The sequence below is a fragment of the Kocuria dechangensis genome, from assembly GCF_014636775.1.
Lineage (GTDB): Bacteria > Actinomycetota > Actinomycetes > Actinomycetales > Micrococcaceae > Kocuria > Kocuria dechangensis.
The window spans coordinates 1-56,438 of record NZ_BMEQ01000002.1 but is presented as its reverse complement, the minus strand read 5'-3'; the positions used below and the strand labels follow the sequence as shown (position 1 = coordinate 56,438).

The 56,438-nt window shown below is 73.0% G+C and carries 47 protein-coding genes and 1 riboswitch (1 of these 48 running past the window's edge); of the genes, 22 read left to right on the top strand and 25 right to left on the bottom strand.

Annotation, left to right across the window (positions count from 1 at the left end):
- Positions 1–480, top strand: the 3' portion of a protein-coding gene (locus IEW07_RS02415; RefSeq protein WP_188534254.1) for an IclR family transcriptional regulator. It extends 294 nt beyond the left edge of the window; only the last 480 of its 774 coding nucleotides appear in the window; its start codon lies off the left edge, out of view; its stop codon occupies positions 478–480.
- Positions 481–523: 43 nt separating this feature from the next.
- Here IEW07_RS02415 and IEW07_RS02410 read toward each other — a convergent pair whose 3' ends face one another.
- On the bottom strand, positions 524–2,512 hold the full coding sequence (locus IEW07_RS02410) for an acetoacetate--CoA ligase (protein WP_188534253.1): 1,989 nt from the start codon (positions 2,510–2,512) through the stop codon (positions 524–526).
- A 61-nt stretch (positions 2,513–2,573) separates the two neighbouring features.
- Entirely contained in the window at positions 2,574–3,917 is a 1,344-nt protein-coding gene (locus IEW07_RS02405; protein WP_188534252.1) for an MFS transporter, read from the bottom strand.
- A 334-nt stretch (positions 3,918–4,251) separates the two neighbouring features.
- On the opposite strand from IEW07_RS02405, the gene IEW07_RS02400 reads away from it, so the two are divergent.
- Together IEW07_RS02400 and IEW07_RS02395 are read left to right on the top strand one after the other, a co-directional pair.
- Entirely contained in the window at positions 4,252–5,106 is an 855-nt protein-coding gene (locus IEW07_RS02400; protein ID WP_188534251.1) for a hypothetical protein, read from the top strand.
- 61 nt (positions 5,107–5,167) lie between these two features.
- On the top strand, positions 5,168–5,563 hold the full coding sequence (locus IEW07_RS02395; RefSeq protein WP_188534250.1) for a hypothetical protein: 396 nt from the start codon (positions 5,168–5,170) through the stop codon (positions 5,561–5,563).
- On the opposite strand, the gene IEW07_RS02390 is transcribed toward IEW07_RS02395, so the two are convergent.
- Positions 5,547–6,602, bottom strand: coding sequence for an AsnC family transcriptional regulator (locus IEW07_RS02390; RefSeq protein WP_188534249.1), 1,056 nt, complete (start codon positions 6,600–6,602; stop codon positions 5,547–5,549). The two genes, IEW07_RS02395 and IEW07_RS02390, sit on opposite strands and share 17 nt — an antisense overlap.
- Before the next feature lie 231 nt (positions 6,603–6,833).
- Between IEW07_RS02390 and IEW07_RS02385 the strand changes: the two genes are divergently transcribed.
- Genes IEW07_RS02385 through IEW07_RS02375 form a run of 3 tightly spaced genes read left to right on the top strand, consistent with a single transcriptional unit; the run spans position 6,834 to position 9,651 of the window.
- Positions 6,834–7,589, top strand: coding sequence for a DUF5058 family protein (locus IEW07_RS02385; protein ID WP_188534248.1), 756 nt, complete (start codon positions 6,834–6,836; stop codon positions 7,587–7,589).
- Positions 7,590–7,621: 32 nt separating this feature from the next.
- The gene (locus IEW07_RS02380; protein ID WP_188534247.1) at positions 7,622–8,365 is read left to right on the top strand and encodes a hypothetical protein; all 744 of its coding nucleotides are present in this window, start codon (positions 7,622–7,624) and stop codon (positions 8,363–8,365) included.
- Between the two features lie 59 nt (positions 8,366–8,424).
- Complete coding sequence (locus tag IEW07_RS02375) at positions 8,425–9,651, top strand: amidohydrolase (RefSeq protein ID WP_188534246.1); 1,227 nt, start codon at positions 8,425–8,427, stop codon at positions 9,649–9,651.
- Between the two features lie 34 nt (positions 9,652–9,685).
- On the opposite strand, the gene IEW07_RS02370 is transcribed toward IEW07_RS02375, so the two are convergent.
- From IEW07_RS02370 to IEW07_RS02355, 4 genes are all read right to left on the bottom strand, one after another.
- Positions 9,686–10,489, bottom strand: a complete 804-nt coding sequence (locus IEW07_RS02370) for an IclR family transcriptional regulator (protein WP_188534245.1) — start codon at positions 10,487–10,489, stop codon at positions 9,686–9,688.
- A gap of 173 nt (positions 10,490–10,662) precedes the next feature.
- Positions 10,663–12,411: a BCCT family transporter gene (locus IEW07_RS02365; protein WP_188534244.1), complete on the bottom strand. Its 1,749-nt coding sequence runs from the start codon at positions 12,409–12,411 to the stop codon at positions 10,663–10,665.
- A 7-nt stretch (positions 12,412–12,418) separates the two neighbouring features.
- Complete coding sequence (locus IEW07_RS02360; RefSeq protein WP_188534243.1) at positions 12,419–13,168, bottom strand: creatininase; 750 nt, start codon at positions 13,166–13,168, stop codon at positions 12,419–12,421.
- Positions 13,169–13,273: 105 nt separating this feature from the next.
- A complete protein-coding gene (locus IEW07_RS02355; protein WP_188534242.1) occupies positions 13,274–14,539 on the bottom strand; it encodes a M24 family metallopeptidase in 1,266 nt (421 codons plus the stop codon).
- A gap of 1,096 nt (positions 14,540–15,635) precedes the next feature.
- On the opposite strand from IEW07_RS02355, the gene IEW07_RS02350 reads away from it, so the two are divergent.
- Positions 15,636–16,577, top strand: coding sequence for an alpha/beta hydrolase (locus IEW07_RS02350; protein WP_188534241.1), 942 nt, complete (start codon positions 15,636–15,638; stop codon positions 16,575–16,577).
- 86 nt (positions 16,578–16,663) lie between these two features.
- Here the strand turns inward: IEW07_RS02350 and IEW07_RS02345 are convergent, their stop codons facing one another.
- Positions 16,664–18,661, bottom strand: a complete 1,998-nt coding sequence (locus tag IEW07_RS02345) for a vWA domain-containing protein (protein WP_188534240.1) — start codon at positions 18,659–18,661, stop codon at positions 16,664–16,666.
- A gap of 98 nt (positions 18,662–18,759) precedes the next feature.
- Positions 18,760–20,172 carry a sigma 54-interacting transcriptional regulator gene (locus tag IEW07_RS02340; protein WP_188534239.1) on the bottom strand — a complete coding sequence of 471 codons (1,413 nt, stop codon included), beginning with the start codon at positions 20,170–20,172 and terminating at the stop codon, positions 18,760–18,762.
- Positions 20,173–20,279: 107 nt separating this feature from the next.
- Between IEW07_RS02340 and IEW07_RS02335 the strand changes: the two genes are divergently transcribed.
- Both IEW07_RS02335 and IEW07_RS02330 read left to right on the top strand, forming a co-directional pair.
- Positions 20,280–20,930, top strand: coding sequence for an MSMEG_4193 family putative phosphomutase (locus IEW07_RS02335; protein ID WP_188534238.1), 651 nt, complete (start codon positions 20,280–20,282; stop codon positions 20,928–20,930).
- A gap of 10 nt (positions 20,931–20,940) precedes the next feature.
- Positions 20,941–21,636: an SCO1664 family protein gene (locus IEW07_RS02330; protein WP_229741510.1), complete on the top strand. Its 696-nt coding sequence runs from the start codon at positions 20,941–20,943 to the stop codon at positions 21,634–21,636.
- A 25-nt stretch (positions 21,637–21,661) separates the two neighbouring features.
- Here the strand turns inward: IEW07_RS02330 and IEW07_RS02325 are convergent, their stop codons facing one another.
- Both IEW07_RS02325 and IEW07_RS02320 read right to left on the bottom strand, forming a co-directional pair.
- Positions 21,662–22,516 carry a formate/nitrite transporter family protein gene (locus IEW07_RS02325; RefSeq protein ID WP_188534237.1) on the bottom strand — a complete coding sequence of 285 codons (855 nt, stop codon included), beginning with the start codon at positions 22,514–22,516 and terminating at the stop codon, positions 21,662–21,664.
- A gap of 224 nt (positions 22,517–22,740) precedes the next feature.
- The gene (locus tag IEW07_RS02320) at positions 22,741–23,235 is read right to left on the bottom strand and encodes a hypothetical protein (protein WP_188534236.1); all 495 of its coding nucleotides are present in this window, start codon (positions 23,233–23,235) and stop codon (positions 22,741–22,743) included.
- 251 nt (positions 23,236–23,486) lie between these two features.
- Here IEW07_RS02320 and IEW07_RS02315 point away from each other — a divergent pair, with 251 nt between their 5' ends.
- Positions 23,487–24,254, top strand: coding sequence for a Mut7-C RNAse domain-containing protein (locus IEW07_RS02315; protein ID WP_229741509.1), 768 nt, complete (start codon positions 23,487–23,489; stop codon positions 24,252–24,254).
- Here the strand turns inward: IEW07_RS02315 and IEW07_RS02310 are convergent.
- Positions 24,231–25,406 carry a glutamate--cysteine ligase gene (locus IEW07_RS02310; protein WP_188534235.1) on the bottom strand — a complete coding sequence of 392 codons (1,176 nt, stop codon included), beginning with the start codon at positions 25,404–25,406 and terminating at the stop codon, positions 24,231–24,233. The genes IEW07_RS02315 and IEW07_RS02310 overlap by 24 nt on opposite strands.
- 26 nt (positions 25,407–25,432) lie before the next feature.
- The gene (locus IEW07_RS02305; protein ID WP_188534234.1) at positions 25,433–25,936 is read right to left on the bottom strand and encodes an SNARE-associated domain-containing protein; all 504 of its coding nucleotides are present in this window, start codon (positions 25,934–25,936) and stop codon (positions 25,433–25,435) included.
- 154 nt (positions 25,937–26,090) lie between these two features.
- On the opposite strand from IEW07_RS02305, the gene IEW07_RS02300 reads away from it, so the two are divergent.
- On the top strand, positions 26,091–26,510 hold the full coding sequence (locus tag IEW07_RS02300) for a hypothetical protein (protein ID WP_188534233.1): 420 nt from the start codon (positions 26,091–26,093) through the stop codon (positions 26,508–26,510).
- 25 nt (positions 26,511–26,535) lie between these two features.
- On the opposite strand, the gene IEW07_RS02295 is transcribed toward IEW07_RS02300, so the two are convergent.
- Together IEW07_RS02295 and IEW07_RS02290 are read right to left on the bottom strand one after the other, a co-directional pair.
- A complete protein-coding gene (locus IEW07_RS02295) occupies positions 26,536–27,252 on the bottom strand; it encodes a GAF and ANTAR domain-containing protein (protein WP_188534232.1) in 717 nt (238 codons plus the stop codon).
- 171 nt (positions 27,253–27,423) lie between these two features.
- The gene (locus IEW07_RS02290) at positions 27,424–27,744 is read right to left on the bottom strand and encodes a hypothetical protein (RefSeq protein ID WP_188534231.1); all 321 of its coding nucleotides are present in this window, start codon (positions 27,742–27,744) and stop codon (positions 27,424–27,426) included.
- A gap of 283 nt (positions 27,745–28,027) precedes the next feature.
- On the opposite strand from IEW07_RS02290, the gene catA reads away from it, so the two are divergent.
- The 3 genes from catA to IEW07_RS02275 all read left to right on the top strand — a co-directional run bounded on the left by catA (position 28,028) and on the right by IEW07_RS02275 (position 32,012).
- Entirely contained in the window at positions 28,028–28,900 is an 873-nt protein-coding gene (catA, locus tag IEW07_RS02285; RefSeq protein WP_188534230.1) for a catechol 1,2-dioxygenase, read from the top strand.
- Positions 28,901–29,184: 284 nt separating this feature from the next.
- A complete protein-coding gene (locus tag IEW07_RS02280; protein WP_188534229.1) occupies positions 29,185–31,191 on the top strand; it encodes a penicillin-binding transpeptidase domain-containing protein in 2,007 nt (668 codons plus the stop codon).
- A gap of 335 nt (positions 31,192–31,526) precedes the next feature.
- On the top strand, positions 31,527–32,012 hold the full coding sequence (locus IEW07_RS02275) for a hypothetical protein (protein WP_188534228.1): 486 nt from the start codon (positions 31,527–31,529) through the stop codon (positions 32,010–32,012).
- Between the two features lie 127 nt (positions 32,013–32,139).
- Here the strand turns inward: IEW07_RS02275 and IEW07_RS02270 are convergent, their stop codons facing one another.
- Complete coding sequence (locus tag IEW07_RS02270; RefSeq protein WP_229741508.1) at positions 32,140–33,276, bottom strand: macrolide family glycosyltransferase; 1,137 nt, start codon at positions 33,274–33,276, stop codon at positions 32,140–32,142.
- A 162-nt stretch (positions 33,277–33,438) separates the two neighbouring features.
- Here IEW07_RS02270 and uvrA point away from each other — a divergent pair, with 162 nt between their 5' ends.
- On the top strand, positions 33,439–35,919 hold the full coding sequence (gene uvrA, locus IEW07_RS02265) for an excinuclease ABC subunit UvrA (protein ID WP_188534469.1): 2,481 nt from the start codon (positions 33,439–33,441) through the stop codon (positions 35,917–35,919).
- A gap of 19 nt (positions 35,920–35,938) precedes the next feature.
- Here the strand turns inward: uvrA and IEW07_RS02260 are convergent, their stop codons facing one another.
- Complete coding sequence (locus IEW07_RS02260; protein WP_188534227.1) at positions 35,939–36,703, bottom strand: YoaK family protein; 765 nt, start codon at positions 36,701–36,703, stop codon at positions 35,939–35,941.
- A 69-nt stretch (positions 36,704–36,772) separates the two neighbouring features.
- Positions 36,773–37,567 carry a FadR/GntR family transcriptional regulator gene (locus IEW07_RS02255; RefSeq protein WP_188534226.1) on the bottom strand — a complete coding sequence of 265 codons (795 nt, stop codon included), beginning with the start codon at positions 37,565–37,567 and terminating at the stop codon, positions 36,773–36,775.
- A gap of 143 nt (positions 37,568–37,710) precedes the next feature.
- On the opposite strand from IEW07_RS02255, the gene IEW07_RS02250 reads away from it, so the two are divergent.
- Together IEW07_RS02250 and IEW07_RS02245 are read left to right on the top strand one after the other, a co-directional pair.
- Positions 37,711–39,090 (top strand): GntP family permease, encoded by a 1,380-nt coding sequence (locus IEW07_RS02250; RefSeq protein WP_188534225.1) that lies wholly within the window; start codon positions 37,711–37,713, stop codon positions 39,088–39,090.
- A gap of 7 nt (positions 39,091–39,097) precedes the next feature.
- Positions 39,098–40,672: a gluconokinase gene (locus IEW07_RS02245; protein ID WP_188534224.1), complete on the top strand. Its 1,575-nt coding sequence runs from the start codon at positions 39,098–39,100 to the stop codon at positions 40,670–40,672.
- Positions 40,673–40,744: 72 nt separating this feature from the next.
- On the opposite strand, the gene cycA is transcribed toward IEW07_RS02245, so the two are convergent.
- From cycA to IEW07_RS02210, 7 genes are all read right to left on the bottom strand, one after another.
- Positions 40,745–42,202 (bottom strand): D-serine/D-alanine/glycine transporter, encoded by a 1,458-nt coding sequence (gene cycA, locus IEW07_RS02240; RefSeq protein WP_188534223.1) that lies wholly within the window; start codon positions 42,200–42,202, stop codon positions 40,745–40,747.
- A gap of 166 nt (positions 42,203–42,368) precedes the next feature.
- Complete coding sequence (locus IEW07_RS02235) at positions 42,369–43,799, bottom strand: L-serine ammonia-lyase (RefSeq protein WP_188534222.1); 1,431 nt, start codon at positions 43,797–43,799, stop codon at positions 42,369–42,371.
- 137 nt (positions 43,800–43,936) lie between these two features.
- A complete protein-coding gene (gene glyA, locus IEW07_RS02230) occupies positions 43,937–45,271 on the bottom strand; it encodes a serine hydroxymethyltransferase (protein ID WP_188534221.1) in 1,335 nt (444 codons plus the stop codon).
- Entirely contained in the window at positions 45,268–45,648 is a 381-nt protein-coding gene (gene gcvH, locus IEW07_RS02225) for a glycine cleavage system protein GcvH (RefSeq protein WP_188534220.1), read from the bottom strand. The genes glyA and gcvH overlap by 4 nt, the downstream gene beginning before the upstream one ends.
- Positions 45,649–45,724: 76 nt before the next feature.
- Entirely contained in the window at positions 45,725–46,846 is a 1,122-nt protein-coding gene (gcvT, locus tag IEW07_RS02220) for a glycine cleavage system aminomethyltransferase GcvT (protein WP_188534219.1), read from the bottom strand.
- Between the two features lie 27 nt (positions 46,847–46,873).
- The gene (gcvP, locus tag IEW07_RS02215; protein ID WP_188534218.1) at positions 46,874–49,777 is read right to left on the bottom strand and encodes an aminomethyl-transferring glycine dehydrogenase; all 2,904 of its coding nucleotides are present in this window, start codon (positions 49,775–49,777) and stop codon (positions 46,874–46,876) included.
- Positions 49,778–49,931: 154 nt separating this feature from the next.
- Positions 49,932–50,031: riboswitch (glycine riboswitch) on the bottom strand.
- A gap of 179 nt (positions 50,032–50,210) precedes the next feature.
- Entirely contained in the window at positions 50,211–51,452 is a 1,242-nt protein-coding gene (locus tag IEW07_RS02210; protein WP_188534217.1) for a heparan-alpha-glucosaminide N-acetyltransferase domain-containing protein, read from the bottom strand.
- 162 nt (positions 51,453–51,614) lie between these two features.
- Here IEW07_RS02210 and IEW07_RS02205 point away from each other — a divergent pair, with 162 nt between their 5' ends.
- The 5 genes from IEW07_RS02205 to IEW07_RS02185 all read left to right on the top strand — a co-directional run bounded on the left by IEW07_RS02205 (position 51,615) and on the right by IEW07_RS02185 (position 56,277).
- Entirely contained in the window at positions 51,615–52,991 is a 1,377-nt protein-coding gene (locus IEW07_RS02205; RefSeq protein WP_229741507.1) for an FAD-binding oxidoreductase, read from the top strand.
- Positions 52,992–53,093: 102 nt separating this feature from the next.
- A complete protein-coding gene (locus IEW07_RS02200; protein ID WP_188534216.1) occupies positions 53,094–53,423 on the top strand; it encodes an antitoxin in 330 nt (109 codons plus the stop codon).
- A 38-nt stretch (positions 53,424–53,461) separates the two neighbouring features.
- Positions 53,462–54,382, top strand: a complete 921-nt coding sequence (locus IEW07_RS02195) for a hypothetical protein (protein ID WP_188534215.1) — start codon at positions 53,462–53,464, stop codon at positions 54,380–54,382.
- A gap of 236 nt (positions 54,383–54,618) precedes the next feature.
- Entirely contained in the window at positions 54,619–55,524 is a 906-nt protein-coding gene (locus IEW07_RS02190; RefSeq protein WP_188534214.1) for a PI-PLC domain-containing protein, read from the top strand.
- Positions 55,525–55,533: 9 nt separating this feature from the next.
- The gene (locus IEW07_RS02185) at positions 55,534–56,277 is read left to right on the top strand and encodes an ABC transporter permease (RefSeq protein ID WP_188534213.1); all 744 of its coding nucleotides are present in this window, start codon (positions 55,534–55,536) and stop codon (positions 56,275–56,277) included.
- Positions 56,278–56,438 lie beyond the last annotated feature (161 nt).

The following is a 56,438-nucleotide window of genomic DNA, read 5'->3' as shown; positions in this document are numbered from 1 at the left end:
CTGGGGGAGACGGTCCAGCTCATGGTGCTCTCGGGCAACAGCATCCTGTTCATCGACGGGATCGAGGACGTGGAGCGGGGTCTGCGGGTCGGGATGCGCCTCAACGACAAGATGCCGGCCTACTGCTCGGCGGGGGGCAAGGCGATGCTGGCGGAGATGAGCAACCCCGAGCTGGAACGGCTCTACCGCGGGGGCCTGACGCCCTGGCCGACAGCCCGGTTCACCACGCTCAACGCCCTGAAGCGGAATCTGGCCACGGTGCGGCGGGTGGGCTACGGCACCAGCGTCGAGGAGACCGAGCGGGGCGTGCACGGTGTGGGAGTCAGCGTGCACGCCCCGTCGGGCAGCGTGGTGGCCGCGCTGACCACCGCGGTGCCCAGCGTGCGGTTCCGCCGCCAGGACATGCCCGGCTACGCGGAGGGTCTGGTCGCCGCCAGGGCCGCCCTGGAGGAGCTGCTCGCCGCGGAGGCGCCCGCCTGACCCGTGGGGGCACCTCCCACCGGTGACGTCGTCCATGGGTCGCTCAGCCGGGCCGCAGGGCGCGGTTGACGCGCCGGACGGTCTCGTCGATGTCCTCCGCACGGATCACCGCGCCCGGATCGAGGACCTCGCCCAGGACCGCGCCCTGGATGATGCGCTTGAGCGGGATCTCCAGGCGCTTGCCGTTGGGGTTGCGCGGGATGGACTCCACGAACACGATGTGGTCGGGCACGTGCCGGGGCGAGAGCTCGGTGCGCAGGGCGGTCCGGATCGTCTTCTCGAGCTGGGCGGTGTCGGCGCCCTCGTCGGCGTCGACGAGCAGGACCAGCTTGCCCATTCCGCCGCCGTCCTCGAAGTGCAGCACCATGGAGTCGTCGACGTGGGCCACCCCGTCCAGGACGGCGTAGAACTCGGCGGTGCCCAGGCGCACGCCGCCGCGGTTGAGGGTCGCGTCGGAACGGCCGGTGATCACCCAGCTGCCCCGCTCGGTGTGGATCAGCCAGTCCCCGTGGCGCCACACGCCCTCGTAGGCGCCGAAGTAGCTGTTCAGGTAGCGCTCGTTGTTCCCGTCGCCCCAGAAGAACACGGGCATCGAGGGCATCGGCTGGGTGGCCACCAGCTCACCCGGTGCCCCGACGAGCGGGGTGCCCTCGGGGTCCCAGGACTCGACGGCCACCCCGAGGGGGCGGCATGACATCTCCCCGGCCCAGACCGGGGTCAGCGGGGAGGCCCCGACGAAGGCGGCGCAGATGTCCGTGCCTCCCGAGGTCGGGGCCAGGAGCACGTCAGGATTCACCTCGTCGTAGACCCAGGCGGCGACGTCGGCGGCGAGCGGGGAGCCCGAGCACTGGATCTCCCGCACCCGGGACAGGTCCCAGGTCCGGCCCGGACGCAGACCGGCGTGGGCGGAGGCGGCCATGTACGCGGAGCCGGTCGCGAAGTAGGTGGCCTGCGTCTCCTCGAGGACCGCCCACTGGGACCAGGGCCCGTCCAGGGCCGGCCAGTTCGGGTCCCCGTCCTCGAGAACCATGGCCGCGCCCACGAGCAGGCAGGAGATGGACAGGGTCCACACCATCCACCCGGTGGTGGAGAAGAAGAAGGCGGTGTCCTCCGGGCCCATGTCGAAGTGCAGGCCCATGGCCTTGTAGTGCTCCAGCAGCAGTCCGCCGTGGGAGTGGACGATGGCCTTGGGCCTGCCCGTGGTCCCGGAGGAGAACAGCACGGTCAGAGGGTGCTCGAACGGGACCGCCTCGATCGCGATCTCGCCCTGCTCGTGAGTGAACTCGGTCCAGGGGACGGCTCCGTCGGGCACGGGGCAGTTCTCGTCCAGGTAGGGCAGCAGGACCACGGGCACCTCTGGCAGGGACGTCCGGATGCGGGCGAGGTCCTCGGCTCGCGACAGGTCCTTGGCCCCCCAGCGGTAGCCGTCGATGGCGATCAGCAGGGAGGGCTCGAGCTGGGTGATCCGGTCCAGCACGCTCTTGGGGCCCATCTCCGGGGGCACGGAGCACCAGATCGCGCCCATGGCGGTGGCGGCGAGGTAGGCGGCCACGGTCTGGGGGATGTTGGGCAGGTACCCGGCGACCCGGTCCCCGCGCCGGACGCCCGCCCGGCGCAGGCCGGCCTGGATGCGCCCGATCTCCTCCAGCAGCCGCTCCCCGGTCCAGTCGAGACTGCCGTTGGTCTGGCTGCGGGACCTCAGCATGACGTCCGAGGAGCGTTCGCGCAGGGAGCGGAGAATGTGCTCGGTGTAGTTGATCCGGGCCCCGGGGAACCACCGGGCGCCGGGCATGGTCCGTTCGGCCAGCACGGTCTCGTAGGGGGCGTGGGTGATGATCTCGAAGTGCTCCCACACCTCCGCCCAGAACTCCTCGAGGTGCTCGACCGACCAGGCCCAGGCGGCCTCGTAGTCGGGGAAGGTGCGGCCGGTCTTGGCCTCGATGCGCTCGAGGAACCGGCCCATCCGGCAGGCGGACCACTCGGATCGGGGCGGGGCGGGGCGGAGCAGGGTGCCGGGGTCGACGGTGCGCATGAGGTGTCCTTCGGGTGCTGTCAGGGATGTCACGGGAACGGTCGGGAGCCGGCGGGAGGCGTCAGTGCGCGGCTGCCGGGACGGCCTCGGTGGCCAGGGGGGCTCCGGAGCGCTTGAGGGAGTAGCCCAGGGCCACGATGCACAGGGCGGCCGCGGCCAGCGGGACGGCGAAGAGGAAGAAGACGTTCTCCGGCTGCCAGCCTCCGGAGATGAGGTAGCCGACCAGGATGGGGGCGACGATGGAGACCAGTCGTCCCAGCCCGATCATCCAGCCCACCCCGGTGGCCCGGGCCCGGGCGGTGTAGACGCCGGGGGAGGTGGCGTAGAACCCGGCGATGCCGGCGGTGGTCAGGATGCCCAGGAACAGGGCCAGGACCATGGCGACGCCGATCTGGTGGAAGACCAGGCCGAAGACCACGTAGGCCGCCGCGGCGCCGACCAGGGTGGCGACCAGGAGGATCTGGCTGCGGTACTTCACGGCCAGGGCGCTGAAGATGAAGCAGCCGATGATCCCGCCGGCGTTGGCGATGACGCCGGTGGTGACACCGGCCGAGTCGCTGCTGGAGGCGGTGGCCATGATCTTCGGGGTCCAGGTGTTGGCGAAGTAGTAGGCCGCCACCAGGCAGGCGTAGCCGATCCAGAGCATCTGGGTGCGGAAGCGGACCGGGCGGGTGAGAACCTCCTGGATGGCGCTCTGCTCCTTGACCGCGGTGGCCAGGGAGGGAAGCGCCTCCACGGGGGCCTTGCCGATCCTGGTCAGGATGCCGTTGACGCGCTCCAGCGCCCGGGCCGGGCGGCGGGTGATCAGGTAGTCCAGGGACTCGGGGAGGAACTTCCACGACACGGCCAGCATGATCACGGTCAGGGCGGCGCCGATGCCGAAGATGACCTGCCACCCGTACTGCGGGATCAGGGGTGCCGCGACGAGCCCGCCCACGGTGGCGCCGATGGGGTAGCCGGCGGTGTAGATCCCGATGATGGACCCCCGACGCTTGTCCGAGGCGTACTCGGCGACCAGGACGTTGAGGTTGGCCATCATCCCGCCCACCCCCAGACCGGTCAGCACGCGGAAGACCATCAGCTGGGTGGTGCCGGTGGCGAACACCGACAGGACCATGCCGATGCTGATGATCACCAGGGAGATGATCGTCAGCTTCCGCCGCCCGATCCTGTCCGCCAGCGGGGTCAGGAAGATCGACCCGGCGGCCATGCCGAAGAGGCTGGCGCTGAGCAGGAAGCCCAGGGTGACGGGGTCGATGCCCCACTCCCGGGAGAGCACCGGGGCTGCGTAGGCCATCACCGCGACGTCGAAGCCGTCGATCAGGATCAGGGCCAGGGCGATGCTCACCGCGATCACCTGGAACCGGCTCATCCGCGACCGGCGGATCTCCGAGAGAACGTCCATGTCTGTTTCCCCATCACTCGGGGTGAGGCAGATCACCTCACGTCATGTGACGCTAGTCAGCCGAGGGGGATGGAGAAGATTTTCGTTCCTAATTCCATGATGAGGAACAGGGATCTGACCTGTTCTTTGCGCTCACGCGCGCTGGCTCACGCAGTTGTTCAGCGGGTTTCCGCGGGTTTCCGACGAGTGGCAGACCCTGATCCCGCTCTGCGGAATGTGCGACAGCGGAGGCCGAGGTCTTGCCGCGCCGGGTCTCTCGCCAGCCTGTTGCCGCCCCGGCCCCCTCCCTACCCTGGAGCCAGAGGAAGGGCATCCGAGGGGCAGGGGGTGTGCGGTGTCCGCTGCGCGTCCGGCGCCGATCCGGTGGCCGTCACGGCCCGCGGTCCTGGGCTGGTTCGCCGGGGGAACCCTCCTGGCGTTCGTCATTCCCTGGGCCGGCACCGACCTGATGGACCTCAACCGGGACCTGTACTACCTGGTCCACTTCACCCTGGTGCTGTCCTTCCTCGCGGTGTTCCTGGCCCGCACCGGTGTGCCGTGGTCGCGGTTGCTGCGCCGCCGCCTGGGCTGGAGCCTGGGGCTCGGCGCCCTGGTCGCGGTGGTGGCCGTGACGAACGTGCTGCGGGACCCGGCCACACCCCGTCCGGACGGGGCCTACCTCGGGTTCGAGATCCTCTGGCGCGGAGTGGTCTACGGGGCGGTGGACGCGGCCGTCCTCTACGTCTTCCCCGCTCTGGTGGCCCTGGCGCTGATGCGCGGAGACACCGCAGGGCTCGGGCGCCGGCTCGTCTTCGCCGCGCTGACGCTTCTGCTGGCGGTCGTCGTCGTCGGCGCCTACCACCTCGGCTACGAGCAGTTCCGCGGCCCTGCCCTGCTCGCCCCGGAGATCGGGGCCGTCCAGTTCTCCCTCCCGACCGTCCTCACGGCCAACCCCGCGGGGTCGGTCGTCGCCCACGTGGCCGCCCACGTCACCGCCGTGCTGCACCAGTACGAGGGCCCGACCTACCTGCCGCCCGCCGGCGAGGGCCCGCGGCTGCTCGACGGCGCCCCCGGTGCGGTCGTGGCCGGGGTCTGGGTCCTGCTCACCGCGGTGGTGTGGTGGCGGGGGCGGCACTGGCTGCTCACCGGCAGCCGTGGTGCCGCCCCCGACCGCGCCGGAGCCGGCCGTTCCGGAGCCCCCAGGCCGTGAGCCGCTGCCGGCAGTCACCACGACGCAGACCGGCAGTCACCCCGAAGCACGAGGAGGCGCGATGTGGAGTTTCCGGATCGTCCTGGCGGTCGGACTGTTCCTGTTCGGCACCACGTTCCTGTGGATGACCGCCGCCATGGCCGGCAGGGTCCCGCCCCCGACCGGCAGGGCATGGACTCTGGCCAACGTCCTGGCGTACCTCGCCGTCATCGGGTTCTCGATCACCGCCTGGGCGGTGTTCAAGCAGCACCCGTGGTGGGACACGGCCGCTGTGGTCTCCGCCGTCGTCGGGCTGGTCGCGGTCGTGCCGTTCGTCGTGGGGCAGCGCCGGCTCGAGGCCGGGCTCGGGGACCTGGGGGTGCAGATCAACATCTGGCTGCACGTCCTCGGCGGCGCGGCGGTGATCGCGCTCGCGGCCTTGCCGGCGGCGCGCGCCTGGGTCACGGACCGCCTGTGACGGCGGACGGTCCGCCGGCCCCGGCCGCCGTGACCGGACGACCGGGGCCGCCCCTGGTCACCACCTCGCCGGTCGCCGTCGAGTCCTCCCGCAGGATCCAGCCCATGCGCTTGTGGGTGCGGACCCCGACGTCGGATTCGACCACCTGGACCCCCGGCGCGGCCGCCTGGAGCTCGGCCTCGACGTCGAAGATGTCCCCGGGGGTGCGCAGCCAGAGCAGGAAGGTGAGATTGGTGTCGCCCGTGGTGGAGGCGCACAGGCGCAGGGTCCGGTAGGAGCGCAGCTGGCGCACGGCCGCCTCGAGCTGGGCCGGCGGCACCCGGACGTACCACTGGCAGGGGACGGGGTAACCGGAGTGCTCCTGCGCCAGCTCGCAGCGGAGGGCGACGAGGCCCGTCTCGACCGCCTGCCGCAGGTGCCGGGCGGCCGTCGTCGGATGCGTTCCGGTGGCCGCCGCGATCTCCGCCGCCGTGGCCCGTCCGTCCCGCTGGAGCACGGCCGTCAGCTCCTCGAGGTGGGCAGGTGTGGCGCCGTGGGGACGGTGCACCTCCGGCCGCAGGGCGGCGACGCGGCGCTGCTGCTCCGGGCTCAGCACGTCCAGGCGCCAGTTGTTGCCGATCGCGTACAGCCGGGTGGCCACGGTGAGCTGGGCCCGCAGGATCCCCGAATCGGCCCGCACCAGGGGCAGCACCTCCCGGGTCATCTGCTGCCAGGTGCGGGTGAGGATCGTGAGCCGGACGTCCCAGGCGCGCGCGGACTCCTCCACGGTGCCGATCTCCGGGACGGCGCACAGCCGCTCCAGCACCTCGGCCCGGCGGCCCGGCCGGCACTCCAGGCCGACGAAGGTCGCGCAGCCCTGCGTGCCGGAGGCGCCGAGGTGGGCGGTGACCCAGGTGCGGCCGTCGGCGTGGAGCCGCTCCCAGCGGTCGGCGAGGGTGGTGGGGTGGCGGCCCAGGGCGGCGCCCAGCTGCGCCCAGGTGGCGCGCGGGGCGATCTGCAGGGCGTGGATGATCGCGAGGTCTTCGACGGGCAGCTCCATGCAGGATCCTTCGGTTGGGGCACATATTTGTACTGGATTCGAGGATATAGCGGGAGAGTGACTGAGGTCACGTGACTCTGGGATCAGCTACGACCCATCGAAAGAGAACCCGTGGCCTGCCCGCCCTCCCCGTGCTGAACGGGGTCGGCTGCGGGCCCGGCCCGGGACGGACACCACGTCCCGGCCCTGCGAGCCCCTGCTGTGATCGCCCGACCTTCCCTGGGAGTCCCCATGAACCTGCGCACCGTTGTCGACGGCGCCTCCACCGACATCCTGTCCGTGGCCAACCTGCCCGTGCTGTGGATCTGCGCCCTCGGTGTCTTCGCCGTCATCGTCGTCCAGACCGTCATCTACGTCCGCGCCGCCCGCGTGGCGGCCCCGGCCGCCGGGATGAGCCCGGGAGAGCTGAGGACGTCCTTCCGTGCCGGGGCGGTCTCCGCGGTCGGTCCGTCCCTGGCCGTGGCCCTGGTGGCCGTCGCCCTGCTGACCGTCTTCGGCACCCCCGCCGTGCTGGTGCGGATCGGGCTGATCGGATCGGTGTCCTTCGAGACCGGTGCAGCCAGCATCGCCGCCGGCACCATGGGCGCGGACCTGGGCGGGCCGACCTACACCCAGGACGTGTTCGCGGTGGCGTTCATGGCCATGAGCCTCGGCGGGGCCATGTGGATGCTCGCCACGCTGATCTTCACCCCCCTGCTCAAGCGCGGCGACGTCAACCTGCGCAAGGTCAACCCCGCGGTGATGACGATCGTGCCCGGGGCGGCGCTGCTCGGGGCGTTCTTCGCTCTCGGTCTCGGGGAGCTGCCCAAGTCGGGCAACCACGTGGTGGCCTTCCTGGCCTCGGCGGCCGCGATGGCGGTGTGCCTGGGGGTCGCCAAGGTGCTACGGCGCCGGTGGATCCGGGAGTGGGCGCTGGGCTTCGCCATCCTGACCGCCCTGGTCGTCACCTACTTCACCGTCGGCGCCGGCCTGTTCCCCGTCGCCTGATCCGCCGCCCGAGAACAACGAAGGACCTTGCCATGACCTCTGTGAACCCTTCCGCTTCCGCGCTGCGGGACTTCGATGCGACCACGGCCCGATGGGGCCGGCTGACCATGATCGCCGGGCTGCTCTTCGCCCTGGCCGGACCGACCTACCTGGTGTTCTTCAGCGGCCTGGAGGTGGACCAGGCCAAGATCTGGACCGCTCTGCTGGCCATCGCCGGAACCTTCGGCGTGCTGTGGTTCGTGGAGCCGCTGACCTACTACCCGATCCTGGGCCAGGCCTCGATGTACCAGGCGTTCATGATCGGCAACATCTCCAACAAGCTGCTGCCCTCGGCGCTGATCGCCCAGTCCGCCATCGGCGCCAAGCCCGGCACCCGCCGCGGGGAGCTGGCGGCGGTGATGGCGATCGGCGGGGCGGCCATGGTGCACCTGATCTCCCTGCTGGTGTTCGTCGGCTTCCTGGGCTCCTGGCTGGTCAGCGTCGTCCCGGCCGAGATCATCGCCGTGGTGCAGACCTACATCCTGCCCTCGGTGCTGGGCGCGGTGCTCGTGCAGGCCATCGTCTCCACCCGCAACCTGCGGGTGACCGTCATCGCCGGCGTCGTCGCCGCCTCCGTGGTGTTCCTCCTGGTGCCGGCCGTGCCTACGCTGGCCTTCTTCGGCACCGCGATCGCGGTGATCAGCACCGCCGTGCTGGCCTGGTTCCTGCGCGACCGCTCCGCCGCCTCCCCGTCCCAGCCCGTCCCGGAGCGCGAGGAGGAGCCGGCGCGCGACTGAGGCGCCGACGACGACCTGCAGCAGCACGCACGAACCGAATTCCTCCGGAGGAGACCCTCATGACCATCCCGACCGCCCCGCAGCTGACCGACGACCTGTCCGACCAGATGCACCAGCTCTACCGGCACCTGCACGCCCACCCGGAGCTGTCCATGCAGGAGCACGCCACCGCCGAGCTGATCGAGCAGCGGCTCACCGGCCTCGGCGTCGAGCACTTCCGGTGCGGGGGCACCGGGGTGGTGGCGGTGCTGCGCAACGGGGACGGGCCCACGGTGGCCTTCCGCGCCGACACCGACGGACTGCCCCTGGCCGAGGACACCGGGGTGGACTACGCCAGCACCGCCACCGGGCACCTGGAGGACGGCAGCGAGGTCCCGGTGATGCACGGCTGCGGTCACGACACCCACGTGGCGGTGCTGCTGACGACCGCCCAGCTGCTGGTCGAGGCGCGGAACGCCTGGGCCGGGACCGTGGTGCTGATCTTCCAGCCGGGGGAGGAGACGGCCGCCGGCGCGAAGGCCATGCTGGAGGACGGACTGTGGGACCGGGCGCCGCTGCCGGAGGTGGTCTTCGGCCAGCACGTGATGCCCTCCCTGGCCGGCACGATCAGCTACTCGGCCGGCGACGCCATGGCGCTGGCCGACTCGTGGAAGGTCACCATCCACGGCAAGGGCGCCCACGCCTCCCAGCCCCAGGACTCCACCGACCCGATCGTGCTCGGGGCCCACATGATCACCCGGATCCAGACCATCGTCTCCCGCGAGATCGACGCGCGGCGGGCCGCGGTGGTCACCATCGGCACGTTCCACGGCGGGCTGAAGGAGAACATCATCCCGGCCAGCGCCGAGTTCACGCTCAACGTGCGGGCCTTCGACCCGGCGATCCGCGACCACGTGCTGGGGGCGCTGCGGCGGATCATCAGCGCGGAGGCCGCCGCCTCCGGGGCCCCGGAGCCGACCGTCGAGGTGCTCTCGACCTTCCCCCGCAACTACAACGACCCCGCTGCCACCGCCGCTCTCGTCGAGCAGTTCCGGCAGGCGCTGGGGGAGGAGAACGTGGTGGAGATCGAACCGCTGATGGGCTCGGAGGACTTCGGGGCCCTCGGCGCGGCCATCGGCGTGCCCTCGGTGTTCTGGATGTTCGGCGGCCACGACGCGGCCACCCTCCAGGGCGAGGGGCCGTTGCCGGTGAACCACTCGCCGTTCTTCGCCCCGGTCATGGAGCCGACCCTGTCCACCGGGGTGCGGGCGGCCCTCACCGCGATCCTCTCCCGCGTGGGCGCCTGACGGCCGCGCCCCTCGTTCCTGCGCCGCGCGCGGATCAGGGGGTCCGCACAGCGCACCCGAGCCGCTGGGAGACCTCCTCCGAGGCGGCCTTGCAGGCGGCCACGAGGTGGGAGACCTGTTCCTCGGTGACCCGGTAGCGGGGCGCCGCGATCATCACGGCGGCGACCAGCTCGTCACGGTGGTCGAAGACCGGCGTGGCCACGCCCACCTCGTCCACGGAGGTCCTGCCGTAGTTGACGGCCACGCCTTCCGTGCTGACCTCGCGGAGCAGCTGCAGGTAGGCGGTGATGTTCGTGTCCGTCGTCGTGAAGTGGTCGATGGTCCCGGACCGCAGGAGGGCCTGGACGCGCTCGGGGGGCTGGGCCGCGAGGAAGATCTGCACCGAGGAGCTGAGGGCGGTGTTGAACCGGGTGCCCAGCGGGGTGGTGTGCTTGATCTGCTGCGGGCTGGGGATCTGCTCCACACAGACGGTGCCGGTGCCGCTCCAGAGCATGAGGGCGCTGGTCTCGCCGGTGCGCTCGGTCAGCTCCTGGAGCACCGGGTAGGCCACCCGCCGCTCGTCGAGATCCGCCAGCAGGGGGCCGGTCATGGTGATCAGCCCCAGCCCCAGGCGGAAGCGCCGGGTCTGCGGGTCCCGCTCCACCAGGTTCTCCTGCTCGAGGGTGGCGAGGATCCGCGAGACCGTGCTCTTGTGCAGACCGACCCGGCCGGCGATCTCGGTGACCCCCAGCAGGGGTTCACGCACCGAGAAGCACCGCAGCACGGCGATGGCGTTGGAGACGACGGAGGCGGTGCGGGCCTCCGCGGCGGTCGAGGAGCTGTCTGATGATGAGGTCATAGGACTTCGTATTCTTCCTCAGCCGCAGGACCGGCTGGGCTCGTCGGGAAGCTGGGACGACGGTGCCGGGTGCGGTGTCCCTCGGGACGCCGCACCCGGCACCGTTGTCGATGCGGTCGAGGCCGTGCACCACCGGGAACCGGTCCCGGCGGGTCCGTGCCGCTGCGGACGACTCAGTGCTGCGGCGACGGGACCGGCTCGGCGGCCGCCAGGGGCCGGTGCGTCTCCGGGCCGTCGTCCACATCCCCCTCCTCCAGCTCCTCCGCCCGCCGCGCGGCGAGGTGCTCCTCGGCCGTGGGGTGGGGGTCGTTGACCTCCCGCTCCAGACGCAGGGTCTCCGGCGTGCGGGTGAGCAGCCGGCGGACGAGGTTGGCGATCATCAGGAGGATGACGAAGGAGAAGGGGAAGGCGCCGATGATGGTCCCGGTCTGGACCGTGTCGACGACCGCGGTGCCGCCGAGCGTCAGCAGCGTGACCGCCACGGCGGCGATGCTCGCCACGAGGACGACGCGGAAGAACGGCCCGGCCTTGCGGGGTGCGGCGACGAACTCCGCCAGGGCGTGGGCCCCGGAGTCCAGCGAGGTGACGTAGTAGGTGGCCACGAGGATGGTGGCCACCACCAGCAGCAGCGAGCCGACGACGGGGACGGACTCCAGCATGACGAACAGCCCGCTGGAGGTGTCGGCCGCGACGGCGCCGGAGATCCCGCGCTCGCTGCGGTCGTCGTAGTACAGGGCGGCCGAGCCGATGATCCCGATCCACACCATGACGATCAGCGAGGGGACGACGGTGACGCCGAGGACGAACTCGCGGATCGTGCGCCCGCGGGAGATGCGGGCGATGAACCCGGCGACGAACGGGCTGAAGGCGATGACCCAGCACCAGATGAACACGGTCCACCAGCCGTTCCAGCTGTCCTGCCAGGTGGCGATGTCCCCTCCGGCCGTGCCGGCGTCGGTCCAGAAGCTCATCGTCGTGAAGTTGGCGAGGAAGGACCCGAATGTCTGGGTGATGTTCGAGAGCAGGAAGACCGTGGGACCGAAGACGAACACGGCCACGAGCAGCACGATGCTCAGCACCGAGTTGGTCTCACTGATCCGCTTCATCCCCTTGTTGATGCCGAAGAACGCGGAGGCGGCGGTGAGCCCGGCCAGCCCGAGGATGACCAGCAGCCAGATGCCCGGCCCGGAGGACAGGCCGGTGAAGGAGGCGAGCCCGGAGGTGAACTGCAGGGCGGCGAACCCGAAGGACGTGGCGAGCCCCAGGACGGTGGCGATGATCGCGAGCAGCTCCACCACCACGCCGGCGCCGCGCCGGGACCACTTCGGCAGGATGTCAACGGTGGCCTCGCGGAAGGTGAGCGTCTTGCCGAGGTTGTGGTGAGAGTAGGCCAGGCACACAGCCACCACGCAGTACATCGCCCAGGCGGTGAAGCCCCAGTGGAAGTAGGACCACACCATGGCGCCCTCGGCCGCGCCGTCCGGTCCCGCCGGCACGACGGGGTTCTCGTCGCGGAGCAGGATGGGCTCGGCCACCGACCAGAAGATCAGGCCGATGCCCTGACCGCAGGCGAAGAGCATCGAGTACCAGGCGAACTTGCCGTGCTCGGGCCGGGCGGCCGGGCCGCCGAGGCGGATGCTGCCGACCCGGCTGAAGACCAGCCACACGCAGACGGCGACCGCCACGACCGAGTAGAGGATGAACAGCCAGGTGAACTTCCCGGTGACGAAGGTCCGCGCCGTGGAGATGGCCTCGGCCGCTCCCGTGGGGTTGATCGTCACCGTGATCAGCACGGCCAGGATCAGCACGGGCGGCAGGATGGTGATGATTGCGCGGTCCAGCGGCGGGATCTGCAGGCCCCGGAACCGGGGCACCTCGACCGTCCCGGTCGCGCCGTCCGCTGCGGCGTCTGTCTTCTTCATGTCGATCTCACTTCCCGAACTCGCTGGTGACCGCCCGGGTGATCCCGGAACGGACGGCGTGGAGCAGCAGCTCGCCCCGCTGAGCGGTGGCGCCTGCCGGAGAGGAGAGGCAGCCCGAGCTCGGTGTCCGGGCCGGGTCCTCGGGGAAAACGTCGTAGGGGGTCAGCTCAGCGGGGGGATGGGCGGGGGCCCGGGACATGTCGACCTTCTCGGGGTGCAGGTGCAGCATGAGAGAGGTCTCCAGGACTCCGCCGTGCTCGATCTCCCAGCCGGGGAAGCCGTCGGGGTAGACGGCCTCGAGGGTGGTGTCGTCGACGAAGTCCCAGTAGGAGAGCAGCATGGCCCGGCTGTCCTCCAGGCCCATCGCGCGGGCCTCCCGGACGGCGAGGTCCACGCCCTCATAGAGGAACTGGTAGTTCTCGTAGTGGCCGTTGACCACCGCGACCCGGCGGATGCCGTGGCGGAAGAACTCCAGGATCACGTCCCGGGTCTGCAGGATCAGCGCCTGCGCCGAGAGGCTGGTGGTGCCGCTGCGGTGGTTGCCGCCGCCCGACCGGGGCTGGGACTTGTAGCCGTAGCAGAACGCGGGCGCGACCAGCGCGCCGAGGTCCTCGGCCACCGCGGAGCAGACGGCCCGCGAGAGCATCGCGTCCACCCCCATCGGCATGTGCGGACCGTGCTGCTCCGTGGCACCGGTGGGCACCAGCACCAGGCCCTGCCCGGTGGACGCGTAGTCCTGGTAGCTGTGCGCGTCCATGTCTTCGAGATGGTGTGTGGTGACCACCGTGAACCTTCCGTGTGCTGGGAAAACCGGGGAGCACGGGCGGCGCCGCCCGGGGACGGCGCCGCCCGTGCCGTACGACTAGGCCGAGATGATGTTGTGCTCGGGGCCGAAGGGGAACTTGGTGATGTTCTCCGCTCCGTCCTCGCCGACCACGAGGATGTCGTGCTCGCGGTAGCCGCCGGCGCCGGGCAGGCCGTCGGCCACGGTGATCATCGGCTCCATGGACACCACCATGCCCGGCTCCAGCACCGTGTCGATGTCCTCGCGCAGCTCCAGGCCGGCCTCGCGGCCGTAGTAGTGGCTGAGCACGCCGAAGGAGTGGCCGTAGCCGAAGGTGCGGTTGGAGAGCAGGCCGTGGCTGACGTAGATCTCGTTGAGCTCGGCGGCGATGTCCTTGCACACCGCGCCGGGCTTGATCAGCTCCAGGCCCCGCTTGTGGACCTCGACGTTGATGTTCCACAGCTGGAGGGAGCGCTCGTCGGGCTGGCCGAGGAACAGGGTGCGCTCCAGGGCGGTGTAGTAGCCCGAGGTCATGGGGAAGCAGTTCAGGGACAGGATGTCGCCGCGCTGCAGCTTGCGGGTGGTGGCCCAGTTGTGGGCGCCGTCGGTGTTGATCCCGGACTGGAACCACACCCAGGTGTCGCGGATCTCGGAGTCGGGGAAGGTCCGGGCGATCTCGTGGACCATGGCCTCGGTGCCGATCAGGGCGACCTCGTACTCGCTGATGCCCTCGCGGATCGCGCCCCGGATGGCCTCCCCGCCCAGGTCCCCGATGCGGGCGCCGTGCTTGATGACCTCGATCTCCTCGGCGGACTTGATCATGCGCTGGCGCATGGCGTCCTGGGAGACGTCGAGCAGCTCGGCGCCCTCGAAGGCGGCCTGGATGCGCTGGCGGGTCAGCTGCGGCAGGGCGTCGTCCTCCACGCCGAGCCGGCGGGCGGCGACGCCGCGCTGGCGCAGGGCCTCCTGGAGGCCGTAGTAGAAGTTGTCGCGCCGCCAGTCGGTGTAGACGATGTTCTCCCCGTAGGAGCGCCGCCACGGCATGCCGGCGTCGATGTTGGCGGTCACGGTCACGGAGTCGTCGGCGGTGACGACCAGGGCGTAGTTGCGGCCGAACGTCGTGTAGAGGAAGTCGGAGTAGTACTTGATGCCGTGGTAGCTGGTCAGGATGACGGCGTCGAGCTGCTTCTGGGCCATGATCCGGCGCAGCCCGGTCAGCCGGCGCTCGAACTCGGCGTCGGAGAAGGTCAGGGTCACCTTCTCCCCGTTGTGCAGCACCTTGAGGCGCTCGAGCTCGGAGACGCTGGTCGCGGCGGCCTGAGAGGTGGTGGTCGAGACGGTCATGATCGTCCTTTCGTAGGGCTGTTCCCAGGGGTGATGGTGCGGGGTCTGCGCCGGGGGCGCCGACCGGTGAAGGAAGGTCGGAGGGGTCCCGGCGGCTCGCCGTGCGGCCTCGTGTGCCGCAGGACCCCAATGCTCAAGTGTTGCGTGAGTCGCAACGCTGTTGGCTCAAAGTAAGCTGGGTCACATCCCCGTGTCAACGATTGTGACGTTGGCATCTTCCCGCCCTGGTGGGGTCGAATGCCTTGTCGCGGGTCGGCGCAGGCTGGATCGAGGGCGATCGGGCTGATATTTCGGGGCAACAGCGTTGCGATCATCACAACAGGAGGGGACTCTTGAGCTGCTGTCACCAGAGTCTTGTGCCGCCGGGATGCGGCGTAGGCTGAAAGGTCAGGACCAGGGCAAGCACAGGGAACGGGCCCCGCTGGGGCGGGTCGGGCTCCCTGGCCAGGATGTGAACTCCGGTCGCAGCAACGACACGGGGAGTCCTGATGGACCCGGATCCCACCGCACCCGGCTCGTCCGCACCCGATCTCGACGAGCGGCGGCTGAGCCTGCTGGTCGAGATCGCCCGGGCGGTCCTGGCCCGGGCCCACGGCACGAAGCTCTAGCGCTGGTGGATGATGACGCCGTGGCCAGAGAACAGGCCCGCCTGCTGCGCCAGGCCATGCACCGCACGGACATCGACCGCGACCAGCTGTGGCTGCACTGCTTCAGTCTCGGTGGTGAGGCGGGGGAGACCCCTGGATGCGCTCTGTGGTGGCGTCCGGCCCGACCCCCGTCGAATCCGGTTCCATGGCTCTCCTCCGGCGGGGCCGCTCCGGATGCTGAACGGCCCGCCCTTCGGGCAGGTCTGTCGCCTGCCGGCACCACCATTCTCCCCCTCGTCCCTTGCATGCGGAACCACCGGGCCCGCACGTCCCCGGTTGCGGAGCATGCGGCGCCGCGGTCACCGCGGCCACGCGGAGCCTGGTCGGCCGTTGTGCAGTGTGCTTCCGTCAACGGTTCTGTCGGGAACGGGTGACCGGGACTGCCCAGGACGTCCTCCCGGGGCGCATCATGGTGCTGGGCGCGCTCGCGGCGGAAGGGGAAGGGTGCCATGGTCCGGACTCTCACCTTCGACTCCGGGGGGACGTCGTGCGCCGCGACGCTGTACCGGCCCGCCGGCGGAGGAGCCCGCCCGTGCGTGGTGATGGGCCACGGCTTCACGGGCACCCAGGACCAGTTGACCGCCCACGCCCGGGCCTTCGCGGACCAGGGCCTGGCCGTGCTGACCTTCGACTACCGCCACTTCGGCGCCAGCGGGGGAGACCCCCGGCAGGTCGTCGACGTCGACGAGCAGCTGGCGGACTGGCGGGCCGCCGTGGACCTGGCCCGCTCCCTCCCGGAGGTCGACCCGCAGGCCCTCGCCCTGTGGGGCGCCTCGTTCTCCGGCGGGCACGTGCTGCGCCTGGCGGCCGAGGACCCCCGGATCCGCGCGGTGGTGGTGCAGGCGCCGGAGTTCGGCATGGGCTCGAGCAGCGTGCTCGAGGAGATCCGCGCCAAGCGGCAGGACCAGGGCGTTCCCCTGACCACGATCCTGCGGGTGGGCGCGCGCCTGATGGGCGCGGCCGTGCGGGACGAGCTGCGCGCCCGCCGGGGACGCCCGCCGTGCCTCCTGCCGGTCTTCGCGCCCCCGGGCGGCGTGGGAGCGGTGATCGACCCGGACCACCGGCGGTTCCTCGCCCGGGCCGTGGAGACCGGGCCGACGTGGCGCAACGAGTTCGCCGCCCGGCTCTTCCTGCACCCGCCCAGGTACCCCCGGGGCACCGCGGAGCGGGTCACCGCACCCCTGCTGGTCTGCGTGGCCGAGCACGACACCGAGACGAACCCCCGGGCCGCCGCCGACATCGCCCGGGCCGCACCGCGGGGTCAGGTGCTGAGCTACCCCGTGGGGCACTTCGACCTCTACGAGGACCCGTGGCAGCAGAAGGTGGTGGAGGACCAGGCCCGGTTCCTGCGGCAGCACCTGATCACCGGCGGCGGAGCGGCCGCTGCGTGAGCGCACGGCTCCCGGCCCGGCCCGGGGTGTGCGGTCAGGGCCTGGATGCCCCGGGGTGCGCGGTCAGGACCCGGAGGCCCCGGGGGCTACGCCCACGGCTCGTCGTCGGAGTCCCCGGAGCGGGCGTTGAGGTACTCGTTCAGGACGGCGGAGCCCAGGTCGTCGAGGTCCGGGGACACGACGCGTCCGTCGATCCGCTGGGCCATCCGCCGCAGGAACCGCTCGAGCCCGGGGTCGTCGCCGAGCCGGAAGAAGGTCGTCTGGGCGCCCATGCGCCCGAGGCGGTCGAGCTCCTCGACCGTGGCGCGCAGGGTCTCCGGCTCCGGGGGCCAGGAGAACCAGCTCTCGCCGTCGGGCATCAGGTGGGCCGTGGGCTCCCCGTCGGTGACGACCAGGAGGACCGGCTGCATCGACGGGTGCTTGCGGAAGAACCGCGTGGCGAGCAGCAGCGCGTGGTGCAGGTTGGTGCCCTGCTCCCGCACCGGCGGCAGGGCCGTGAGCTCGTCGACCGGCAGCGCACGGGCATACCGGCCGAACTCGATGAGCTGGAGCTCGTCGCCCCGGAACCGCGTCGAGACGAGGTGGTGGAGCGCGAGGGCCGTCCGCTTCATCGGCACCCAGCGTCCCTCGGCCGCCATGGAGAACGAGGTGTCCACGAGCAGGGCGACGGCGGCCTGCGTCCGCGCCTCGGTCTCGGCCACCTCGATGTCCCGGACGTCGAGGCGCAGCCCCCGGCGGGCGTCACCGCCCTCGGCGGCCGTGCGCCGGATCGCGTTGGTGATGGTGCGGGTGGTGTCCCAGGACTCGACGTCCCCGAACTGCCACTCCCGCGTGGCCCCGGACGGCTCACCGGCCGCGCCCGCCAGGCGGGTGTCGCGGTGGCCGGACCGCGCGGCCAGCTGCTGGGCGGTGTCCCGCAGCAGCGACTTCCCGAGCCGCCGCATCGCCCGGGGCGAGAGCCGGAGCTCGCCGTCGGTTCCGCGCTGCAGGTAGCCGCTGTCCTGCATCGCCCGCTCGAGCTCCGCGAGGGTGCGCGCGGAGACGGCCGCGTCGTCCCCCAGCTGGCGCGCGAGCGCGTCGAGGTCCAGGTCGTCCAGGCCGGCGCCGCCGTAGTGCTGCGAGAGCTGGTCGGCGAGCCCGTCGAGCTCGGCGATGTCCTGGAGCACGCCCGTGCCGTCGCCGAGCCCCAGGCCGTCCTGGCCCTGGAAGCGCTCCGATCCGCTCCAGTCCTCGCCCGGACGCAGCGCCTGGAGGTTCGCGTCGAGCTGGCCGAGCTGCGCCATGAGCTCCGGCGAGCCGAACGCCTGCGCGGAGAGCTGCATCAGCTCCTGGCGCTGCTCGGCCGTCATCGAGTTCATCAGCCGCTGGGCCGCCGCGGCGCGCTGGGCCATCGCGTCGACCAGCTCCTCGACCGACTGCGGGTTCTCCGGGAAGAAGTCCCCGTGCTTCGCCATGAAGTCCTGGAAGTCCTCGTCGGTGTCCTCGCCCCGCCCGTGCTTCGCGAGCAGGTCGTTGAGATCCCGGAGCATCTCGGCCACGGCCTCCCGGTCGGCGTCCGTGGCGTTCTCGAGGGCCTGCTTCATGCCGGCGAAGCGCTGGTCCAGCATCTCGCGGCCGAGGAGGTCCTTGATCTGCTCATACGCCTCCCGCGCGGACGGGGACTGCCAGTCGTAGGACGCGAGCTCGCTGACGGCGGCGGCCGTGGAGCTCGGCAGGCCCTCGAGCTGCATCTCCCGGAAGGAGCGGTCCATCGGGTCCATCCGGGCGTCGCGCAGGAACTGCTCGCGCTCCAGGCGCAGCGCCTTGTCCAGGAGCTTCTTCGCCTCGTCGAGCGTCCCGCCCAGGCTGTGGCGCTTCAGGAGGTCGCGCCGCCGCTGCTGCACGCGCCGGGACAGGTCGTCGAGACCGTCCCGGCCGCGACCGCCCCGGCGGAGGAACTCGCGCAGCGCCTGCTCCGGCGAGTACCCGGTCATGACGTCCTCGGAGACGGCCGCGAGCGCCTCGGACAGGTCCACCGGCGGGGCCAGCGGATCGGGCCCCCCGGTGTACCGGCCGTACCTCGAGGACCGGTGGTGTGCAGGCATGACGCCCCCTCTGTGTCGTCGCGTCCCTGTGCCGTTGCGGCTCTGCGTCGTGGTGGCTCGGTGTCGTTGCGTCGCCGTGCGGTTCCGCGGGCTGAGGGTCAGCCGTAGACCGTGCCGCCCTCGTCGGAGTCCTTGGAGATGCGCTGGGCCAGGTAGAGCCCCTCCAGGGCCAGCTCGATCGCGCTGGCGCGCTGCCCCGGCGTCGTCGAGCCGAGCCGCTCGGCGATCTCGTCGTAGACGGTGCCGGCCCCGTCGTCGTGGTCCGGCAGCTCGGGGAGGCCCGCGAGGAAGTCCTGGGCGGAGACGTCGTCGCCGGTGGACACGGTCGTGCGGCCGTCGAACGCCTCCACGACCGGTCCGAGGTCGAGGCCGCGGAAGCGGCCCCGGACGGTCTCGGCGGTCGCCCGACGGAGCAGGTGGTCGAGGATCGCGCGCTCGCGGCCCTCCTCCCCCGACTCGAACTCGATCTTGCCCGCGAGGACGTCGGTCGCCGTCTCCATGTCGACCATCCGCGCGACGGCCTCCGCCTCGCCGAGGATCGTGGCGCGCCGGAGGGCCGCCGCCGCGACCGTCTCCGCGCCCGCGATGGCGAACCGCGCCGAGACCCCGGAGCGCTGGTCGACCGCGGAGGAGTCCCGCAGCAGGCGGGTGAACCGGGCCAGCGTCTCGAGGATCGCGTCCGGGACCTCCGCGACCAGCTCGGCCTCCTGGCGGATCACGGCGATCTCGTCCTCCAGCTCGAGCGGGTAGTGGGTGCGGATCTCCGCACCGAACCGGTCCTTGAGCGGGGTGATGATCCGGCCCCGGTTCGTGTAGTCCTCGGGATTGGCCGTGGCCACCACGAGCACGTCCAGCGGCAGCCGCAGGACGTACCCGCGGATCTGGATGTCGCGCTCCTCCATGACGTTGAGCATGGCCACCTGGATGCGCTCGGCGAGGTCGGGCAGCTCGTTGATCGCGACGATGCCGCGGTTGGAGCGCGGCACGAGCCCGTAGTGGATGGTCTCCGGGTCGCCGAGCCGCCGGCCCTCGGCGACGCGCATCGGGTCCACGTCCCCGATGAGGTCCGCCACGGACGTGTCCGGGGTGGCGAGCTTCTCGACGTAGCGCTCCGACCGGTGCCGCCACACGACGGGCAGCTCGTCGCCCTCGAGCAGGATGCGGCGCCTGGACTCCTCGGTCAGGGGCTCCTCGGGGTGCTCGTTGAGCTCGGACCCCTCGATGGCGGGGGACCACTCGTCGAGCAGGCCGGAGAGGGTGCGCAGCAGGCGGGTCTTGCCCTGGCCGCGCTCACCCAGCAGGACGACGTCGTGGCCGGCGAGCAGGGCCCGCTCCAGCTGCGGCAGGACCGTGCGGCCGAGTCCGTGCAGACCCGGCCAGGGGTCGCCGCCCTCGGCCAGCGTCCGCAGGAGGTTGTCGCGGATCTCCTGGCGCAGCGTCCTGTGGGGGACGCCGGCGGCGCGGAGCTCGCCCAGGGTGCGGATGTCGGGGTGATCAGTCCGATCGGTCACAGCGCCACGGTACCCCGGTCCTCCACGGGGTGACAGGGTCCCGCGGCTGGGAGTTGCCGACGAAGGACCCTGTGAGGGCGGGGACCCCGACAGTACGCTGGTACATCATGGCTACCCGGAACCGGAAGGCACCACGGAGCACGCTCGTCCTGCTGGTGCGCCACGGTGAGACACCCACGACCGGCAAGGTCCTGCCGGGGCGAGCGCCGGGCCTGCACCTGTCCGAGCACGGCCGCGGACAGGCGGAGCGGGTCGCGGAGCGGCTCGCGGGGGTCGCCGTCGACGCGATCCATACCTCCCCCCTCGAGCGCACGCGCGAGACCGCCGAGCCGACCGAGGCCCGGACCGGCCGGGAGGCCGTCGTGGACCCCGGCCTGCTCGAGTGCGACTTCGGGGAGTGGACGGGCGAGGAGATCTCCCGGCTCAGCCGGCTCAAGGCGTGGTCGACCGTCCAGCGGGCGCCGTCCACCTTCCGGTTCCCCGGCGGCGAGAGCTTCACCGAGATGCAGGCCCGGGTGGTCGGCGCCGTCGACCGGGCGCGCACGGCCCACGAGGGCGGGGTGGTGGTCTGCTTCTCGCACGCCGACCCGATCAAGGCGGTCCTCGCGCACGCCCTGGGGACGCACCTGGACCTCTTCCAGCGGATCGTCGTCAGCCCGTGCTCGGTCTCGGCGATCTCCTACGCCCCCGGACAGGCGCCGGTCGTGCTCACGGTCAACTCCACCGACGAGCCGCTGACCGGCCTGAGGGTCTCGTGAGCGGGTCCCGGTGAACGACCTCGTGCTCCTCGCGGAGGGCCGGATGGAGCTCCTCGGGATGATCAGGGGGAGCAGCAACTCGGCCCTGCTCGCCGAGGTCACGCTCGAGGGCCGCTCGGCCTGGGCGGTCTACAAGCCCCAGGAGGGCGAGCGGCCGCTGTCCGACTTCAATCCCGGCCTGCACCGGCGCGAGCGCGCCGCGTACCTGCTCAGCGAGTCCCTGGGCTGGGGGATCGTCCCGCCGACCGTCGTGCGGGAGGACGGTCCGTTCGGTGTCGGGTCCCTGCAGCTGTTCGTCGAGCACGACCCCCACGGGCACTACTTCGCGCTGTACGACGACGCCCCCGAGACCCACGCCCTCCTGCGCCGGATCGCGGTGTTCGACTGCGTCGCCAACAACGCCGACCGCAAGGGCGGCCACGTGCTCCGCGGTGTCGACGGCCGGGTGTGGGGGATCGACCACGGGCTGTGCTTCGCGGCGGCGTTCAAGCTTCGGACCGTCGTGTGGGACTTCGCCGGGGAGGCGGTCCCCGAGGAGCTGCTGCACGACATCGCGCCGCTGGCCGACGCGGTCCCCGGCGAGCTGGCCGCCCTCCTCCACGTCCGGGAGGCCGCCGCGCTCCAGGACCGGGTGCGCCGGCTGCTGGACGAGGCGGTCCTCCCGGTCGACCGCACCGGCCGCCGGGTCCCCTGGCCGCTCCTGTGATCGGCGCGGCGCCGGGGAGGAGCGCTCACTCGGCCGGGACGCCGGCCTCCCGGGCGACGGCCCGGGGGACCGGGCGATTGCGCGCCGCACCGGTCCGGGCGTGGGTGGCGTACAGTGTGAGCCCGACGAACGTCACGCCGCCGACGATGTTGCCGAGCACGGTGGGGATCTCGTTCCACACCAGGTAGTCCATGACGGAGAAGTCCGCGCCGAGCAGCAGCCCGGAGGGGAACAGGTACATGTTGACCACCGAGTGCTCGAAGCCCATGTAGAAGAAGAGCAGGATGGGCATCCACATCGCGATCACCTTGCCCGAGACGCTCGTGGACATCATCGCGGCGACCACGCCGGTGGAGACCATCCAGTTGCACAGCACGGCGCGGAGGAACAGGGTCAGCATCCCGGCGGCGCCGAACTCGGAGTAGCCGAGCGTCCGTCCCTCGCCGATCACGCCGATCTGCTGGCCGACCTCGTTCGGGGGCACGGAGAAGCCGTAGGTGAAGATCACCGCCATCATCACGGCCACGGTGAACGCGCCGGCGAAGTTCCCGGCGAAGATCAGGCCCCAGTTGCGGAGCATCGAGCGCACCGTGACGCCCGGCCGCTTGTCGATCAGGGCCAGGGGCACCAGGGTGAACACGCCGGTCAGCAGGTCGAACCCGAGCAGGTACAGCAGGCAGAACCCGACCGGGAAGAGGAGCGCCCCGACCAGTGGCTGGCCCGTCTGCACGGTGACCGTGACCGCGAACGCCGCCGAGAGCGCGAGGATGGCGCCGGCCATGAACGAGCGGATCAGGGTGTCGCGGGTGGACATGAACACTTTCGCTTCCCCGGCGTCGATCATCTTCGTGACGAAGTCCGAGGGCAACACATAGGACATGGCATGGCTCCGATGAGGGGAGGGCTGGTGACGGAGGGCGCCGGCGGCTGGGACCCCAGGCGTCCGGCACCCGGCGTCCTCGAGCCTGGCCGGTCGATGTTTCCCCGCTGTGTCACCGGCCGCACCACCCCGTCAAACCGGCCTCACCGGGGCGCGGCCGGGCCGTGAGGATCCGGCGGCCGCCGCGGGCCGGACCGTGGTGGCCCGCGGCGCCGGGCCGTCCGTCAGCTGCGGCAGAAGGGCGCCGTGTGCGCCAGGTCCCGGGTGAAGCCGGTCCCCGTCGGGAGCGCGAAGCGCCCCAGCAGGTGCTTCTCGGGAACGTCGAAGCTCTCGGCGGTCACCGCCTGCGCGTGCCGCGCGGAATCGACCAGCACGGTGGCCGCGCGCACCGCCTCGGGGTCCTCGATCGAGGACTGCGCGTCGACCGTCTCGTTGTCGTAGACGTCCAGGGCGTGGTCGTATCCCGCGGCCAGCCGCGCGGCCCAGGCCCGGTGGTCCGCGTAGCAGCGGGCGGAGGCGTGGGGGCTGTCGGCCTCGAGCCACGCCGCGGGGCCCGCGAGCTCGTGCTCGGTGGGCAGGAGCTGCTCGTGCAGCACCAGGTTGATGTCCACCATCCGGCCGGCGGCGGTGTCCACCACGGGGTAGTAGGTCGCGATCCAGCCGGCAGGGGAGTGGGGGCGCAGCTCGATCGCGAGGATCCCGGACAGTGCGGTGTTCATGCTTCTCCCTTGCCGTGGCTGGATGATCCCTCGGGGCGCCGGACCCCGACCCGTCGACGTCCCCCAGGCGTGCGTCCCCGGCGTGGACACGAGCGGGCAGCTGCGGAGTCTGACAGACTCGGCAGCGGGAGCTCGGGCCGGGGTGCGATCGACAACATTACTCCCCATATGATTGATATATCAACTAAGACGATCGATCCCGATGAGAACTCCATGAGACGGCGGGCCGGGATGTGCGGCATCCTGGGTGCGTGTCGCACGTCGTGATGGAGGTCGACCCCGCGCTGTGGTTCCTGCTGGCGCCGCGGCGCCGGGGCCCCCGCTTCGAGGTGGCGGTCCCCGCCACGGACACGGTCGGCCACGTCGTCCGGATGGTCGGCATCCCGCCGACCGAGGTCGGGCCGCTGAGCCTGGACGGCCGCCCCGTCGGACTGTCCGCCCGGCCCACGGCGGCCGGGGGCACGGACGCCGGAGCGGGCGTTCCGGGGCACGTCCCCGTGCTGGCCGTCGGCCCGCGGGCCCGCCCCCAGCCCACGCGTCGTTCCCCGCCCCGGTTCCTGCTGGACGTCCATCTGCGACCCCTCGCCCGCCGGTTGCGGCTGCTCGGGATCGACGCCGCCTGGGAGCCCGACGCCGGCGACGCCCACCTCGTGGAGCGGGCCGCCGCGGAGGAGCGGGTGCTGCTCACCCAGGACCGCGGCCTGCTCCACCGCGGCGCCCTGCCCGAGGGCGCCCTCGTGCGGGGGAACCGCGCCGACGAGCAGTTGGCCGACGTCCTCGACCGCTTCGCCCCGCCGCTGGCCCCCTGGACCCGGTGCCCGCGCTGCAACGCGGGCCTCGTGGGGGCCCGGCTGGAGGAGGTGGCCGACCGGCTGCGCCCCGGCACCCTGGGTGCGTACCGGGAGTTCTCCCGCTGCACCGGCTGCGGGCAGGTGTACTGGCGCGGGGCCCACGCCCGGCGCCTGGACGCCATCGTCGCCGGGGCCCGGCGGGCCTCAGGCGGCCCCGGCCGCGGGTGACCCCGCCGCGGGGCGGTGGGTCAGGTCGAGGGCCGCGCGCACCACCTCGCGCACGTCGCCGTGGGCGGCGTAGGCCGTGCGCTGCCGTCGCGCTCCGGAGCCGTGCCGCAGGATCCCGGCGACCACGGCAGCCACCGGCTCCTCCTCCCCGAGGTCGGCCAGCACCGGGCGCAGCAGCCGGAGCAGCCCGGCCACCACCTGCTCCGCCGGGGCCGGGGTGCCCGTGCCCGGATCGACCAGCTCGTCCTCGGTCCCGGACTTGCTCGCCCGCCACGACCAGGTGCGCAGCTCGGTGACGCCCACCGGCGGGGCCGGCGCGCCCGCCCGCCACTGCCGGGACGCCGTCTCCACCAGGGCCCGGACGAGGGCGGCGAGCACGCCGGCGTGCTCGGCCTCCAGGCACACGTCCGTGACCCGCACCTCCACGGTGGGGAAGCGGCTGGAGAGCCGGGCGTCGAAGTAGATCATCCCGTCGTCGAGCGGCACTCCCGAGGCCAGCAGCGCCCGCAGCAGCCGGTCGTAGGCCTCCACGGACCCGAAGACCTCGCTGGGCCCGGCGGTGGGCCACCGGCTCCACGCCTGGTAGCGGAAGCTGGCGAAACCGGTGTCGGTCCCGTACCAGAAGGGGGAGTTGGCGCCCAGGGCCACGAGCACCGGCAGCCAGACGCGGATCCGGTCCAGCACCGCGACGCCCTCCTCCCGGCTCTCCACCGCCACGTGGACGTGGAAGCCGCAGGTGAGCTGTCGCGGGGTGAGGATGCCGAACCGCTGCTGGATCAGCTGGAAGCGGGGGATGTCCACCAGGTGGGCCGGCGCCGGCGACACGGGGGTGGCCAGGGCGACGACCCGGGTCCCGACCTCGCGGGCCGCGGCGTCGGCCAGGGCACGGCCGGCCCGGATCGCGGCGACCTGCCCGGCGAGGGTGTGCCGCGGAGGGCCGACGACCTCGAGCTGTTCGCGCTGCAGCTCCAGGGCGAGCGCGTGGCCCGAGCCCGCCCGGGGCCGTGCGGTCCCGTCGAGCCGCGCGGCGGTGCCGGCCGCCGGGCGGCCGCGCTCCTCGTGGCGGCGCAGGATCTCCTCGGCCGCGGGCGCGGGCTCCAGGCTCAGCCCGTCGACCAGCAGCAGCTCCTCCTCGACCCCGAAACCGCGCACCGGTCATCCTCTCCGGAGATCGCCGATCACCGCGTGGGCGTGCGGACCGGGCTCGACGAGGACCGGGCGTCCCGCCGGGCACGGCAGCGCGTGCGCGCCGTGTGCCCGGCGGCCAGGAGGACCAGGGCGACGACGACCGGCGCGATCACCCACGGCTGCTCGAGCCAGGCCCAGACCACGGCCATGCCCACGGTGCCGTAGACGACGCCCCAGATGAGGGTGCCGACGAGCATCGCGGGGATCCAGCGGTGCAGGGGCATGCGGGTGACGGCGGTGGCGAGGATGACGGCGGTCTGCAGGCCCACGGTGAGGAAGCAGGCGGGGACGGCCAGGACGCCCCACCGGTGCACGACCCGTTCGGCGCGCCGGTAGACGGCGGTGTCCATGAGCCGGCGGATCCGGTCGATGCGCCGCCCGCCCGTGGCCGCGGCCCGGCCCAGGATGAAGACGGCCGTCGTCCGGATGATGGCCACCATCCAGAAGAAGGCGATCCCCGCACCGAGCGAGAGGGACTCCAGCCATGCCTGCACACGACCAGTCTAGGGAAGGGCCGGGAGCCCCGGCGACGACAGGGTGTCACTGCGGGCGGCTGGGCCGCGCTCGCCCCGCCCGGGCGCGACCGGGACGCAGGACTGGACAAATGTCGGGTTTGATCAGGCCTTTCGCTCTGTCTATCGTCGCCCCATGGATACGAGAAGAGGACGAGCAATCATCGCCACGGGTGCTGTCGCGGCAGGGCTCTTTTCCCTCGGATGCGTCCCCCCGGAGGCCGCCCCGGAGGTTCCCCCGCTGGCGTCCCCGGCCGCCGGACCGGCCGGGTCGGGCACCGCGGACCGGTTGTCCGTGGAGGTCGCCCAGGCCGCCGGCGGGCAGGTCGCGCTGACCACCCCCGGCGGGCCGGCCCCCGGGCTGGAGCACGACTGGGTGCTGGTCGGCGGCGCTCTCGCCGCACCGCTGGAGGGCTCGCTGGAGGGAGCCGGGGCCACGGTCCCGTCGCTGCCCGACGGCCGCTACACCGTGGTGGTCACCGCCCGCGACGCCACCGGCCTCGTCAACACGGGCACCACGTCGTTCACCGTCGCGGACGGGGCGCTGGTCGCCTGACCCCCGCCGGCTGGCCGGGCCGGGTCTACAGCGAGGGCTCCTCCCCGCGCAGGACCCGGTCCGCCACCGCGAGCGGGGACCGTCCCTGCTCGCGGGACGCCGCCACCAGCCGGGCGTGGGCGCTCCGGTGGTCGATGCCGTGCCGTTCCATGAGCATGCCGGTGGCCAGCTGGACGTTCTGCCGGCTCTCCAGCGTGGCCTTGAGCGAGGAGCCCAGCTGGTGCAGGTCCTCGGGGGCGCGCGCCGCGCCCAGCAGGGTGGCCGCCGCTCCGGCGAGCAGCTCCAGCAGCCGTTCCTCGTGCTCGGTGAAGGCGTGCGGGGCGGCCGCGTAGACCTTCATGGCCCCGAGGTCCTGGCCCCGGAAGACCAGCGGGACGCCGAGCACCGACCGGATCCCGGCCTCGGCCGCGGGCCGGGACCACAGCGGCCACCGGGCGTCCACGGCGGTGTCGTCCACCCGCTGGAGGGTGGCGGTGTCCCAGGCCTTCAGGCACGGGCCCTCGCCGAGCTCGTACTGCAGCGCGTCGAGGGACTCGACCACCTCGTCGGTCGCGGCGGCGGTGGAGCAGCGCCCGTGCTCGTCGATCAGGGAGACGCCGGCCCCGGTCGCGGAGGGGACGAGGTCCCGGGCGACCTCCGCCAGCCGGCGCACCGCGTCCGTGGCGAGCTTCGAGTCCGGCAGCATGCCCTCGATGCGGGCCAGATCCCGGGCCAGCTCCTGCGGTGACTGCTCGGCAGCCATGGTCGTCTCCCTCCAGCACGGAGTCGTGCCTGGTCCGGACCTCGCGGCGGGGGTGCGCCGCACCACCATGATGCACGACGCCGCCTCCGGAGGAGCCCCGGGCGCCGGGCGAACGCCGGACATTGCGCAGGAAGTCCCGGGGGCGGCGCCGGACAGGGACGCCCGGGAACGTCAGGCGCGGGTCCCGCGCCCGGGGCCGCTGCGGCGGCCCCGGGCCACGACGTCGTCCTGCGGTCCGTGCAGGTCCGAGGAGTAGGGCGCCGGCGGCACGGACGCATGGTGGAGGAGCCCGTTGACGGCGTGCGCCAGCAGGTCGCGCTCGCGGGGCGGCAGGCGCAGGCAGCCGTGCAGATAGGCGTCCGCCTCGACCTTCCCCGCCTCACCGCCGAGACAGAAGTACTCCCACCACCAGCGGCCGAGCTCCAGCCCGGCCCGGTGGACGGCCCGGTGCAGCAGGTGCGCCTGGACGCTCCCGATGACGTCGTCGTCCATCGGCTCCCTCCCCTGAACTGCTCGTGCCCGTGAAGTGCTCGTGCCCGGAACCGGTGCCTCACCCGCGGGGCTCCGCCTCCCCATGGTCCGAACCCGTGGGCGCAGGGGCAAGCGGTTCCGCGCGCGGATGCGTGTTCCGGACCGCGGCCGCCGTTACTGGCTCTCGGCGTCGAGGGCCGTCTTCTGTGTCCTGGGCCACACGGGTGGAATATGATCGAGGGGCACGGGAGACCGGCGGTGAAGGCGGTCTCCGTCCACCGTTCGAGTGCACACGGAGGTCACCATGTCGGAAACCCGCAGGGAGAACGAGGGCACGGCTGTCGAGGCCGGCACCAAGGCGACCGAGCGCTTCACGGCCTCGGGAAAGCTGGCCAAGCTTCAGGTGCCCCAGGAGCGCGTGTCGCTGCTGGCCGGTGAGGCGATCAAGGCGATCAACGACATCGCGGTCAAGCACCAGGTCACCTACGAGGAGTACAACGCGCTGAAGGCGTGGCTGATCAAGGTCGGCACCGACGGGGAGTGGCCTTTGTTCCTGGACGTGTGGCTGGAGCACACCATCGAGGACGTCAACTCGAAGGACCGGCCGGGCACGGTCGGCACCATCGAGGGCCCCTACTACGTCCCGGGCGCCCCGGTCCTGGAGACCCCCGCGACCTTGGAGATGCGCGAGGGGGAGCCGGGCACCCCGCTGCTGTTCAAGGGCCACTTCACCGACACGCACGGCAACCCGATCCAGGGCGCGCAGGTGGAGATCTGGCACGCCGACGCCAACGGGTTCTACTCCCAGTACGCCCCGGAGCTGCCGGAGTGGCTGTTCCGCGGCACCGTGAAGGCCGACGGGAACGGCTACTTCGAGATCAACACCAAGCGCCCGGCCCCCTACCAGATCCCCACCGACGGGGCCTGCGGGCAGCTGATCAGCGCGGCCGGGTGGCACGCGTGGCGCCCGGCGCACATCCACATCAAGGTCTCGGCCCCGGGCTACCAGCTGGTCACCCAGCAGCTGTACTTCCCGGGGGACCCGCACAACGAGGACGACATCGCCTCGGCGGTCAAGCCCGAGCTGATGCTGGACCCCAAGCCGCGCACCGACGGCGGGGAGGGCGAGGAGGTCGTCTACGACTACGTGCTGGCCCACGAGGGCGAGCACAGGTAGTCGAGGGCCGGCAGCGGCCCCGCCGCGCCGGACGTCCCGGCCGCGCCGGAGCCGGGCGCCCCGGAGCCTACGCCCCCGGGGCGCCCGCCGTTGGGGCCGCCGCCTCTGCTGCCTCCGCCGGAGCCGCGTCCCGGCCTCGTCCTGACCGGACGGCGGCCCGCACCACGCCGTCCGACCCCGCCCGACGGCCGTGACCCTGGACAGCACGCCCCCGCGTCTGCTGGTGTGAAGACCTCGGCACCGTGCACAGCGGCGGCCCTCCGCCGCCCCAGAGGAAGGCCCCCATGCTCCGCAGCTCACGTTCCGCGCCCCTCCGGTCCTCGCGCAGGACCCTGGTGCCCCTGTCCACGGGGCTCTCCGTGCTCTTGGTGGCCACGGGATGCGCGGCCCTCGGCATGGACGACGGTCGCGAGACGGCCGAGGCCGTCGCCGCAGGGCTCGCCGCGGGACAGGTCGAGGAGGTGCGGTTCAGCAACGTGACCAGCACGGCCGCCCAGGAGGAGCTCGACCGGGTGACCGAGCACGCCGGCGGTCTCAGCCCCGCCGTCGAGGTCTCCGCCGTGGAAGCGACCGAGGCGGAGGACCGGCGCGAGGCGTCCCTCTCGTGGACCTGGGACCTCCCCGGGGTGGACCAGGACTGGGAGTACAGCTCCACCCTGCCCCTGGTGCGCGGCGAGGACGGCGAGTGGGCACCCGAGTGGGCCCCGGGCGTGGTCGAGCCGTCGCTCGAGGAGGGGGAGGGCCTGCGCGTCCTCCCCGTGGCCGCGGACCGGGGCGACATCCTGGGCGCCGGCGGGGAGGTCCTCGTGACGGAGCGGCCGATCCGCCGCGTGGGCATCGACAAGGCGGAGCTGGGGGACGCCGACCCGGCCGCCGCCGCCCGACGGCTGGCCGAGGTGCTGGAGATCGACCCCGACGCCTACGCCACGGCCGTGGAGCAGGGCGGGCCCGAGGCGTTCGTGGAGGCCGTCCCCCTGCGCGAGGAGGACTTCCGGGACCTGGACGCCGCGCAGGTGCAGGCGGTCCCCGGGCTGCTGGTCGTCGAGGACGAGCTGCCCCTGGCCCCCTCCCGCGGGTTCGCCCCCGACCTCCTGGGCAGCGTCTCCGAGGCCACGGCGGAGGACCTCGAGAAGTCGGGCGGCGAGATCGAGGCCGGCTCCGTGGTGGGCCGTGGCGGGCTGCAGGCGGCGTTCGACGACCGGCTGCGCGGCGAGCCCGGCGTCGTCGTCCAGAAGGTGGGTCTGCAGGAGGACGGGAGCGTCAGGCCCTCCTCGGCCACGCCCCTGCAGGAGGTCGAGCCGCAGGACGGCGAGCCGGTCGAGGTGACCCTGGACCGCGAGCTGCAGTCCGCCGCCCAGGAGCTGCTGGCGGACATCGAGTCCCCGTCCGCGATCGTGGCGGTCCGCCCGTCGACCGGGGAGCTCGTCACCGCCGCCAACGGCCCCGGCTCGGAGGGCTACTCCACCGCGCTGCTGGGCCAGTACGCCCCCGGCTCGACCTTCAAGGTGGTCACCGCCCTCGGCATGCTCCGCAAGGGGGACACCCCCGGGACGGTCGTCCAGTGCCCGCCGTCCATCACGGTCGAGGGCGTGCAGTTCAACAACGTCGAGTCCTATCCGGCGGAGTTCGTCGGGTCGATCACGCTCACCGACGCGCTCGCCCACTCCTGCAACACCAGCTTCCTGGGCCAGCACGACCGCATCAGCCAGCCCGAGCTGGTGGGCGCGGCCGCCGCCCTCGGCGTCGGGACGGAGCTGGACCTCGGCGTGCCGGTCTTCACGGGGTCCCTCCCGGAGGAGGAGGAGCCGGTCCAGCACGCGGCCGCCATGTTCGGGCAGGGGAGGACGCTCGTGTCCCCGCTGACCATGGCGAACCTCACCGCGTCCGTCGCCGCCGGGGAGCTCGTCACCCCGCGGCTGGTCGCCACCGAGGGCCTGCTCGACGACGGGGCCACGGCGCGGCCGGCCGCGGAGAACCCCCTGACCGCGCAGGAGGCGGAGCAGCTGCGCACCATGATGCGGGCGGTCGTCGCGTCCGGGCACCTGGGGATCCTCCAGGAGCTCCAGCCGGACACGGCCATCGGCAAGACCGGCACGGCGGAGTTCGGCGCCGAGGACCCGCCCCGCACGCACTCCTGGGTGATCGCCGAGCACGAGGACCTCGCCGTCGCGGTCTTCGTGGAGGACGGGGACCTCGGGTCGATCACCGGCGGCCCGATCATGCGCGACTTCCTGCAGGAGGCCGCTGCGGCCCCTACGGCCCCCTCGGCCTCCCCGGGTGGGCAGGAGTGAGCGGCCGCCGGCGGTCCGTCCCGGGGATCGTGTCGCAATCGTGTCCGTCATCTTCGACCATGTTCGACGCGCCGATCTGACCTGGGATTACGTTGGTGACGTCCCACCAAGCGCGGGGTCGCACGGGAAGCTGGGGGACAGCTCCGCGCGCCCCGCATCCTGATCGCCGTCCCCCCGGGGCCCAGCCTCCCGGAACCCGGCGGCGCATCGGTTCCGCAGTCGGCCCTCCGGAACGCCGGGCAGGTCGTGGCAGTGGGGAAGGACCTCCCGCGCGCCCGATGGACCGCACCAGCACCGAAGCGGATCCCGCTTCGAACATCGGATTGGACAGCACCATGAGAACAGCAACCAAGTCCGCCGTCGCGGCCGTCTTCGCCGCGGGCCTCGGCCTCGTCGCCGCCGCGCCGGCGCAGGCCGTCGAGGTGACGGAGGTCAGCGACGGCACGAGGATCGCCGACGGAGCGGCCGTGCAGGGAACGTTCACCGCGACCTGTACGACGGGGAACACCGTCTTCGTCTCGCTCACCGTGACCCAGCGGGTCTCCGACGGCCGGATCGCCCAGGGCAGCGACTTCGAGCAGTGGACCTGTGCCGAGGGCACGGTGGAGCTCGCCTACGACGTCGTCGCGTACACCATGGCCTTCGAGGACGGGGATGCCGTCGTCTCCGGCTACCTGCAGGAGTGCCAGGCCGAGTTCTGCGGCAGCGGCACCGCCATGCCGCTGCGGATCATCCAGCTCAGCACGGATGACGGCACCGACAACGGTGCTGACGACGGGACCGACAACGGAGCTGACGACGGCACCGACGACGGCATGTAGCAGCGGCCCTCGGTGCGGCCGGCGCACCGGAGCCGTCGAGGAGCGCCATCCGGCCCTGCCGGGTGGCGCTCCTCCGCGAGGTCCCGGACCGTCCGGGCGTCACCGTCCGGGCGTCACCGTCCGGGCGTCACCGGACGAGGCGCTCCACCGCGTCGGCGGCGTTCTCCGGACCGCCCAGGGCGCGCACCTCCTCCTGGAGCTCCATGGCCCGGGCCGTGCGGGAGAGCGCCTCGCGCACGGCCTCGTGCAGCCGGGCGCCGGTGAGCTCGTCCTCGGCCAGCCGCACGCCCGCGCCGATCTGCTCGAGCATCCCGGCGTTCACGAACTGGTCCACGGCCTGGGGCAGGGCCACGGTGGGCACCCCGTACCACAGCGACTCCGAGGCGCCGCCCATGCCGGCGTGGGTGACGAAGACGTCCGCGTGCTGGAGCACGTCCAGCTGGGGCTGGGTCCGCCGGGCCTCGGTCCCGGGCGGGAGCGGCTCCAGCCGCGCGGGGTCCACCTTGCCGGTGGCGATCACCAGGCGGTGGTCGTCGGAGAGGTGCTCGATGCACAGCCGGTAGATGTCCTCCCGGTCGGTGTACGAGGTGCCGAGGGACACGTAGACGAGCGGCCGGTCGTCGCCGGGCGCGGGCCTCCACCCCTGGAGCCGGGCGGGATCGATGCAGGGGCCCGCGAAGACGTACCGCCCGGCCACCCGGTCCGCGTTCGGCTGGAGCACCCGGGGGATGAGCACCACGCACCGGTCCGGGCGCCCGATGAACTCCTCGGCGTCCGCCGTCACGCCGTGCACGTCGAGCCACGCCCGGAGCGCGGCGAAGTAGTGGGCTCCGCTCGGCGAGGCCTTGAGGGCGGCCGTCTGCTCGGCCGTCTCCTCGTCCATCCCCTCCCACGCCACCCAGGTGGGGGAGAGCTGGACGGCGGGGACGCCCCACACCGCGGCCTTGAGCCGCCCGGCGAACCCGCCGATGTCGTAGAGCACCGCGTCCGGGCGGTCCGCACGGTCCAGCACCGGGGCCACCGCGATCGCCTCGTCGAGGAACACCCGCATGGCCTCGCCGGTGTCCTCGGGCCACGGCTCGTCGGGGCCCGGCATGATCGTGGGGTGGGTCAGCAGCTCGGCGCCGGTGGGCGCCACCAGGTCCGCGTGCCGCTCGCCGACGACGTACGTGACCCGGTGGCCCCGGCGGACCAGCTCGGCGATCAGGGCAAGACCCGGGTAGATGTGACTGGGGGCGGAGACCCCCGCCATGAGCAGGTGCACGACGTCCTCCTTCGGTGGCTTCGGGCACCTCCATGCTGGCCGCCCCGAGGGGCGTTGACCACCCCCGGCCGGGGTCCGTCCGCCCGGGTCGCTAGGGTGGACGCGGTGAGCACACATCCCACCCCTGCCCCCACGCCCTCCGCCCCGACCGACGTCCGCGGCATGGTCCGCGTGCGCGGGGCCGCGGAGAACAACCTGCGCACCGTCGACGTCGACGTCCCCCGCGACGCAATCGTCGCGTTCACCGGGGTCTCCGGGTCCGGGAAGTCCTCCCTCGCCTTCGGCACGATCTACGCCGAGGCGCAGCGGCGCTACCTCGAGTCCGTGGCCCCCTACGCCCGGCGGCTGATCCAGCAGGGCCACAACCCCGCGGTCGAGCAGATCACCGGGCTGCCGCCGGCCGTGGCGCTGCAGCAGCGGAGGGGCACGCCGAGCTCCCGCTCCACGGTGGGCACCCTCACCACGCTCTCCAACTCGATGCGCATGCTCTTCTCCCGCGCCGGGACCTACCCCGCGGACGCCGCCGGGAGCCTGGACTCGGACGCCTTCTCGCCGAACACCTCCGCCGGCGCCTGCCGGGAGTGCTCGGGCCTGGGCACCGTCCACGCCGTGACCGAGTCCTCCCTGGTCCCGGACCCGGAGCTGAGCATCCGGGACGGGGCCGTCGCCGCCTGGCCGGGCGCCTGGCAGGGCAAGAACCTGCGCGACATCCTCGCCCACCTGGGCCACGACCTCGACGTCCCCTGGCGGGAGCTGCCGCAGGAGGAACGGGACTGGATCCTGTTCACCGAGGAGCAGCCCGTGGTGGAGGTGACCCCCCAGCGCGACCGCGTGGCGAAGCCGTACAAGGGCCGCTTCTGGAGCGCGAAGAGCTACGTGCTGCACACCCTCGCGGACTCGGCCAGCCGGCCGATGCGCCAGCGCGTCCTGCAGTACGTCGTCACCGGCCCCTGCCCCGTCTGCCACGGCAGCGGCCTGCGCCCCGAGGCGCTCGCCGTGACGTTCGCCGGGCGGAGCATCGCCGAGCTCAACGACGTGCCCCTCACGGAGCTCGCCGAGGTCGTGCGCCCCACCACCGTCCTGGAGGGCGCCGGCACGGCCTCCCGGGCGGCGTCCTCGGGCGAGCGCACCAAGGTGGCCGTGACCATCACGCGGGACCTGCTGGCCCGGCTGCAGGTGCTCATCGACCTGGGCCTGGGCTACCTGAGCCTGCACCGGTCCACGCCCACCCTCTCCCCCGGGGAGATCCAGCGGCTGCGCATCGCCACCCAGCTGCGGTCCGGGCTGTTCGGGGTCGTCTACGTCCTGGACGAGCCGTCCGCGGGCCTGCACCCCGCCGACGCCGAGCCGCTGCTGGGGGTCCTGGAGGAGCTGCGCGAGGCGGGCAACTCCGTGTTCGTCGTGGAGCACGACATGAACGTGGTCCGGCGCGCCGACTGGGTGGTCGACGTCGGGCCCCAGGCCGGCGACCGCGGCGGCGAGGTGCTCTACAGCGGGCCGGTGGCCGGCCTCGCGGAGGTGGCCGCCTCCGCGACGCGGCCGTTCCTCTTCCCCGAGCAGCGGGACGACGACGCCCGCCCGGCCGGCGCCGGCCGCCCCCGCGAGCAGTGGCTGCGGCTGCGGGGGATCACCCGGCACAACCTGCGGGAGCTCGACGTCGAGCTCCCGCTGGGCGTGCTCACCGCCGTCACGGGGGTCTCGGGCTCGGGCAAGTCCACGCTGGTCAGCCAGGTCCTCGCCGAGACGGTCGGCCGGCACGTCAACGGGGACGACGCGGACGGCGGGACCGGGACGGACGAGGAGGAGGCGGACGGGCCCGCCACGGCCGAGACCCGGCTGCGCGGCGTCGAGGGGCTCGAGCACCTGGACCGCCTGATCCGCGTGGACCAGCGGCCCATCGGCCGGACTCCGCGCTCCAACCTGGCCACCTACACCGGGCTGTTCGACGCCGTGCGCAAGCTCTTCGCCGCCACGGACGAGGCCCGCTCCCGCGGCTGGGGACCCGGGCGGTTCTCCTTCAACGTGGTCGGCGGCCGCTGCGAGACCTGCCAGGGCGAGGGCTTCGTGGCCGTCGAGCTGCTCTTCCTCCCGGGCACCTACGGACCCTGCCCGGAGTGCCGGGGGGCCCGCTACAACCCGGAGACGCTGGAGGTGACCCACCGGGGCCGGAGCATCGCGGACGTCCTGGGGATGCGGGTGGAGGAGGCCGTGGACTTCCTCGCCGACGTCCCGGCCGCCGCGCGCGGGCTGGGCGCGCTGCTCGACGTGGGGCTCGGCTACCTCCGGCTGGGCCAGCCCGCCACGGAGCTGTCGGGCGGGGAGGCCCAGCGCATCAAGCTGGCCACCGAGCTGCAGCGGGCCCGCCGCGGGCACACCCTCTACCTGCTCGACGAGCCGACCACGGGCCTGCACCCGCAGGACGTCCGGCTGCTGCTGGCCCAGCTGAACCGGCTCGTGGACGCCGGCAACACCGTGGTCGTGGTGGAGCACGCCATGGACGTCGTCGCCGCGGCCGACTGGGTCGTGGACATGGGGCCCGGCGGGGGCGGGGGCGGCGGCCGCGTCGTGTGCACGGGCGCGCCGCGGGACGTGGCCCGGTGCGACCGGAGCCGGACGGCGCCGTACCTGGCCGCGGCGCTGTGACGGCGCCGGCCGGCCGGGGTCAGAGGAACACGCGGGCCGGCCGCCCGCGCTGCCGGGCGAGGTCGCGGGCCACGGGCCGGTAGGCCAGGACCAGCAGCAGCTGGGCGACGGGGACGAGGAACGAGAACCCCACCGCCAGGCAGCCGAGCGTCCCGGCCACGCCGCCCAGGAGGAACAGCCCCACGAGCGTGGCCAGCAGCCGCAGCTTCCGCGGGTCCCCGCGGACGGGGTCGGTGCCGGGCGTGCGGTTGGGGTAGAGGAGCTTGCCGAGCTCGATGGCGATGTCGGTGATCATCCCGGTCACATGGGTGGTGCGCACGGGCACGTCCGCCACCTTGGTGATCAGGGCGTTCTGCAGGCCCATGGTGAAGCACAGGACGCCGACCGAGACCAGGTCCCGGTGCTCGCCCCGGAATGCCTCGGCGGTCAGGCCGAAGCCCAGGATCAGGGCGCCCTCGAACGCCACGACGTTGGCGAACCGGCAGCCGAGACCGCGGCGGCGCCCCCAGTTGAACAGCAGCGTGCACCAGATCCCGCCCAGGACGAACGACCCGAGCCCCACGGCGCTGATCGACAGGAGCTCGACGTCGCGGTCCACCAGGTGGTCGGCCATGGTCGCGGTCAGGCCGGTCATGTGCGAGGTGTAGAGGGCCACGGCCACGAACCCCGCGGAGTTGAGCATCCCGGCCACGAGGATCAGCAGGCAGGCCAGGTGGAGGTCGTAGCGGGGGGTGCGGCGAGCCCCCGAGACGAGCGAGAGGTAGCCGGTGACAGGTGTGGCCATCCCTCCACCCTAGGAACGGGCCGGGGGCCGGTTCAGCGGACTATCGGCCAGACCGGTCCGTGTTCCCCGTCAGACCGTCCCCGTCACGCCGTCCCCTGTCACGGCGTCTCCTGTCGCGTCGTCCCCCGCCATATCGTCCCCTGCCACGTCGTCCACCGGCACCGCGGGGGTCTCGCCGAGCACCTCGTCCAGGACCTCCGTCACCACGGCTCGCGCGCGCTCCTCGGCGCGGGCGGGGTCCCCGTCCGCGACGGCCGCGGCCGTGGCCTCGTGGTCCTCGATCGCGCCCGGGTCCGGCCGGGCCGGCATGAGCCCCAGGGCGGTGCGGCCGGAGAGCACCTCGGCCACCACGTCCCCCAGGGCGGCGAGCATGGGGTTGCCGCTCGCCGCCAGCAGCAGCTGGTGGAAGGCGACGTCCACGGCGAGGTACTCCGGGTCCGTGCCCCGGCCGGCCTGGCCCAGCTCCCGCAGCTCGGCGGCCAGCCCGACCAGGCGCCGCCGGTCGGCGGCGGCGGCGCGGCCGGCCGCCAGGCGGGCGGCCACGGGTTCGATCGCCGAGCGCAGCTCCGTGAGGGCCAGCAGCTGGGCGTCCCGCCCGGGCCCGTTCAGCCGCCACCGGATCAGCCGGGGGTCGAACGGGTTCCAGTCCTGCGGCGGTAGGACGGTGACGCCCACGCGCCGCCGGGACGCCACCATGCCCATGGACTCCAGGACGCGCACGACCTCGCGCACGAGCGTGCGCGAGACCCCGAACTCCTTCTCCAGGCCCGCCAGGGTGAGGACGGTGCCCGGGGGCCGGGCGCCCGAGGCGATGCTCCCGCCCAACCGGTCCAGCACCCCGCTGTGCTGCTCCACGCCGTGCATGGCTCCTCCGTCCGCGCGGCCCGCGGGGGATGCGGCTCCCGCGGTTGCCAAAAGTATGATCTTTCTGCCAGCCTAGCGTGTGTCGTGGATCACGACGACACCCCGCGGCCTGACCACAGGCACGAGACCACCGGAGATGCTCAGTGGAAGACTGGACACAGACCCTCGGCACGGCGCCCCTGCTCGCCATCGCCGCCGGAGCCATCGCGCTCATCCTCATCCTCGTCATCAGGTTCAAGGTCCACGCGTTCCTCACGCTGGTCCTGGTGGCCCTGCTGACGGCCTTCGCCACCGGCATCCCGCGCGACGTCCTCGTGGACACCGCGGTGGAGGCCTTCGGCGCGACGCTGGGCCCGGTGGCCCTGCTCATCGGCCTCGGCGCGATGCTCGGCAAGATGGTCGAGCACAGCGGTGGGGCCATGGCGCTCGCCGACAGGCTCGTGGACGTCTTCGGCGAGAAGCGCGCGCCCTTCGCCCTCGGCGTGGCCTCGCTGATCATGGGCTTCCCCATCTTCTTCGACGCCGGCCTGGTCGTCATGCTGCCGATCATCTTCGCCGTGGCCCGCCGTCTGGGGGGCAACAACGTGCTCCTCTACGGCATGCCCGCCGCCGCGGCGTTCTCCGTGATGCACGTGTTCGTGCCGCCGCACCCGGGCCCCGTGGCCGCCACCGAGCTCTACGGCGCGGACCTCGGCCTGGTCCTGCTCATCGGCCTGCTGCTGGCCTTCCCCCTTTGGTACGTCTCCGGCTACCTCTGGGGCAAGCGCGTGGGCACCAAGTACGTCCTCCCGGTGCCCGGCTTCTTCGGGGAGATCGACCCCGACCAGCCGAAGAACCCGCCGAAGGTCGGCACCATCATCGCCATGCTGCTGCTGCCGCTCGTGCTGATCTTCATGAACACGGGCCTGAACTTCCTGCGCGCCGCGGGGGTGGTCTCCGCCGACGAGGGATGGGTGCAGTTGCTCTCCGCCCTCGGCGAGTCCCCGGTGGCCCTGCTGATCTCCGTCCTCGTGGCCACCTTCGTGCTCGGCAGCCGCCGCGGTGAGCACGGCACCGCCCTGGAGAAGGTCCTCGACTCCTCCCTGGGCCCCGTCTGCTCGGTCATCCTCATCACCGGTGCCGGCGGCATGTTCGGGGGCATCCTGCGGGCCTCCGGCATCGGGGACGCCCTCTCCTCGTCGCTCGGCGGCCTGGGTCTGCCCGTCATCGTCGCGGCCTACCTCATCGCGGTGATCCTGCGCCTGGCCCAGGGCTCGGCGACCGTCGCCCTCGTCACCGCCGCCGGCCTCATGGCCCCGGCCGTGGCCGCCGGCGGCTTCAACGCCGTGCAGGTCGCCGCCATCACCCTGGCCACCGCCGCGGGCTCCGTGTTCGCCAGCCACGTCAACGACTCCGGCTTCTGGCTGGTCGGGCGCCTCATGGGCATGGACGTCAAGACCACCCTGAAGACCTGGACGGTCCAGCAGGCGCTGGAGTCCGTGCTGGGCTTCGCCATCGTCCTCGCGATCTTCTACGTCGCCTGAGGGACCGGTGCGCACGCCCGACGACGCCGCACCTCCCGCCGGGGCCGCTCCCGGCGGGGAGCCCGCCCCGGTCGTGGTGGGCGTGGACATCGGCACCACCGCCACCAAGGCCGTCGCCTTCACCCGGGCGGGGGAACAGGTGGCCTGCCGCTCGGCGGGCTACCCGCTGGAGGAGCCCCTCCCGGGCCGCGCCGAGCAGGACCCCCGGCTGATCCTGGCCGCGGTGCTGGAGACGGTCCGCGGGGTCGTCGAGGAGGTCGGGGCCGGCCGCGTGGCCGGGCTGTCCTTCAGCGCCGCGATGCACAGCCTGCTCGGTCTCGACGCCGCGGGGGAGCCGCTGACCCCGCTGATCACCTGGGCGGACGCCCGCGCCGGCGCGCAGGCCGAGCGTCTGCGCGCCGGCCCCGGCGGCCTGGAGCTGCACCGGCGCACCGGCACCCCCGTCCACCCGATGTCCCCGCTGACCAAGCTCGTCCGGTTCCGGGAGGAGGAGCCCGGCCTGTGCGAGCGGGTCCGGTGCTGGGCCGGGATCAAGGAGTTCGTGCTGCTGCGGCTGTGCGGGCGGCTCGTGACGGACCACTCGCTGGCCTCGGCCACCGGCCTGCTGAACCTGCAGGACCTGGACTGGGACGCCGAGGCCCTCTCCCTCGCCGGGATCGGCCCCGGGAAGCTCCCCCGCCTGGTGCCCACCACCGAGGTCCTGCCCGGCCTGACCCCCGACGCCGCCCGGACGACCGGGCTGCCCCGGGACACCCCCGTGGTGGTCGGGGCCGGCGACGGCCCGCTGGCCAACCTGGGCCTGGGCGCCGTCCGCCCGGGCGTCGTGGCGTGCTCGATCGGCACGAGCGGGGCGCTGCGCGTCGTCGTCGACCGCCCCGTGGTGGATCCCCGGGGGCGGGTGTTCTGCTACGCCCTCGCCCCCGGCCGCTGGGTCGTGGGCGGAGCGGTCAACAACGGCGGGGTGGTGCTCGGCTGGGCCGGCGACGCCCTCGCCCCGGACCTGGGGGAGGGCTCCGCCGAGGAGCTGCTCGCGCTGGCCGGACGGGCGCCGGCCGGCGCCGGCGGCCTCATGATGCTGCCCTGCCTCCTGGGGGAGCGGGCACCGCACTGGATCTCCATACCGCGCGGGGCATATGTCGGTCTGACCCGGGCCCACCGGCGCGAGCACCTGGTGCGGGCGGCGCTGGAGGGCGTGTGCCAGCAGCTGGCGCTCGTCCTGGAGTCCCTGCGCTGCGCCGGGCTGGAGGTCTCTGAGGTCCGGGCGACCGGCGGCTTCGCCCGGAGCCCGCTGTGGCGGCAGCTGCTCGCCGACGTCCTCGGCACGGACGTCTCCTTCGCCCGGGCGCACGACGGCTCCGGGTTCGGCGCGGCCCTGCTCGGGATGCAGGCGCTGGGGCTGGTGGAGTCGGTCGACGTGGCGGCGGAGCTCGTCGCGGTGGACACGACGGTCCGCCCGCGGGCGGAGGACGCGGCCATCCACGCCTCCCTGCGGCCGGTGTTCGGGGGGCTGCACGACGCGCTGGCCCCGGCGTTCACCGCGCTGCGGGACCTGGCGCCGTCGCTGCCGCTCGGGCGTGCGTGAGGCGCCGGATGTCCCCGCGGGAACTCCCGCGGGGACATCCGGCGCCTCAGGCACGGAGGCCGGTCGGGCCGGTCAGGACACCGGAACGGGCTCGTCCGCGGCGGCGTCCCTCGCCTCGAGCTCCTGGCGGACCTTGGCGTCGTGCAGGGCGCGCATGGCGGCGTGCTCCGGGTTGCGCCGCAGCAGGAGGTAGCCGATGCCCAGGACCACGAACCACAGCGGGGTGAGGGCCAGGGCGATGAGCGTGTCCGGCTGGGTGGTCAGCGCCCAGAGGACGAAGCCGAAGAACGCCAGGACCACGTAGGGCATGAACGTCCCGCCGGGCATCTTGAACCTGCTCGCGGCGTGCAGCTGGGGGCGGCGGCGCCGGTAGACGATGTAGCTGACCAGGATGATGGACCAGACGAACATGAAGCACAGCGCCGAGACGGTGGTGACCAGGGTGAAGGCCTCGGCCACGCTGCCCTCGGCGTAGAGCAGGGCCACACCGGCCAGCAGGAACATGCAGGAGAACAGCAGCGCGTTGCGCGGGACCTTGCGGGACGAGAGCCGGCCGAAGGCCTTCGGCGCGTCGCCGTCCTGCGCCAGTCCGTAGACCATGCGGGAGGTGGAGTAGATGCCGGAGTTGGCCGAGGAGGTGGCCGAGGTCAGGACGACGAAGTTCACGACGCCGGCGGCGCCGACCAGCCCGGCCAGGGCGAACATGCCCACGAACGGGGACTCGCCGCCGCTGTAGGTGGTCCAGGGGCGCACGGCCATGAGAATGACCAGGGCCCCGACGTAGAAGATGAGGATGCGGATGGGGATGGAGTTGACCGCTCGCGGGAGGTTGACCTCCGGGTCCTTGGCCTCGGCGGCGGTGGTGCCGACGAGCTCGATGCCGACGAAGGCGAACACGGCGATCTGGAACCCGGCCACGAAGCCCATGAAGCCGGTGGGGAACATGCCCTCGTGCTCCCAGAGGTTGGAGAAGGCCGCGCGGGACCCGTCGGTCTCGAAGCCGGTGACGATCATGACCAGGCCCACGACGATCAGGGCGATGATCGCGACGATCTTGATCAGGGCGAACCAGAACTCGGTCTCCCCGAAGGCGCGCACCGTGGGCAGGTTCAGGGCCAGCAGCAGCAGGATGCAGGCGACGGCGGGGATCCACAGCGGCAGGTCGGGCCACCAGAAGGAGACGTAGTGGGCGATCGCGACCACGTCGGCGATGCCGGTGACGACCCAGCAGAACCAGTAGGTCCAGCCGGTGAAGTAGGCGGCCCAGGGGCCGAGGATGTCGCCGGCGAAGTCGGAGAAGTTCTTGTAGTCGGTGTTGCTCAGCAGCAGCTCGCCCATGGCGCGCATGACGAAGAACAGCATGAAGCCGATGATCATGTACACGAAGATCACCGAGGGGCCGGCGACGGCGATGGTCTTCCCCGAGCCCATGAACAGGCCGGTGCCGATGGCCCCGCCGATCGCGATGAGCTGGATGTGACGGCTGGACAGCGCTCTCTCGAGATGAGGTGGCTGGTCGGTGGCGCTCATGGTGGGACCTCTTCCAGTGGGTGTTGCGGAACCTCGGGATGGGTGTGGAAAGCCGGGCCGGCGCCTGCAGTCGGTCCTGCCGGTGCGCCGTGCCGTGGTGGATGGGGGACCGCTGCCGCCCCCGGAGGGGCGGGATCTCAGCGCGGCCGGCCGGGTGGGCGGGGAGTCAGCACTCCACGACGTTGACGGCGAGCCCGCCCAGGGCGGTCTCCTTGTACTTGTGGCTCATGTCCTTGCCGGTCTCGCGCATGGTCACGATGACCTCGTCGAGGCTGACCCGGTGGGTGCCGTCGCCCCAGAGCGCCATCTTGGCGGCGTTGACGGCCTTGGCCGCCCCGATGGCGTTGCGCTCGATGCAGGGCACCTGCACGAGCCCGCCGATCGGGTCGCAGGTCAGGCCGAGGTTGTGCTCCATGGCGATCTCGGCGGCGTTCTCCACCTGGGCGGGGGTGCCGCCCAGGATCTCGGCCAGGCCCCCGGCCGCCATCGAGGAGGCGGAGCCGACCTCGCCCTGGCAGCCGACCTCGGCCCCGGAGATCGAGGCCTGCTCCTTGTAGAGCACCCCGACCGCCCCGGCGGTGAGCAGGAACCGGACCACGATGTCCCGCACGGCGGCCTCGTGCGCCTCCGGCCCCTCCGCGGCGGCGGCGCGGACGGCGGGGGAGTAGTGGGTGGCGTAGAACAGCACCGCCGGGATGATCCCGGCCGCCCCGTTGGTGGGGGCGGTGACCACCCGCCCGCCGGAGGCGTTCTCCTCGTTGACCGCCAGGGCCACGAGGTTCACCCACTCCTGCCAGAAGCCCGGGTCCCGGTCCGGGTCCTCGACGCGCAGGCGCCGGTGCCACGCCGGGGCGCGTCGGGAGACGTTGAGCCCCCCGGGCAGCACCCCGCTGCGGGTGATCGCGGAGTCCTTGCACTGCTCCATCACGTCCCAGATGTGCAGGAGCCCTCGGCGGATCTCCTCCTCGCTGCGCCAGGTCCGCTCGTTGGCGAGCATCACCTGGTCGATGCTCAGCCCGGTGCGCCGGCAGTGGCTCAGCAGCTGCTGGGCGGTGCGGAAGGGGTAGGGCACCTGGGTGCTGGCGGCGGCCAGCTCGGCGGCGGCGGTGTCCTCCTCGCCCTCGCGCACGATGAACCCCCCGCCCACGGAGAACCAGGTCTGGTCCGCGAGCACGTCGCCGGCCGCGTCCAGGGCCTGGAAGCGCATGCCGTTGGTGTGCCGGTCCAGGACGGTCAGCGGGTGCTGCACCATGTCCCCGACCGTGTAGCGGATGTCCTTGCGCTCGCCGAGCGCGGCGCACAGCTGCAGCACGCCGGTCGCCTCGATGTCGGCCAGCCGGTCCTCGACCTGGGCGGGGAGGATCTGCTCCGGGTCGTAGCCCTCCAGGCCCAGCAGGATCGCGGTGAACGTGCCGTGGCCGCGGCCGGTGGCGGCCAGGGACCCGTAGACGTCCACGCGCAGGCCCGCGGTGCGGTCCAGGAGGTGGTCCTCGACGAGGGTCCGGGCGAACCGTCCTGCGGCGCGCATGGGACCGACGGTGTGGGAGCTCGAGGGGCCGATGCCCACGGTGAAGAGATCGAAGACGCTGATGGCCATGGTGACGCTCCAAAGCATGGTGGTGCCCCCGGAGAGGGGCGGGAGGTGGGGCGGGTTCGGGGTGTGGGCCGGGGCCGGTGAGGGCCCGGCCCACACCCCGCTCCTGGGCGGCGACCGTGTGCGGGCGCCGCCCGTGCTCAGCCGGCGCCGAGCGGAGCCAGTCCAGGGTAGAGCGGGTGGGCCGCGGCCAGGGCCTGGACGCGGCCCTTCAGCCCGGCCAGCACCGCGGGGTCGGGGCCGTCGTCGCCGGAGGTGGCCCCGGCGATGAGGGTCTCGGCGATGATGTCGGCGACCTCGGTGAAGGCCTCCGTGCCGAAGCCGCGGGTGGCCAGGGCCGGGGTGCCGATGCGCAGCCCGGAGGTGACCATCGGCGGACGCGGGTCGAAGGGCACCGCGTTGCGGTTGACGGTGATCTCGACCTGGGCCAGGAGGTCCTCGGCCTGCCGGCCGTCCAGCACCGACTCGCGCAGGTCCACCAGGACCAGGTGCACGTCGGTGCCCCCGCTGACCACGCTGATCCCGGCGGCCATCACGTCCGGGGAGAGGAGACGCAGGGCGAGGATCCGGGCGCCCTCGAGGGTGCGCTCCTGCCGGGCGCGGAACTCCTCGCCCGCGGCGATCTTGAACGCCACGGCCTTGCCGGCGATCACGTGCTCCAGGGGACCGCCCTGCTGGCCGGGGAAGACCGCGGAGTTGAGCTTCTTGGCGATGTCGGCCTCGTTGGTGAGGATGATGCCGCCACGGGGCCCGCCCAGGGTCTTGTGCGTGGTGGAGGTGACCACGTGGGCGTGCGGCACCGGGCTGGGGTGCAGCCCCGCGGCCACGAGGCCGGCGAAGTGGGCCATGTCCACCATGAGGTAGGCCCCCACCTCGTCGGCGATCGCCCGGAAGCGGGCGAAGTCCAGCTGCCGGGGGTAGGCCGACCAGCCGGCGATGATCAGCTGCGGACGGTGCTCCCGGGCGAGGCGGGCGACCTCGTCCATGTCCACGGTGCAGCTGGCCTCGTCCACGCTGTAGGGCACGACCTGGTAGAGCTTGCCGGAGAAGTTCAGCTTCATCCCGTGGGTCAGGTGCCCGCCGTGGGCCAGGTTCAGCCCCAGGATGGTGTCCCCGGGCTTGATCAGGGCGTGCATCACGGCGGCGTTGGCCTGGGCGCCGGAGTGCGGCTGGACGTTGGCGTAGCCGGCACCGAACAGCGCCTTGAGGCGGTCGATGGCCAGCTGCTCGATCACGTCCACGTGCTCGCAGCCGCCGTAGTACCGGCGCCCCGGGTAGCCCTCGGCGTACTTGTTGGTCAGCACCGACCCCTGGGCCTGCATGACGGCCACGGCGGTGTGGTTCTCCGAGGCGATCATCTCCAGGCCGTCCTGCTGGCGGCGCTGCTCGGCGTCGATGCTCGCGGCGACCTCGGGGTCGAGCTCGGCGATGTCCTGGTCCAGGACGGTGGTCGTGGCGGCGGCGTGCGTGCTCATGCGAGCTCACCCCCGTTGGCCTCGGCGTACTCCTGGGCGGAGAGCAGCGGGCCCTCCTCGTCGACCTCCACGGTGAACAGCCAGCCGGCGCCGTAGGGGTCCTCGTTGAGCAGGGCCGGGTTCTCCGCGGCCTCGGCGTTGACCTCCACGATGGTGCCGGTGACCGGGGAGAACAGCTCGGAGACGGACTTGGTGGACTCGATCTCCCCGCAGGCCTCACCGGCGGTGACGGTGGACCCGGCCTCGGGCAGGTCGACGTAGACGATGTCGCCGAGGGTGTCGGCGGCCACCTGGCTGATGCCGATCTTGGCCGGGGAGGCGTCGTCGATCCATTCGTGCTCCGCGGAGTAGCGCAGGGTGGGCAGGACGGTGCTCATGGGGTGGTCCTTTCGGTGAAGGCGGTGAAGGCGGTGAAGGCGGTGAAGACGTTGAAGGCGGTCAGCGCGGCAGGAGCTACTTCTGGCGCTGGTAGAAGGGCAGGGGGACGACCTCGAAGGGCTCGGTCCTGCCCCGCAGGTCCACGTCCAGGGTGGTGCCCGGCTGGGCGAACCCGGTCTCCACGTAGGCCAGGGCGATGGGGTGTCCCAGGGTGGGGCTGGGGACGCCGGAGGTGACCTCCCCGACGCGCCGTCCGTCGGCGAGGACCGGGTAGTGGGCGCGGGCGGCGCGCCGTCCCAGACCGCGCAGGCCGACCAGCGTGCGGGTCGCTCCCTCGGCCTTGCGCGCCTCGAGGGCGGCGCGGCCGACGAAGTCCTCCGCCTTCTTGAAGGACACGACCGGGCCCAGGCCGGCCTCGTAGGGGGTGAGGTCCCGGGTGAGCTCCTGGCCGTAGAGCGGCATGCCGGCCTCGAGGCGCAGGGAGTCGCGGCTGGCGAGTCCGCACGGGATCAGCCCGTGCCCGCGGCCGGTCTCCAGCAGGGCCTCCCAGAGGGAGGCGGCCCGGGCGTTGGGCACGTAGAGCTCGAACCCGTCCTCACCGGTGTAGCCGGTGCGGGCCAGCAGCACCCGGGTGCCGGCGACGGTGGCCTCCGCCGCGGCGTAGTACTTCATGCCGGTGACCAGCTCCTGCTGCGCGGCCGGGACCAGCTCCAGCAGGATCGCCTCGGCGGCCGGTCCCTGGACGGCGACCAGGGAGGTCTCGGCGGACTCGTCGGCGACGGTGACGTCGAACCCCGCCGCGCGCTCCTGGAGTGCGGCGAGGACGGCGGGGGCGTTGCCGGCATTGGGCACCACCAGGTACTCGGTCTCCGCCAGGCGGTAGGTGATGAGGTCGTCGATGATCCCGCCGTCGGGGGTGCAGATCAGGGAGTACTTGGCCTTCCCCACGGCGATCACGGCGAGGTTGCCGACCAGCGCCGTGTTCAGGAACGTGCCGGCGTCCGGGCCGGTCACCCGGATCTCGCCCATGTGGGAGAGGTCGAACAGGCCCGCGGCGGAGCGCACGGCGCGGTGCTCGGCCAGCTCGGAGCCGTACTTCAGGGGCATGTCCCAGCCGCCGAAGTCGGTGAAGGACGCCCCCAGCGCGGCGTGCTCGTCGTGCAGGGCGGTGTGCTTGGACGTGGTGCTGACAGTCATGTCGGTGCCTTTCGTGGCTGCGCCGGGTCAGTTCTCGAAGGCCTCGGGGGCCGGGCAGGAGCAGATCAGGGTGCGGTCCCCGGCGGCGCCGTCGATGCGGCCGACCGGGGGGAAGTACTTGTCCTGGCGCAGCGACGGGACCGGGAAGGCCGCCTGCTCGCGGGAGTACGGGCGGTCCCACTCGGTGGCCGCGACCGCGGTCGCCGTGTGCGGGGCCCGGCGCAGCGGGGAGTCGGCCACCGTGAAGTCCCCGGCCAGGATCTGGTCCATCTCGGCCCGGATCGCGATCATCGCGTCGACGAAGCGGTCCAGCTCGGCGAGGTCCTCGGACTCGGTCGGCTCCACCATCAGCGTCCCGGCCACCGGGAAGGACAGCGTCGGGGCGTGGAAGCCGTAGTCGATCAGGCGCTTGGCCACGTCCTCGGCGGTGACGCCGGTCCGGGCCGTGAGCTCGCGCAGGTCCAGGATGCACTCGTGGGCGACGAGGCCGCGGTTGCCGGTGTAGAGCACCGGGAAGTGCTCGGTCAGCCGGGTCGCGACGTAGTTGGCCGTCAGCAGCGCGGAGCCGGTCGCCTCGGTGAGGCCCTCCCCGCCCATCATCGCGATGTAGGCCCAGGAGATGGGCAGCACGCCGGCGGAGCCGTACGGGGTCGAGGTGACCGGTGTGCCGGTCCGGCCGTTGGACTCCCCGGCCGCGGCGGCGGGCAGGAACGGCACGAGGTGCTCGGCCACGGCCACCGGCCCGACGCCGGGCCCCCCGCCGCCGTGCGGGATGCAGAAGGTCTTGTGCAGGTTCAGGTGGGACACGTCCCCGCCGAAGCGGCCCGGCTGGGCCAGGCCGACCAGGGCGTTGAGGTTGGCGCCGTCGATGTAGACCTGCCCGCCGGCGGCGTGGACCTTGTCGCAGACCTCGCGCACGTCGGCGTCGTACACCCCGTGCGTGGAGGGGTAGGTGATCATGATGGCCGCCAGCTGCTCCCGGTGGGCCTCGAGCTTCGCGTCGAGGTCGGCGGAGTCGATGGTGCCGTCGGCGGCCGTCCTCACCACGACGACCTTGAGCCCGGCCAGCACGGCCGAGGCGGCGTTGGTGCCGTGCGCCGAGGCCGGGATCAGGCAGACGGTCCGGTCGCTGTCCCCGTTGGCCAGGTGGTACTGGCGGATGGCCAGCAGCCCGGCGTACTCGCCCTGGGAGCCGGCGTTCGGGGCGATGGAGACCCCGGCGTAGCCGGTGATGGCGCACAGGCGGGCCTCGAGGTCGGTGATGAGCGCGCGCCATCCGGCGGTCTGGTGGCCGGGGGCGAAGGGGTGGATGCCGGCGAACTCGGGCCAGGAGATGGACTCCATCTCGGCGGTGGAGTTCAGCTTCATGGTGCACGAGCCCAGCGGGATCATGGTCCGGTCCAGGGCCAGGTCCCGGTCCGAGAGCCGGCGCAGGTAGCGCATCATCTGGGTCTCGGAGCGGATGGTGTTGAAGATCGGGTGCGTCAGGTACTCGGAGGTGCGCACCACGGCGGTCCCCAGGGCGTGGGCCCCGGCCGCGTCCTCGGTCGCGGCGGAGGCCGCGGCGACGGCGGACTCGGGATCCGCGAGGCTGAAGGCCGCGGCCACCGCGACCAGGTGCTCGGTCGTCGTCGCCTCGTCGGCCGAGACGGAGACGGTGTCCGCGTCGACCAGGCGCAGGTTCACGCCCAGCGCCTCGGCGGCCTCGACCACGGCCTTGGCGCGGCCGGGCACCCGGGCGCAGACGGTGTCGAAGAACTGCTCGGCCACCAGGTCCACGCCGGCGGAGGCCAGGACGACGGCCAGGGTGCGGGCGTGGCGGTGCACGCGCTGGGCGATCGCCTTCAGGCCGGCGGGGCCGTGGTAGACGGCGTACATGGACGCCACGACGGCCAGCAGCGCCTGCGCCGTGCAGATGTTGGAGGTGGCCTTCTCGCGGCGGATGTGCTGCTCACGGGTCTGCAGGGCCAGGCGGTAGGCCGGGGCCCCGGCGTCGTCGGTGGACACGCCCACCAGACGGCCCGGCAGGGAGCGCTCCAGGCCCTTGCGGACGGCCATGTAGGCGGCGTGGGGGCCGCCGAAGAACAGCGGGACCCCGAAGCGCTGGGTGTTGCCCACGGCGATGTCGGCACCCTGCTCCCCCGGGGGGACGATCAGGGTCAGGGAGAGGATGTCGGCGGCCACGGTCACCATGGCCCCGCGCTCCCTGGCCGCGGCGATGGTCGCCGCGTGGTCCACGACCGCGCCGTCGTCTCCGGGCTGCTGCAGCACGATCCCGGAGATCTCGCCCTCGGGCAGGCCCGCGGAGAGGTCGGCGACCTCCACCTCGAACCCCAGGGCGTGGGCCCGGCCCTGCACGACGGCGAGGGTCTGCGGGAACAGGTTCGCGTCCAGGACGGTCTTGCCCGCGCCCCGGGCCTTGTTCGTGCGGCGCATCAGCAGCACCGCTTCGGCCACGGCGGACGCCTCGTCCAGCAGGGAGGCGTTGGCCACCGGCAGCCCGGTGAGGTCCGAGACCATGGTCTGGAAGTTCAGCAGCGCCTCCAGCCGTCCCTGGGAGATCTCCGGCTGGTAGGGGGTGTAGGCGGTGTACCAGGCCGGGCTCTCCAGGACGTTGCGCAGGATCACCGGCGGGGTGAGGGTGTCGTAGAAGCCCTGCCCGATCATCTGGGTCTTGAGGATGTTCTTCGAGGCCAGGACGCGCAGGTCGGCCAGGAGCTCCGCCTCTGAGCGCGGCGCGGGCAGGTCCAGCGGGGCGTCCTGGCGGATGTCCGCGGGCACTGCGGCGTCGACCAGCTCCTGGAGTGTGTCGTAGCCGAGGGCCTGCAGCATCGAGGCCGCGGCGTCGGGGCCGGGGCCGATGTGGCGGTCGGCGAAGGTGCGCTCGCCGGTCCGGGCGGCAGCGGTGGGGCGGGCCGAAATGATCGTCATCGAGGAACTCCAGAATTCTGCGCGGTCATACCGCGCGGTTTCGTGGTTCCTCCCCGATCTGTTGCACAGCCTGAGAGTTTCCGCTCCACCCGTAGGGGGTGGGACTTGCTCCTTCGGCGAGCACGAGAACGACCGTGCTACTTTCCAGATGTGCCTCGGTGCGGCGGTACGGGGGCCTGAGAGTTTCCTGGGGAGGAATTGCTCCTACGGCGCCCGACCGGTGCTGCTGGACGGGACTCTCCCGCCGCACGTCGACGGCTACGGTTTTGTGACCGTGTTCACACGGTAGAGGAAACCCCGCGGGGTCGCAATACTCCTCGACGGACCTTCCAGCGGTTGCCCATACTTTTTGCATATTGATGACATGGCTTGTCCGGCATGCTTCCGCGGTGGGTCGCGTCCCCACGGTGCTCGTGGCGGGCCACGCGGCGCGCTACTTCTCGGGCAGGACCGCTCTCCGGGCCGCACGGACGGCCCCGCCCACGACCCGTTCCAGGGGGCCCTGACCGAGGGAGCGCCGCCAGAGCACCGCCACGAGCGCGGCCAGCTCGAGATGGACGAGGAACCACAGCACGGGTGCGGAGCCGTGCACCATGGCGCTCAGCCCGGCCAGGTGGGCCGAGTACAGGGTCAGCGTCATGGAGCCCATCGCGACCAGTGGCAGCAGCCAGGCGCCGGCCCTCCGCGTGACCAGGAGCAGGACGCCGAGCGCCACCATGCCCGTGCCCAGGTCCTCCAGGACGGACACGGGGGTGTTGGAGTGCGGGCCGGGGACCAGCAGCCACCACCACGAGGTGGTGGGGAGGTCGGGGTTCGGGCCCCACAGGACGACGGCGTCGAGCTGCTCCTCGCTCATCCACGGGGTCGCCTCCAGCAGCCGGGCGTAGCCGCCCCCCTCCACGAGCAGCAACCGGTAGGTGAGCCACGCGCTGAGCGTCACGGCGAGCCCCGCCCCGATCAGCCGGCCCTGGACCCGCCGCGAGGACAGGTCCAGGCGGCCGATCGCCAGGCCCGCCAGGAGGTAGGCCAGGTACGGGAGCGCGGGGTAGGCACCGGTGAGCAGCAGCTGGGCCAGGACGGCTCCGGGCTCCGCCAGCACGTCCGCGAGGTCCGGGTTGGCGGAGACAGGCTCCGGCAGGTCGTCCCGCAGCAGCTGCACGAGCACCGGCCCGGCCACCGCCGCGGCGGCCGCGAGCAGGCCCAGAGCCGCCGCGGGCAGGTGCAGGAAGGGGAGCGCGAGCAGGAAGAACATCCCGTAGTACACGAGGATGTTGTAGGCCGGGGCCTCGTCGGGCAGCAGCGTGTTGAGGAGCAGGCCCAGGACCGCGATCAGCGCCGCCCGCACCACCAGGCCCACCCCGTCCGCGGTCGTCGTCCGGCCCCGGTGGCGCCGGCGGCCCCCGGTGGAGAAGGCCAGGCCCACCCCGGCCAGCAGCGCGAAGAGGGCGGCGGACCGTCCCGAGAACAGCGTCCACGCGAGGCTGGGGTCGTAGCTCACGGGATCCCGGGCGGGCAGGATGTGGACCGCCATCATCCCCGTGAGCGCCAGGCCCCGGGCGGCGTCGACCCCCGTGAGCCGCGTGCCGCGCTGCGGTCCGGCGCCGCCGTCACGGTGCGGGACGCCGTCGGGGCGTCCGCTGCCTCCGGCCGTCGCGGCGCCCGAGGAGGTGTCCATGCTCCGATCATCCCCCGGACGCGGCCGCCCGTCCCGCCGCGGGTCTCTTCCCGGTATCGATCGGCTGTCCCACCCCTGCGCGGCGCCGGTGCGGGCGGGTACCCTGGCAGGAGATCACGCTGCGACAGCCGAACGGGTCGACGGTGCCGAGGGGGGCCCGCGATGATCTCGAGAACAGACGTGGAGGACCTGGTCCTGCAGGTGTGCGGTCCTGTCCTCCTGCCCGGGGACGAGGGGTTCGCCGAGGAGGTCTCCGGCTTCAACCTGGCGGCGGTCCACCGGCCGGACGTCGTGGTGGGCGCCGACGATGCCGGGGACGTGATCACGGCCGTGGAGTGGGCGGCCGCCCACCACGAGCCCGTGGGCGTCCAGGCGACCGGGCACGGCGCCGACCAGCCCATGGACGGCGGCATGCTCATCACGACGCGCCGGATGCAGGAGCTCGAGATCGACGTCCCCCGCCGCAGGGCGCGGATCGGCGCCGGGGTGCGCTGGCGGAAGGTCGTCGACGCGATCGCCCCGCACGGGCTCGCCGTCCTCAACGGCTCCTCCACCCACGCCGGAGCCGTCGGCTACACCCTCGGCGGCGGCCTGCCCGTCCTGGGCCGCGTCTTCGGGTTCGCGGCCGACTGGGTGCGCGGCCTAGACGTCGTGACGCCGGACGGGAGGCTGCGCAGCGTGGACGCCGTCCACGAGCCGGAGCTCTTCGGCCTGCTCCTCGGCGGCAAGGGCAACCTGGGGATCGTCACGTCGATGACCCTCGAGCTGGTCCCGCTCCAGGGACTCTACGGCGGCGGGATCTTCTACCCCGGCGAGGACGCCCAGGAGGTCCTGGGCGCGTTCAGCCGGTGGGCCCCGGAGCTGCCCGCATGCGCCACGACGTCCGTCTCCCTGCGCTGGATGCCGCACGACCCCGCCGTCGACGAGCGCCTCAACCACCAGCTGCTGGTCCACCTGCGCTTCTGCTGGGTGGGGGACCCGGGGGAGGGCGCCCGGGTGCTGGAGCCCATGCGCGAGCTCTCGCACCCGCTCCTCGACACGGTGGGCCCCATGGACTACCGGGACATCGACCGCGTGCACCTGGACGCCACGCAGCCGGGGCTGTACGTGCTCACCGGGGAGTTCCTGCAGGACTTCGACGCCGCCGCGATCGCCGTCCTCCTCCAGCTCGCCGGACCGGGCTCCGGCTCCCCGCTGCCGGAGGTCGGGATCCGCCTCATGGGCGGGGCGTTCTCCCGCCCGAGCGCCGTCGCCGACGCCGTCTCCGGGCGGGACTCCGCGTTCTTCCTCGAGCTGATCGGCTGGCTCGCGCCCCACGTCGCGGAGCGCACGCCGCCCGCTCTCGCCGCCGTGCTCCAGGGGCTGGCCCCGTGGAGCACGGGGCGGGCCTTCGTGAACATGCACGGCGTGCCCGGGGACGAGGAGGAGCGGTCGAGGGCCTGGTCCCGGGAGGTCTACGAACGGCTCGTGCGGGCGAAGGCGGTCTACGACCCGGAGAACCTCCTGCGCTTCCAGCACGTCGTCGGCCAGCGGCGCTGAGCCGGGTCCGTCCTGTGCAGGGAGCGGACAGCCCTGCATGATGGACTCAGCAGCAGCACCGGCCGCGACGAGCGCGACGGTGACCGATCCGAAGGAGACGTCATGGTGGACTTCAAGGGGCTCGCGGCGAAGGCCAAGCAGTTCGCGCGCAGCAACCCGGACAAGGTGAACAAGGTCCTGGACCAGGCAGGCAACCTCGTGGACAAGCGGACCGGCCGCAAGTACGAGCGCCACGTGGACACGGTCCAGCAGAGGGCCCACGACTTCCTGGGCGGCACGCCCCGGCCCCCGGCCGGCAGCACTGAGGCCGAGGGCGGCCCCGGTCCCGGCAGCTCCGGCACCGACGTGCCCAGGACCGACGTGCCCAGGACCGACCTCCCCGGCACGGACCGGCCCGGTCCCGGCGGCCCGGACCAGGGCCCCCGCCGCTGAAACGCCCGCGCCGCCTGGCGCGCGGCGTCCTCTGCCTCGTGCGGCGGGCGTTCTCCGTGGAGGGCCTCCGGGGCCTGCGCCAGGCCTACCGGGACAGCCGCCGGGCGAGCTACTTCCTGCTCCGCCACCGGTTCTCCACGGAGCCGCTGGTGGGGGACGCGCCCGTCGTCGTCAGCATGGCCTCGCACGGCCACCGGATCCGCACGGCGCACCTGGCCCTCGAGGCGATCGGCCGCGGCACCGTGCGGCCGCGGCGACTGGTCCTGTGGGTCCCGGACGCCGCGGTCGTCGCGGACCCGCCCGCGTCCCTGGCCCGGCTGGTGCGCCGCGGCCTGGAGCTGCGGGCCACCGAGAACTGGGGCCCGCACAACAAGTACTTCCCGTACGTCCGCTCCGAGGCCCACCACGAGCTGCCGCTGGTCACCGCGGACGACGACGTCCTCTACGGGGACACGTGGCTCGCCGAACTGGTCGCCGCGCACCGGGCCCACCCCCAGGACGTGGTCGCCCACCGTGCCCACCGGATCCGCCTGGCGGCCGGCCGGATCCTGCCCTACGCGCAGTGGACGCCGGCGACCCCGGGAGTCCTCTCCCGCCGGACCTTCCCGACCGGCCTCTCCGGGGTCCTCTACCCGCCGCGGATGCTCGACGCGCTGCGCGAGGCCGGGCCCGCGTTCCAGGCGTGCGCCCCGCGGGCCGACGACGTGTGGCTGCACGCGGTCGCGCTGCGCCACGGCGTGCTCGTCCGGGTGGTGGGCGACGGCCGCACGTCCTACCGCGCCGTCCCGGGCACGTGGTTCGGGGGCCTGTGGGCCCACAACGTCTGGGGCGGGGGCAACGACGCACAGATCGCGGCGACCTACACGCCGGAGGACGTGGCGGCGCTGTGGCAGGACCAGCTCGAGACCGAGGGCCCTGACGGGCCGGCCCGCCGGCGGCATCCCACCGCACAATCGTGACCATGTCACACAGCGACGCACGGCCCCGTCCTGCCACAATGACCCCATGGCTTTTGCATCCGTGAATTCCGGAGGCTCCCCGAGGCGGGAGAGCTCCGGAGCCCCCACCCGGATCGAGTAGCCACGCCCCTGTTCGCCGGCCACCCCCACCCCCACACGGCCACCGTCCCGCCCCCACGGGACACCCCGTTCGACGACTCCGAGCCCCCCGCTCCTGTCCCCCCGAGGAGTACCTCATGTCGCACCCCTGCCCCAGCCCGGCCCCAGAGGCGGCGCCGGAGACCTCGGCGCACTCGATCTTCTTCGATTCGCCCGCCGAGCTCGCGGCGTACCTGCGCTACGACCGGCTGGCCCGCACCGGCCCGCTGCTGCTCGCCGTCCGCGCCGGCTGCCACCCGCACCAGCCGTGGCCGGGCTCCGCCCTTGAGTCCGCCCGGAACGTGCTCGCCACCCGCCCCCGCACGATGGTCGAGATCACCCTGCGCACCACCGCCGACGGCACGTGCGTGGTCCTGCACGACGACGTCCTGGGCGGCTCCACCACTGGGTTCGGCCGGCTCGGTGAGCTCCCCGCGGAGGTCGTGCTCGACCAGCGCCTGCTCGACGGATACGGGGCGGCCACCCCGTACCGGATTCGCGAGGCCGGGGACTTCCTGGCGTGGGCCGTGCGCGCCGGGGCGGTCCTGTGGCTGGACGGCCGGGACGTGGCGCCGGACGTCGTCGTCGACCTGGTCCGCGAGCACCGGGCCGAGGCCCAGGTGGTGGTCGCCGCGCACGGGCGGGCGGCCCTCTCCGCCTACCGGCGGCTGGCGCCCGAGCTGGTCTACTTCGTGCCCGCTCACCCGGACGGGCCGGCCACCGCCGACGAGATCTGCCGGGAGGCCCCGGACCTCGACCGGGTGATCGGCTGCGCCGGCGCGTACTACCCGGACCCGGAGATCACCCGTTGCCTGCACGGCTGGAACGCCCCCACGCGGCTCGACCTCACCCGCTACGACGCCCCCCTGTACGACGACGAGCTGGACCCGCACCTCTACCGCCGCGCGGTGGAGACCGGCTCCCGGATCCTCGCCACCACCCACTACCGGGAGGTCGCGGACCTGCTCGGCCTGACGGGATGGGCACCGCCCGGACGGTCGTAGAGTCGCAGCATGGACTGGAACGCGGTGGCCCTCCCGACCCTGCTGGGCATCTGCGTTCTCGTCGCCGTCACGGCCGGGGCGCTCGCCGCTCGCGGGGTGTCCCGGTGGTTCGCGCCCGCGCTCGCGGTGCTGCGCGCCACCGCCCAGCTGGCCGCGCTGAGCCTGGTGCTCTCGGCGGTCATCGAGGACCTCGCCTGGGTGTGGCTCGCCCTGCTCGTGATGCTCGTCGCGGCCGTGCTCACCGCCGGCCGCCGGATCGGCGCGGACGCCCGACTGCTGCTGCGGCTCGCGCTCGCCATGGTCGTGGCCGCCGGCACTACCCTGGCCGTCGTGTTCTTCACGGGAGCCATCACGGTGACGCCGCAGAACGTGCTGGCCGTGGGCGGCATTGTCGTCGGCAACACCATGAGCATCGCCACGCTGACGGGCCGGCGCTACCGGGCCTCGGTGGTCGAACGGCGCGACGAGGTGGAGGGCTGGCTCGCCCTCGGCGCGACCCCGCGGCAGTCGACGCTGGAGATCGCCCGGAACGCCGTCTTCGAGGCCCTCGTCCCGGCGGTGGACCAGACCCGCACCACCGGGATGGTCGTGCTGCCGGGCGCGTTCGTGGGCGCGGTGTTCGCGGGGGCGTCGCCGCTGGAGGCGGGCCGGTTCCAGCTCGTGGTGCTGGCCGGCATCCTCTGCGCCGGGGCGCTCGTGGCGGTGGGGCTCGTCGAGGCGCTGAGCCGGGCTCGGACCGTGCCGGTGGAGTGAGGGGCCGCGACCGCGGTCGGAGCCGGCCGGCTGCTGCCGGGGCGGCACGACCCGGCAACATGCGACCACTCGGCCGGTCCGGCGCCCGGACTTCGTAGGCTGGGGTCATGCCTGAAGACATGATGAAAGCTCAGATCGGTGTGACCGGACTTGCGGTCATG

Coding starts and splice junctions, on each gene's coding strand:
- IEW07_RS02205 (WP_229741507.1), top strand. CDS start 51,615: ATGATCTCGAGAACAGACGTGGAGGACCTGGTCCTGCAGGTGTGCGGT.
- IEW07_RS02255 (WP_188534226.1), bottom strand. CDS start 37,567: ATGCACGGCGTGGAGCAGCACAGCGGGGTGCTGGACCGGTTGGGCGGG.
- uvrA (WP_188534469.1), top strand. CDS start 33,439: ATGGTCCGCGTGCGCGGGGCCGCGGAGAACAACCTGCGCACCGTCGAC.
- IEW07_RS02380 (WP_188534247.1), top strand. CDS start 7,622: ATGACCTCTGTGAACCCTTCCGCTTCCGCGCTGCGGGACTTCGATGCG.
- IEW07_RS02405 (WP_188534252.1), bottom strand. CDS start 3,917: ATGGACGTTCTCTCGGAGATCCGCCGGTCGCGGATGAGCCGGTTCCAG.
- gcvT (WP_188534219.1), bottom strand. CDS start 46,846: ATGACTGTCAGCACCACGTCCAAGCACACCGCCCTGCACGACGAGCAC.
- gcvH (WP_188534220.1), bottom strand. CDS start 45,648: ATGAGCACCGTCCTGCCCACCCTGCGCTACTCCGCGGAGCACGAATGG.
- catA (WP_188534230.1), top strand. CDS start 28,028: ATGTCGGAAACCCGCAGGGAGAACGAGGGCACGGCTGTCGAGGCCGGC.
- IEW07_RS02300 (WP_188534233.1), top strand. CDS start 26,091: ATGGATACGAGAAGAGGACGAGCAATCATCGCCACGGGTGCTGTCGCG.
- IEW07_RS02295 (WP_188534232.1), bottom strand. CDS start 27,252: ATGGCTGCCGAGCAGTCACCGCAGGAGCTGGCCCGGGATCTGGCCCGC.
- gcvP (WP_188534218.1), bottom strand. CDS start 49,777: ATGACGATCATTTCGGCCCGCCCCACCGCTGCCGCCCGGACCGGCGAG.
- IEW07_RS02390 (WP_188534249.1), bottom strand. CDS start 6,602: ATGGAGCTGCCCGTCGAAGACCTCGCGATCATCCACGCCCTGCAGATC.
- IEW07_RS02260 (WP_188534227.1), bottom strand. CDS start 36,703: ATGGCCACACCTGTCACCGGCTACCTCTCGCTCGTCTCGGGGGCTCGC.
- IEW07_RS02235 (WP_188534222.1), bottom strand. CDS start 43,799: ATGGCCATCAGCGTCTTCGATCTCTTCACCGTGGGCATCGGCCCCTCG.
- glyA (WP_188534221.1), bottom strand. CDS start 45,271: ATGAGCACGCACGCCGCCGCCACGACCACCGTCCTGGACCAGGACATC.
- IEW07_RS02395 (WP_188534250.1), top strand. CDS start 5,168: ATGTGGAGTTTCCGGATCGTCCTGGCGGTCGGACTGTTCCTGTTCGGC.
- IEW07_RS02345 (WP_188534240.1), bottom strand. CDS start 18,661: ATGCCTGCACACCACCGGTCCTCGAGGTACGGCCGGTACACCGGGGGG.
- IEW07_RS02200 (WP_188534216.1), top strand. CDS start 53,094: ATGGTGGACTTCAAGGGGCTCGCGGCGAAGGCCAAGCAGTTCGCGCGC.
- IEW07_RS02290 (WP_188534231.1), bottom strand. CDS start 27,744: ATGGACGACGACGTCATCGGGAGCGTCCAGGCGCACCTGCTGCACCGG.
- IEW07_RS02210 (WP_188534217.1), bottom strand. CDS start 51,452: ATGGACACCTCCTCGGGCGCCGCGACGGCCGGAGGCAGCGGACGCCCC.
- cycA (WP_188534223.1), bottom strand. CDS start 42,202: ATGAGCGCCACCGACCAGCCACCTCATCTCGAGAGAGCGCTGTCCAGC.
- IEW07_RS02335 (WP_188534238.1), top strand. CDS start 20,280: ATGGCTACCCGGAACCGGAAGGCACCACGGAGCACGCTCGTCCTGCTG.
- IEW07_RS02360 (WP_188534243.1), bottom strand. CDS start 13,168: ATGGACGCGCACAGCTACCAGGACTACGCGTCCACCGGGCAGGGCCTG.
- IEW07_RS02410 (WP_188534253.1), bottom strand. CDS start 2,512: ATGCGCACCGTCGACCCCGGCACCCTGCTCCGCCCCGCCCCGCCCCGA.
- IEW07_RS02325 (WP_188534237.1), bottom strand. CDS start 22,516: ATGTCCTATGTGTTGCCCTCGGACTTCGTCACGAAGATGATCGACGCC.
- IEW07_RS02355 (WP_188534242.1), bottom strand. CDS start 14,539: ATGACCGTCTCGACCACCACCTCTCAGGCCGCCGCGACCAGCGTCTCC.
- IEW07_RS02320 (WP_188534236.1), bottom strand. CDS start 23,235: ATGAACACCGCACTGTCCGGGATCCTCGCGATCGAGCTGCGCCCCCAC.
- IEW07_RS02365 (WP_188534244.1), bottom strand. CDS start 12,411: ATGAAGAAGACAGACGCCGCAGCGGACGGCGCGACCGGGACGGTCGAG.
- IEW07_RS02375 (WP_188534246.1), top strand. CDS start 8,425: ATGACCATCCCGACCGCCCCGCAGCTGACCGACGACCTGTCCGACCAG.
- IEW07_RS02370 (WP_188534245.1), bottom strand. CDS start 10,489: ATGACCTCATCATCAGACAGCTCCTCGACCGCCGCGGAGGCCCGCACC.
- IEW07_RS02275 (WP_188534228.1), top strand. CDS start 31,527: ATGAGAACAGCAACCAAGTCCGCCGTCGCGGCCGTCTTCGCCGCGGGC.
- IEW07_RS02190 (WP_188534214.1), top strand. CDS start 54,619: ATGTCGCACCCCTGCCCCAGCCCGGCCCCAGAGGCGGCGCCGGAGACC.
- IEW07_RS02185 (WP_188534213.1), top strand. CDS start 55,534: ATGGACTGGAACGCGGTGGCCCTCCCGACCCTGCTGGGCATCTGCGTT.
- IEW07_RS02280 (WP_188534229.1), top strand. CDS start 29,185: ATGCTCCGCAGCTCACGTTCCGCGCCCCTCCGGTCCTCGCGCAGGACC.
- IEW07_RS02350 (WP_188534241.1), top strand. CDS start 15,636: ATGGTCCGGACTCTCACCTTCGACTCCGGGGGGACGTCGTGCGCCGCG.
- IEW07_RS02385 (WP_188534248.1), top strand. CDS start 6,834: ATGAACCTGCGCACCGTTGTCGACGGCGCCTCCACCGACATCCTGTCC.